This is a genomic window from Aestuariivita sp. (genome assembly GCF_049276915.1).
In the GTDB taxonomy this organism is placed as follows: Bacteria; Pseudomonadota; Alphaproteobacteria; order Rhodobacterales; family Rhodobacteraceae; genus Aestuariivita.
Genome location: NZ_JBASXK010000090.1, coordinates 1 through 48,583, shown reverse-complemented (window position 1 = coordinate 48,583; position 48,583 = coordinate 1). Strand labels below are relative to the sequence as shown.

General features: G+C 59.8%; 50 protein-coding genes. 14 read left to right on the top strand and 36 right to left on the bottom strand.

Annotated elements, in window-relative coordinates:
• Positions 1-111: 111 nt before the first annotated feature.
• Positions 112-657, bottom strand: coding sequence for a hypothetical protein (locus WAO69_RS09820; protein WP_422178521.1), 546 nt, complete (start codon positions 655-657; stop codon positions 112-114).
• Positions 658-855: 198 nt separating this feature from the next.
• Here WAO69_RS09820 and WAO69_RS09815 point away from each other — a divergent pair, with 198 nt between their 5' ends.
• A complete protein-coding gene (locus tag WAO69_RS09815; protein ID WP_422178527.1) occupies positions 856-1,215 on the top strand; it encodes a PaaI family thioesterase in 360 nt (119 codons plus the stop codon).
• A gap of 9 nt (positions 1,216-1,224) precedes the next feature.
• Here the strand turns inward: WAO69_RS09815 and folD are convergent, their stop codons facing one another.
• The 17 genes from folD to ruvC form a co-directional block, all read right to left on the bottom strand.
• Complete coding sequence (gene folD, locus WAO69_RS09810) at positions 1,225-2,118, bottom strand: bifunctional methylenetetrahydrofolate dehydrogenase/methenyltetrahydrofolate cyclohydrolase FolD (RefSeq protein ID WP_422178519.1); 894 nt, start codon at positions 2,116-2,118, stop codon at positions 1,225-1,227.
• Between the two features lie 76 nt (positions 2,119-2,194).
• Positions 2,195-3,871 (bottom strand): formate--tetrahydrofolate ligase, encoded by a 1,677-nt coding sequence (locus WAO69_RS09805; RefSeq protein ID WP_422178517.1) that lies wholly within the window; start codon positions 3,869-3,871, stop codon positions 2,195-2,197.
• Positions 3,872-4,034: 163 nt separating this feature from the next.
• Positions 4,035-4,751, bottom strand: coding sequence for a Crp/Fnr family transcriptional regulator (locus WAO69_RS09800; protein WP_422178515.1), 717 nt, complete (start codon positions 4,749-4,751; stop codon positions 4,035-4,037).
• A gap of 83 nt (positions 4,752-4,834) precedes the next feature.
• Positions 4,835-5,410, bottom strand: a complete 576-nt coding sequence (locus WAO69_RS09795) for an MOSC domain-containing protein (protein WP_422178513.1) — start codon at positions 5,408-5,410, stop codon at positions 4,835-4,837.
• 126 nt (positions 5,411-5,536) lie between these two features.
• Complete coding sequence (gene ftsH / locus WAO69_RS09790) at positions 5,537-7,456, bottom strand: ATP-dependent zinc metalloprotease FtsH (protein WP_422178511.1); 1,920 nt, start codon at positions 7,454-7,456, stop codon at positions 5,537-5,539.
• A gap of 77 nt (positions 7,457-7,533) precedes the next feature.
• A complete protein-coding gene (gene tilS, locus WAO69_RS09785) occupies positions 7,534-8,712 on the bottom strand; it encodes a tRNA lysidine(34) synthetase TilS (RefSeq protein WP_422178509.1) in 1,179 nt (392 codons plus the stop codon).
• 77 nt (positions 8,713-8,789) lie between these two features.
• Positions 8,790-9,620: a tol-pal system protein YbgF gene (gene ybgF / locus WAO69_RS09780; protein WP_422178507.1), complete on the bottom strand. Its 831-nt coding sequence runs from the start codon at positions 9,618-9,620 to the stop codon at positions 8,790-8,792.
• Positions 9,621-9,624: 4 nt separating this feature from the next.
• Positions 9,625-10,134, bottom strand: a complete 510-nt coding sequence (pal, locus tag WAO69_RS09775; RefSeq protein ID WP_422178505.1) for a peptidoglycan-associated lipoprotein Pal — start codon at positions 10,132-10,134, stop codon at positions 9,625-9,627.
• An 85-nt stretch (positions 10,135-10,219) separates the two neighbouring features.
• On the bottom strand, positions 10,220-11,536 hold the full coding sequence (gene tolB / locus WAO69_RS09770) for a Tol-Pal system beta propeller repeat protein TolB (RefSeq protein ID WP_422178525.1): 1,317 nt from the start codon (positions 11,534-11,536) through the stop codon (positions 10,220-10,222).
• Between the two features lie 11 nt (positions 11,537-11,547).
• A complete protein-coding gene (locus WAO69_RS09765) occupies positions 11,548-12,636 on the bottom strand; it encodes an energy transducer TonB (protein ID WP_422178503.1) in 1,089 nt (362 codons plus the stop codon).
• Between the two features lie 7 nt (positions 12,637-12,643).
• Positions 12,644-13,117 carry a protein TolR gene (gene tolR, locus WAO69_RS09760; RefSeq protein ID WP_422178501.1) on the bottom strand — a complete coding sequence of 158 codons (474 nt, stop codon included), beginning with the start codon at positions 13,115-13,117 and terminating at the stop codon, positions 12,644-12,646.
• Positions 13,118-13,120: 3 nt separating this feature from the next.
• Positions 13,121-13,816 (bottom strand): protein TolQ, encoded by a 696-nt coding sequence (gene tolQ, locus WAO69_RS09755; protein ID WP_422178499.1) that lies wholly within the window; start codon positions 13,814-13,816, stop codon positions 13,121-13,123.
• A gap of 87 nt (positions 13,817-13,903) precedes the next feature.
• The gene (locus WAO69_RS09750; RefSeq protein ID WP_422178497.1) at positions 13,904-14,311 is read right to left on the bottom strand and encodes a YbgC/FadM family acyl-CoA thioesterase; all 408 of its coding nucleotides are present in this window, start codon (positions 14,309-14,311) and stop codon (positions 13,904-13,906) included.
• An 87-nt stretch (positions 14,312-14,398) separates the two neighbouring features.
• A complete protein-coding gene (locus WAO69_RS09745; protein WP_422178495.1) occupies positions 14,399-15,028 on the bottom strand; it encodes a hypothetical protein in 630 nt (209 codons plus the stop codon).
• Positions 15,029-15,063: 35 nt separating this feature from the next.
• A complete protein-coding gene (gene ruvB, locus WAO69_RS09740; protein WP_422178493.1) occupies positions 15,064-16,083 on the bottom strand; it encodes a Holliday junction branch migration DNA helicase RuvB in 1,020 nt (339 codons plus the stop codon).
• 4 nt (positions 16,084-16,087) lie between these two features.
• A complete protein-coding gene (gene ruvA / locus WAO69_RS09735; protein WP_422178491.1) occupies positions 16,088-16,759 on the bottom strand; it encodes a Holliday junction branch migration protein RuvA in 672 nt (223 codons plus the stop codon).
• Positions 16,756-17,259, bottom strand: a complete 504-nt coding sequence (gene ruvC / locus WAO69_RS09730) for a crossover junction endodeoxyribonuclease RuvC (RefSeq protein WP_422178489.1) — start codon at positions 17,257-17,259, stop codon at positions 16,756-16,758. The genes ruvA and ruvC overlap by 4 nt, the downstream gene beginning before the upstream one ends.
• A 326-nt stretch (positions 17,260-17,585) precedes the next feature.
• On the opposite strand from ruvC, the gene WAO69_RS09725 reads away from it, so the two are divergent.
• Positions 17,586-17,804 (top strand): DUF1127 domain-containing protein, encoded by a 219-nt coding sequence (locus WAO69_RS09725; protein ID WP_422178487.1) that lies wholly within the window; start codon positions 17,586-17,588, stop codon positions 17,802-17,804.
• Positions 17,805-17,928: 124 nt separating this feature from the next.
• Here WAO69_RS09725 and WAO69_RS09720 read toward each other — a convergent pair whose 3' ends face one another.
• The 5 genes from WAO69_RS09720 to WAO69_RS09700 all read right to left on the bottom strand — a co-directional run bounded on the left by WAO69_RS09720 (position 17,929) and on the right by WAO69_RS09700 (position 24,197).
• Positions 17,929-18,279: a hypothetical protein gene (locus tag WAO69_RS09720; RefSeq protein ID WP_422178485.1), complete on the bottom strand. Its 351-nt coding sequence runs from the start codon at positions 18,277-18,279 to the stop codon at positions 17,929-17,931.
• Positions 18,280-18,384: 105 nt separating this feature from the next.
• Positions 18,385-19,260: a 50S ribosomal protein L11 methyltransferase gene (locus WAO69_RS09715; protein ID WP_422178483.1), complete on the bottom strand. Its 876-nt coding sequence runs from the start codon at positions 19,258-19,260 to the stop codon at positions 18,385-18,387.
• Positions 19,260-20,651, bottom strand: a complete 1,392-nt coding sequence (locus tag WAO69_RS09710; protein ID WP_422178481.1) for an MATE family efflux transporter — start codon at positions 20,649-20,651, stop codon at positions 19,260-19,262. The genes WAO69_RS09715 and WAO69_RS09710 overlap by 1 nt, the downstream gene beginning before the upstream one ends.
• A 4-nt stretch (positions 20,652-20,655) precedes the next feature.
• Positions 20,656-21,888: an MFS transporter gene (locus WAO69_RS09705; RefSeq protein ID WP_422178479.1), complete on the bottom strand. Its 1,233-nt coding sequence runs from the start codon at positions 21,886-21,888 to the stop codon at positions 20,656-20,658.
• Between the two features lie 113 nt (positions 21,889-22,001).
• Positions 22,002-24,197, bottom strand: coding sequence for a primosomal protein N' (locus WAO69_RS09700; RefSeq protein ID WP_422178523.1), 2,196 nt, complete (start codon positions 24,195-24,197; stop codon positions 22,002-22,004).
• A 97-nt stretch (positions 24,198-24,294) separates the two neighbouring features.
• Here WAO69_RS09700 and fsa point away from each other — a divergent pair, with 97 nt between their 5' ends.
• The gene (gene fsa, locus WAO69_RS09695; RefSeq protein WP_422178477.1) at positions 24,295-24,948 is read left to right on the top strand and encodes a fructose-6-phosphate aldolase; all 654 of its coding nucleotides are present in this window, start codon (positions 24,295-24,297) and stop codon (positions 24,946-24,948) included.
• Between the two features lie 49 nt (positions 24,949-24,997).
• On the opposite strand, the gene WAO69_RS09690 is transcribed toward fsa, so the two are convergent.
• Positions 24,998-25,510 carry an aggregation factor core gene (locus tag WAO69_RS09690; protein ID WP_422178475.1) on the bottom strand — a complete coding sequence of 171 codons (513 nt, stop codon included), beginning with the start codon at positions 25,508-25,510 and terminating at the stop codon, positions 24,998-25,000.
• A 185-nt stretch (positions 25,511-25,695) separates the two neighbouring features.
• Between WAO69_RS09690 and WAO69_RS09685 the strand changes: the two genes are divergently transcribed.
• The 8 genes from WAO69_RS09685 to WAO69_RS09650 all read left to right on the top strand — a co-directional run bounded on the left by WAO69_RS09685 (position 25,696) and on the right by WAO69_RS09650 (position 32,537).
• Positions 25,696-26,403: a DUF484 family protein gene (locus WAO69_RS09685; protein WP_422178473.1), complete on the top strand. Its 708-nt coding sequence runs from the start codon at positions 25,696-25,698 to the stop codon at positions 26,401-26,403.
• Positions 26,400-27,320 carry a tyrosine recombinase XerC gene (locus WAO69_RS09680; RefSeq protein ID WP_422178471.1) on the top strand — a complete coding sequence of 307 codons (921 nt, stop codon included), beginning with the start codon at positions 26,400-26,402 and terminating at the stop codon, positions 27,318-27,320. The genes WAO69_RS09685 and WAO69_RS09680 overlap by 4 nt, the downstream gene beginning before the upstream one ends.
• A 40-nt stretch (positions 27,321-27,360) precedes the next feature.
• The gene (locus WAO69_RS09675) at positions 27,361-28,053 is read left to right on the top strand and encodes a CDP-alcohol phosphatidyltransferase family protein (protein ID WP_422178469.1); all 693 of its coding nucleotides are present in this window, start codon (positions 27,361-27,363) and stop codon (positions 28,051-28,053) included.
• Between the two features lie 18 nt (positions 28,054-28,071).
• Positions 28,072-28,203: a hypothetical protein gene (locus tag WAO69_RS09670; RefSeq protein WP_422178467.1), complete on the top strand. Its 132-nt coding sequence runs from the start codon at positions 28,072-28,074 to the stop codon at positions 28,201-28,203.
• Between the two features lie 56 nt (positions 28,204-28,259).
• Positions 28,260-31,190 carry an isoleucine--tRNA ligase gene (gene ileS, locus WAO69_RS09665; protein ID WP_422178465.1) on the top strand — a complete coding sequence of 977 codons (2,931 nt, stop codon included), beginning with the start codon at positions 28,260-28,262 and terminating at the stop codon, positions 31,188-31,190.
• 139 nt (positions 31,191-31,329) lie between these two features.
• Complete coding sequence (locus WAO69_RS09660) at positions 31,330-31,506, top strand: hypothetical protein (RefSeq protein WP_422178463.1); 177 nt, start codon at positions 31,330-31,332, stop codon at positions 31,504-31,506.
• 50 nt (positions 31,507-31,556) lie between these two features.
• Positions 31,557-32,015, top strand: a complete 459-nt coding sequence (locus WAO69_RS09655) for a methylated-DNA--[protein]-cysteine S-methyltransferase (RefSeq protein ID WP_422178461.1) — start codon at positions 31,557-31,559, stop codon at positions 32,013-32,015.
• Positions 32,016-32,075: 60 nt separating this feature from the next.
• Positions 32,076-32,537 carry a hypothetical protein gene (locus WAO69_RS09650; protein ID WP_422178459.1) on the top strand — a complete coding sequence of 154 codons (462 nt, stop codon included), beginning with the start codon at positions 32,076-32,078 and terminating at the stop codon, positions 32,535-32,537.
• A gap of 142 nt (positions 32,538-32,679) precedes the next feature.
• Here WAO69_RS09650 and WAO69_RS09645 read toward each other — a convergent pair whose 3' ends face one another.
• The 4 genes from WAO69_RS09645 to WAO69_RS09630 all read right to left on the bottom strand — a co-directional run bounded on the left by WAO69_RS09645 (position 32,680) and on the right by WAO69_RS09630 (position 36,411).
• Positions 32,680-33,393, bottom strand: a complete 714-nt coding sequence (locus tag WAO69_RS09645; protein WP_422178457.1) for a VIT1/CCC1 transporter family protein — start codon at positions 33,391-33,393, stop codon at positions 32,680-32,682.
• A gap of 149 nt (positions 33,394-33,542) precedes the next feature.
• Positions 33,543-34,556 carry a YcjF family protein gene (locus tag WAO69_RS09640; protein ID WP_422178455.1) on the bottom strand — a complete coding sequence of 338 codons (1,014 nt, stop codon included), beginning with the start codon at positions 34,554-34,556 and terminating at the stop codon, positions 33,543-33,545.
• Positions 34,553-35,002, bottom strand: coding sequence for a GNAT family N-acetyltransferase (locus WAO69_RS09635; RefSeq protein ID WP_422178453.1), 450 nt, complete (start codon positions 35,000-35,002; stop codon positions 34,553-34,555). Before WAO69_RS09635 ends, WAO69_RS09640 begins: the two co-directional genes overlap by 4 nt.
• A complete protein-coding gene (locus WAO69_RS09630) occupies positions 34,999-36,411 on the bottom strand; it encodes a YcjX family protein (protein ID WP_422178451.1) in 1,413 nt (470 codons plus the stop codon). Before WAO69_RS09630 ends, WAO69_RS09635 begins: the two co-directional genes overlap by 4 nt.
• 155 nt (positions 36,412-36,566) lie before the next feature.
• Between WAO69_RS09630 and truA the strand changes: the two genes are divergently transcribed.
• The gene (gene truA, locus WAO69_RS09625; protein WP_422178449.1) at positions 36,567-37,340 is read left to right on the top strand and encodes a tRNA pseudouridine(38-40) synthase TruA; all 774 of its coding nucleotides are present in this window, start codon (positions 36,567-36,569) and stop codon (positions 37,338-37,340) included.
• A 76-nt stretch (positions 37,341-37,416) separates the two neighbouring features.
• Here truA and WAO69_RS09620 read toward each other — a convergent pair whose 3' ends face one another.
• The 6 genes from WAO69_RS09620 to efp all read right to left on the bottom strand — a co-directional run bounded on the left by WAO69_RS09620 (position 37,417) and on the right by efp (position 43,692).
• Positions 37,417-37,857, bottom strand: coding sequence for a hypothetical protein (locus tag WAO69_RS09620; RefSeq protein ID WP_422178447.1), 441 nt, complete (start codon positions 37,855-37,857; stop codon positions 37,417-37,419).
• Positions 37,854-39,506, bottom strand: coding sequence for a hypothetical protein (locus tag WAO69_RS09615; protein ID WP_422178445.1), 1,653 nt, complete (start codon positions 39,504-39,506; stop codon positions 37,854-37,856). Before WAO69_RS09615 ends, WAO69_RS09620 begins: the two co-directional genes overlap by 4 nt.
• Positions 39,503-40,486 (bottom strand): membrane dipeptidase, encoded by a 984-nt coding sequence (locus tag WAO69_RS09610; RefSeq protein WP_422178443.1) that lies wholly within the window; start codon positions 40,484-40,486, stop codon positions 39,503-39,505. Before WAO69_RS09610 ends, WAO69_RS09615 begins: the two co-directional genes overlap by 4 nt.
• Positions 40,487-40,664: 178 nt before the next feature.
• The gene (argF, locus tag WAO69_RS09605; RefSeq protein ID WP_422178441.1) at positions 40,665-41,591 is read right to left on the bottom strand and encodes an ornithine carbamoyltransferase; all 927 of its coding nucleotides are present in this window, start codon (positions 41,589-41,591) and stop codon (positions 40,665-40,667) included.
• A gap of 78 nt (positions 41,592-41,669) precedes the next feature.
• A complete protein-coding gene (locus WAO69_RS09600) occupies positions 41,670-42,845 on the bottom strand; it encodes an aspartate aminotransferase family protein (protein WP_422178439.1) in 1,176 nt (391 codons plus the stop codon).
• Positions 42,846-43,128: 283 nt separating this feature from the next.
• Complete coding sequence (gene efp, locus WAO69_RS09595) at positions 43,129-43,692, bottom strand: elongation factor P (RefSeq protein WP_422178437.1); 564 nt, start codon at positions 43,690-43,692, stop codon at positions 43,129-43,131.
• A gap of 217 nt (positions 43,693-43,909) precedes the next feature.
• On the opposite strand from efp, the gene WAO69_RS09590 reads away from it, so the two are divergent.
• Both WAO69_RS09590 and WAO69_RS09585 read left to right on the top strand, forming a co-directional pair.
• The gene (locus tag WAO69_RS09590) at positions 43,910-44,230 is read left to right on the top strand and encodes a DUF6280 family protein (protein WP_422178435.1); all 321 of its coding nucleotides are present in this window, start codon (positions 43,910-43,912) and stop codon (positions 44,228-44,230) included.
• A 201-nt stretch (positions 44,231-44,431) separates the two neighbouring features.
• Positions 44,432-45,895, top strand: a complete 1,464-nt coding sequence (locus WAO69_RS09585) for a cobyric acid synthase (RefSeq protein ID WP_422178433.1) — start codon at positions 44,432-44,434, stop codon at positions 45,893-45,895.
• Here WAO69_RS09585 and WAO69_RS09580 read toward each other — a convergent pair whose 3' ends face one another.
• Together WAO69_RS09580 and WAO69_RS09575 are read right to left on the bottom strand one after the other, a co-directional pair.
• Entirely contained in the window at positions 45,896-46,927 is a 1,032-nt protein-coding gene (locus WAO69_RS09580) for a hypothetical protein (protein WP_422178431.1), read from the bottom strand.
• A gap of 77 nt (positions 46,928-47,004) precedes the next feature.
• The gene (locus tag WAO69_RS09575) at positions 47,005-48,426 is read right to left on the bottom strand and encodes a TolC family outer membrane protein (RefSeq protein WP_422178429.1); all 1,422 of its coding nucleotides are present in this window, start codon (positions 48,424-48,426) and stop codon (positions 47,005-47,007) included.
• Between the last annotated feature and the right edge of the window lie 157 nt (positions 48,427-48,583).

Below are 48,583 nucleotides of genomic sequence, written 5' to 3'. Positions count from 1 at the left end.
GTGGCGGAAGATCTCCGGGCCAAACCGTCTGCCCGAGGTCATTCAGGGGGTTGAGTTCAAGGACGGGATCAAGCAACTTCAAAACGCCGCCTGATGAAGGCCGTCACCAACTTATGGGCATATCTCTACAAAATGACCCTCGGATGAAATGCGCAGAATTTGCGTCTGCACTCTATCCGGCAAACGTCGCATCAACCGGGGGATGGTATCATCTTGAGTGTCCGGCAGATAATTCTGCTCTTCCAGACCGGGGATAAGGCGCCGGGATGTCATCAGCGCAAAGGAGACGGCGCTGACGTATATCGCCATATCGACAAATCTGGGGCCTTCATCAGGGAGGTCAGGGACAACAAGCCAATGCGTGATCCAAAGGTTTACGGGCGTCAGGAAGAGTGCAAGTAGTAGGGTCGTTAACAGATCCGTGAGTATCGGGTGTTTCCCAGTAGTCAGAGTTTCCGAGAAAAATGACGCCTGATACCCCATCAGCGCAGATATCACGACGATCAGCCCCCAATAGCGCAACCGCTCGTCAAAGGGAATCAGTTCGAATGTTCCAAACGGCCCCGCCACGCCCAGAACGACAATAAGCAACGCCCACAAAGCGAAGTTGAACGGTTTAAGCGCCGCTATAAAGGCGACTTTCATACAGTCGATCATGTCTAATTCAGTGAGCCAACAAAAAACAATGTCTCAGATTCACGTATAGAGAAGAGTAGTACAATCAACAATCACTCTGTCCTCAAAAAAAGAAAATTTTACCAAGATTTGAACAACTTGCCCGTAACAGGAGATTGACTTTTGATAGATACAACAATTCACGCAAAGGTACATGACAGCTTTGCGCGACAAAATCTGATGCGGACATTCGGCGCTGAACTTTTGCAGGTTGATGCGGGACATGTTTCCATCAGTGCCCCAATCCTCGATGGATCACAGCAGCAACATGGTTTTGCCCATGCCGGGCTTACATTTGCCTTGGGCGACAGCGCGGCAGGTTATGCCGCTCTCAGCATGATGCCGGTCGATGCCGAAGTTCTGACGGCCGAAATCAAGATCAACCTGCTGGCACCTGGCCAGGGTGACAGGCTGATTGCGCGCGGACGGGTCATCAAACCCGGTCGACGGCTGTTTGTTGTCGCAGCCGATGTCTATGCCATCAAAGAGGGTCAGGAAACCATGATCGCCACGCTGATGGGCACCATGGTTCCCATCTGATAAAAGCTGTTACGCGGTCAGTCCCTGAGGTTCCTCCAGACCATTGGCGCGACAACAGGCGGTAACCGTATTGGCCAATAGACAGGCAATTGTCATCGGCCCAACACCTCCTGGAACCGGAGTAATGGCCCCTGCGACCGCGGCGCAGCTTTCAAAATCAACATCTCCCACCAGACGGGTGCCGCCTTCCGGTTTATCGATCCGGTTGATACCCACATCAATGACCGTAGCACCCGGCTTGATCCAATCCCCGGGCACCATCTGAGGGCGGCCTACTGCGGCCACGACAATATCAGCGCGGCGCACCACATCGGCAAGATCCCTGGTGCGCGAATGCGCAATCGTCACAGTGCAGCTGTCGTTCAACAATAGCTGCGCCATGGGTTTGCCCACGATATTTGAACGCCCGATCACCACCGCGTCCATGCCCGACAAGCTCCCATGATAGTCGCGCAGCATCATCAGACAGCCCAAAGGCGTGCACGGGACCATGGATTTCTGTCCGGTTCCCAGCAGGCCGACATTCGAAATATGGAAACCGTCGACATCCTTGGAGGGATGGATCGCGTTTATCACCAGATCTTCGTTCAGATGCTTTGGCAGAGGCAATTGCACCAGAATACCGTGAATGCTGTCATCGTTGTTCAACTGGTCAATCAACCGCAGAAGATCGGCTTCTGATGTCTCCGCGTCCAACTTGTGCTCGACAGATTTCATACCAACCTCAAGGGTCTGCTTGCCCTTGGAGCGAACATAGACCTGGCTGGCGGGATCCTCACCAACCAGCACCACGGCAAGGCCCGGTGTGATCCCATGGTCGGATTTCAGTCGCGCAACGTGCTCTGCCACGCTTGCGCGGACAGTGGCCGCAAAGGCTTTTCCATCAATCAGCTGTGCTGTCATTGTCGGTCCTTTTGTTGCCGGGCTGGCAGATCTGCGCGGCTGCGAAACCTGCCAGACCAAGCGGTCTCCTGATGGCTTAGAACAGGCCTTCGATTTCACCATCCGCATTCAGATGGATGATTTCGGCAGCCGGCACGCGGGGCAGACCCGGCATGGTCATGATCTCACCGCAAACAACAACCACGAAGCCTGCGCCAGCGCTCAGGCGAACTTCACGCACGGGCACCGAATGCCCCGTAGGCGCGCCACGAAGGTTCGGATCGGTCGAGAAGGAGTACTGAGTCTTGGCCATGCAGACCGGAAGGTGCCCATAGCCCTGCTCTTCCCAGAGCTTTAGCTGATCGCGGATCTTCTGGTCCATCAGCGCCTCGTCGGCGCGATAGATGCGCTTGGCGATGGTCTGGATCTTCTCGGCCAGAGGCATGTCGTCGGGATAGATCGGTGAGAAATTCGCCACATCGGCATCCGCCAGTTCGGCAACCTTGGTCGCCAGTTCCGCAGATCCTTCGGACCCCAGTTCCCAGTGACGGCTCACCACGGCTTGGGCACTATGTTCGGCCACATAGTCCTTGATCGCCTGCACTTCGGCATCCGTATCGGTGACAAAATGGTTGATGGCGACAACAACGGGGACGCCGAATGACTTGAGGTTTTCAATGTGACGACCCAGGTTCGGACAGCCCTTCTTGACCGCCTCGACGTTCTCGGCACCAAGGTCGGCCTTGGCCACCCCGCCATTCATCTTCATTGCGCGCACAGTCGCCACGCAGACAACAACAGACGGTGCGAGCCCAGCCTTGCGACACTTGATGTTCATGAATTTCTCAGCGCCAAGGTCGGCTCCAAAGCCGGCTTCGGTCACAACATAGTCGGCCAGTTTCAAAGCCGTATTCGTTGCAATGACCGAATTGCAGCCATGGGCGATGTTGGCGAAGGGACCGCCGTGCACAAAGGCAGGGTTGTTTTCCAGCGTTTGCACCAGATTGGGTTGCATCGCGTCTTTCAGCAGAACCGTCATCGCCCCATCTGCCTTGATGTCACGCGCAAAGACCGGCGAGCGGTCACGGCGATAGGCCACGATCATGTCACCCAGTCGGGTTTGCAGATCGGCAAGGTCCTTTGCCAGACACAAGATCGCCATGACTTCGGAAGCGACTGTAATGTCAAACCCCGTCTCACGCGGGAAGCCGTTGGACACGCCACCAAGGCTGGACGTTATCTGACGCAGCGCGCGGTCATTCATGTCGACAACACGGCGCCACACCACACGGCGCGTATCAATATCAAGCTCATTGCCCCAATAGATATGGTTGTCGATCATGGCCGACAGCAGCGAATGCGCCGAGGTGATAGCATGAAAGTCACCGGTGAAATGAAGGTTCATGTCTTCCATCGGAACGATCTGTGCATAGCCACCACCAGCGGCACCGCCCTTCATTCCAAAGTTGGGACCCAGCGATGCTTCGCGGATACAGATCATGGCCTTTTTGCCGATACGGTTCAGGCCATCGCCCAGACCCACCGTGGTGGTCGTCTTGCCTTCGCCTGCGGGCGTCGGGTTGATTGCCGTGACAAGGATCAGCTTGCCAGTCGGGCGATCCTGCACAGAATTGATAAAGCTTTGCGACACCTTGGCCTTGTCATGGCCATAGGGCAGCAGGTCAGTCACGGGAATGCCCAGCGTCTCGCCGATCTCCTGAATTGGCTTCTTTTGTGCTTCGCGTGCGATTTCGATGTCGGATTTATACGCCATTTGCCCGGTCCTGACTGATCTGTCCCTGTGGAAGACGCGAATACGCCTCCCTTGATAGACTACGGCATACCGTTTGGTGCGGGGGCTGATGGGAGTGTTTCCGACATAATCGCGACGTGAAACGGCGCAGGCCACTTACCTCGTGTCGGATCGGAAACAGCCGCTACTCACCCGGGGCCGCCGCGCCTCTGACACGCAAGGCTTCGGAATAGGCGCGATTGGTCTCGATCAGCTTGGCTTGGGTATTGCCGAAAAACGCATAATGCACATGCTGCGTGATATCGGGCCAGCACCGGATCACCTTCTCCAACGCATCCGACGTGATCGTGAAATACCGGCTCCGCTCTGCCACGCGCACGGTCGCCGATGCCGGCCCTTTTTGCAGGCACGCCATCTCGCCAATGAAATGATCGGCACCCACGCGCGCAATCTCCTGATCGTCCACCTCAACGCGCGCCGAGCCAGACGCGATGAAATAAAGATTCCTCACCGGCTGTCCCTGCAAGGTCATGTAGTCACCGGGCTGCCCGTCACACCACTTGCCCGCGTTCAGAAACCGCCGCGCATCTACCCGGTCAATCGCGGGAAACTTGCTGGAGACAAACAGGTCTTCTTCCGCATTGAAGCGCAAGGCGCGTTTCAGGATCCATAGCCGCGTCAAGCCGACGATGGAAATCACGATCCAGCTGATCTGAATGATCGCCGACCACAGGTTCCAATCTGCCATAAGCGACAGCAGCACGAAACTCGCCGCAAGGAAATTCATCACCGCGTAGGTGTAACTGCCGCCCCGAAGAAACCCGGCCTGCAATGCCGCGTAGGAACCAAGATACAACGCGACCCCGACAAAACCGGCCGCTTCAAAGACAACAGGAGGCAACAATTCTCACCAGGCAAAAAGATCATACTGCGCCACATCAAGCACGAGGCTTCGCTGATAAGCAATGACTCGTTGTGCCGGTGTCACGGCTCCCAGCCGCGTTGGGACGGTACGAACAGGATCATCTGCTCTCCCACTGCTAACGCACCGGGCCGCTCGACCCAGGCCGTGACACCGCGCCGGTGCTTTGCAGCCGTCTTGAAGGGCTTGCCATGACCGGGTGCGTTTTCTTCGATTTCCCGACCGGGAAAGACACAAGGCAGGTTTTCCATATCTATGGTCAGCGTAAGTCCAGACGGTGCCACCAGCCGAGACGAGGGCGGCACATGGGTGAAATCGGGAATACCCGACAGCACAATGGACGCCCCCAGCAAGCCCGGGTCCAGCTTGTCCAGCTGGATGTCACGTGCGATCCCGTCCAGCTCTTCCTGACTGAGAATGGTCAGCTGTCGCACATTGCGCACTTTCGTCCCTTTTGGATAAAGCATCGTCATGCGCGAGCAGGACGGGCGTGTCTCGCCTGAGTGCTTTTCGCCTGTGACGCCGTGAAACCCCATGTCGACGCGATCCAAGGCAGTCGATTGCAAGCCGGCGTCTTCGGGCACATAGCCCAGCCAAACGACCTGTCCCCGGTATCCGCCCTCAATCATCGTCGGCATTGCGCCCTCCATTCTCTGACCCCGTCAAAGCGCCCGAGCCGCGCGAAATTGTCAACGGGGCAACTGCGCAAAGAAAAACCGGGCACCCGCAAAGGTGCCCGGTTCTGATGTTGCAAAGCTTTGCTATCAGATCGACGGTTCCGGCTCCATCCCACCATCCGGCGGGGTTTTCTTGGCCTTCTTCGTCTTGGGAATAGCCGTCACGCTGGGCGCGCTGCCTTCGTCCGAGCCAGGCGCATCATCATCGCTTGCATGGGGCGGGTCGCCCCGGATCACCCGCTTGATTTCTTCGCCCGTGAGCGTCTCATACTCCAGCAGTCCCTGTGCCAGACGTTCCCATTCATCATGGCGTTCGATCAGGATGGCCTTTGCGCGCTCATAGGCGTCCTGAATAAAGGTCCTGACTTCGTCCTCGATCAACTCCTTCGTATGAGCCGAGACCGAAAAGCCCGCTGTGTTCCCCTGATACCCTTCATGCGCTTCGGCATAGTCGATGTTGCCGACTTTGTCCGACATCCCCCAGCGCAGCACCATGGCGCGCGCCAGAGCCGAGGCTTGTTGAATATCACCAGCCGGCCCGTTCGAGACATTGTCCTCGCCGTATTTGAGGATCTCAGCAGCCTTGCCGGCCATGGTCATGGCCAGCTTTTGCTGACACTCCTGCTTTTGCCAGTTCAACCGGTCGATTTCGGGCAAGGACACAACCATACCCAACGCACCACCGCGCGGGATGATCGTTGCCTTGTAGACCGGATCACACTCCGGCAGGGCAAGGCCCACAACCGCATGGCCTGCTTCATGATAGGCCGTCTTTTCCTTTTGATCCGCCGTCAGAACCATCGAGCGCCGTTCGGCCCCCATCATGACCTTGTCCTTGGCGTTCTCGAAATCTTCCATCGTCACAAAACGACGACCCACGCGCGCAGCCATCAGCGCTGCCTCGTTCACAAGGTTCGCCAGATCGGCACCAGAAAAGCCGGGCGTTCCGCGCGCAATGATGCGCAAATCCACATCGGGACCCAGAGGCGTCTTGCGTGCGTGCACACCAAGGATCTTTTCGCGACCCTTGATATCGGGATTGCCCACCGTCACCTGGCGGTCAAAGCGGCCCGGACGCAGCAAGGCCGGGTCCAGAACATCTTTACGGTTGGTTGCCGCGATGATGATCACACCTTCATTCGCTTCGAACCCGTCCATTTCGACCAGCAACTGGTTGAGCGTTTGTTCGCGTTCGTCGTTACCGCCGCCATAACCGGCACCGCGATGGCGACCGACCGCGTCGATCTCGTCGATGAACACGATACAGGGCGCGTTCTTCTTGGCCTGTTCGAACATGTCGCGCACCCGGGATGCACCCACACCAACGAACATCTCGACAAAATCGGAACCCGAGATTGTGAAGAACGGCACACCCGCTTCACCGGCAATGGCGCGCGCAAGCAGGGTCTTACCTGTACCCGGAGGGCCAACAAGAAGCGCACCTTTGGGGATCTTGCCGCCAAGACGCGAGAATTTCTGCGGATTGCGCAGGAATTCCACGATCTCTTCCAGCTCTTCCTTGGCTTCATCAATGCCCGCCACATCGTCAAATGTCACGCGACCATGCTTTTCGGTCAGCATCTTGGCCTTGGACTTGCCAAATCCCATCGCGCCACCGCCGCCACGTCCTTGCATGCGGTTCATGAAATAGACCCACACGCCAATCAGCAGCAGGAACGGCAACAAAGAAATCAGGAAAGACTGAAAACCGGATTGTTGCTGTTGTTCCGCGCGAACGGGAACATTGTTGTTGATCAGAAGGGTCGTGATTTCAGCGTCTTCCGGCTTGATCGTGACATAGTCCTGACCATCCGAGCCACGGAAGCGAACCTGCTCACCATCCAATGTCACTTGCCCGACATTGCCGGCCTCAACCGAGGACACAAATTCAGAATAGCTGATTTCGCGGCTTTGCATCGTGGTGTTCGGGCCGCTGAACAGGTTGAAAAGCGCCAGGATCAACAGAAACAGGACGACCCAGAAGGCTATATTGCGTGCATTTCCCAAGGAAATCTCTCCTAAGAATTCGGGCAGGACTGATCTCTGGCCCGTTCAGGTATAAGATAGAGAGGATGTGGCGAGGTTCAATGCGATAAAATGCATGCAAAGAACTCTTCTGCGCCAGCGATCAATTCGATGCGCACAGAACTGTCCAATCCAGCCTGTGGCGCGGCCACAACCTGATCGCCACGCCAGACCGACGGAGAGCACATGAGCGCGGCGTAAGGTCTGCCGGTTTGCTTCCAGTCGCCACATTGAACAATACCTGCGCGGCCCAGCGCCCGAAGTCGCAGATCGGTCTGAGAGGCGTCGTGATCGGCGATGCGCCAACGCCTGTCCCAGATGTTATCCGCGTCGGCTTCAAGCCTGCGCACCGCGTTGAACTCACGACAGATCCAGATCAGACCGGAATGAGACAGAACGATGCAGCCATGTAACGTGGTGGTCTTGCAGGCCCGGATCGAGGCCAGCGCCTCCATGACCGCCTCTCGGCGCGGTTGATAAGGGCCGCCGCCGATCCATGACAGGGCCTGCACCAGAAGCCTGCGGGCAATCTCTTCGGGCAAGGTGCGAAAACGGCGCAGATCAATCAGGACGTCCCCGAAATCCAACTGAACCGCTTCACGGGCAGCGACAAAGGTATACCAATCAAGCGCTTCGCGGCTGCGGGCCATGTTGCGCGCAACTTCCGCCAATGCGTCGACCGTCAGTCCCAGTTCGGCCAGCATCCCCGAGGCCGCGCGCATCCTGACGCGCTCAAAGCGAGGATCATCATTGCTTGGATCCTCGATCCAGCCTTGGCCATGCTTGCTCAGGTAGGCGCGCAGATCCGCCCGCGAAACATCCAGCAGAGGCCGCACCAGAGTGATGCCCTGAACCATGCGGCGACGCGGGATGCCCGCCAGCCCGTCAACACCCGAGGCGCGCGCAAGGCGCATCAATACCGTCTCGGCCTGATCATCGGCAGTGTGTCCAAGAGCAAGAACCGCGATCTCATTCTCTTTGGCCCAACGCGTCATCAGGTCATACCGGGCCTGACGGGCGTGGGCTTGCAGATTACCCTGCCGGTCCCACCCCTCCCATGACAAAATGGTATGCGGGATGTTCAATTCCTGCGCCATCTGCGCCACCTGACGCGCCTCGGCCAGAGAACCGTCGCGCAGACCGTGATCGACAGTCACCGCATGCAGCATGTTGCGCTGAGCAGAGAACACTTGTGAAAGCGCGTGTAAAAGAGCGACCGAATCGCTGCCTCCCGACACCGCGACGCCAAGCCTGGCGGGCGGGTTCGCGCGAAATTCCTTTCGAATTACTTCAAGGATATTGTCATCTACGGGTCTCAACTACACCCCAGAGCCACCATTTCGTCCTGAGCCTTGCCGACAGCGCCAGACGTTGGATAGCGCGCTGCGACCTCGCCAAGGGTAACACAGGCTTCGCGGATCTTGCCAAGGTTTCTCAAAGCGGTGCCCAATTCAAGCACGGCATCGGGCGCAACCGGGCCGTCAGGTGACGCGGTATAGCTTTCAAGGAACGCGCGGGCCGCTTCGCGGGTATCCCCCAAAGCCTTGAGCGACTGCCCCCGCCGCAACGAGGCTTCGGCGGCAAGCGGACTGCCCGGATAGGCCTGATTGAAGCCTTCAAGCAAAACCACAGCCTCGTCAAAGTTGCCCGCCTCCATTGCCGCTTGGGCCGCCCTGAAATCGGCCTCTTCGCCTACGGCGAGTTCCGTCGGTGCAGTCACGACAGACGTCTGTGACGAAGAGGTCTGAGATGAAGACACACCCGTATCGCCGCCAAGGGTCGTCGTCTCGCCCAAGGCGCTGACGTCACCGCCTTCAAGCTCGACAAGACGAAACTCGAGATCTCCGATCCGATTGGTTCCATCCTGAACCACACGGTCCACCCGGAAACTCAGTTCTTCTGTCCGCGCGGTCAGTCTCTGAAGTTCCGCCTCGATCGAGTTCATGCGATCAAGAACAGTGCCCCCGGTAACCGCCACGTCAGGTCCGCCTGTGGTCGAGAGTTCGCGCTTGAGGCGCTGAATCTCGACAAACAGCACGTTGAGTTCCTGGCGGATATCGGCAAGCGTCTGCTGATCCTGCGCTGCTGCGCGGATCGGCGAAAGCGCGACCAAGGCGCAAATCGCAACAACGGCCCAGGTTTTCATCGCCCTACCCCGTGAGTCCGCTGGTCAGAACCGTTACGCTCCGACGGTTCTTGGAATAACAGGCTTCATCCGAGCAAATCTCGACCGGGCGTTCCTTGCCATAGCTCACGGTGCTCAGCCTCGACCCGGGAATGCCCCGCTGTACCAGATACTCGCGAACGGCCGTTGCGCGACGCGCGCCCAGTGCGATGTTGTACTCCCGTGTGCCCTGCTCATCGGCATGACCCTCGATCGTGGCGGAGTAATCGGTGTTGGCCAGCAACCAGTTTGCCTGAGCTTGCAGGATCAATTGTGCCTCAGAACTCAGCGTGGACTGATCCACTGCGAAAAAGATCCGGTCGCCGACAACCTGCTGGAAATGCGCCGGAGATGTAGGATCTTGGGGCGAACCGGCAACTGCGGAACCGGCTCCGTTCAGATCCACGGCATTTGTGTCATTCCAGTCGGTTGCATTGCTGCAAGCCCCCAGCACCAGAACGGCGCTGATCATTGCTGCTTTGGTAAGGTTTATCATACCCTTTGCCTCTTTACTTTGGGCTTTATCGCCCTGTTTTTAGCATGATTGCCATAATTTGTGAACGTTCCCCTCGCCAATGCGCTTAATTCTGCAAAGGCGACCAGGCAGGATCCGAAGCGCCCTCTGGCGTCCGTACCGGCCTCAGATTGCGTCCGGTAATATCCACCGAATAAAGTGAAACTGATCCCTGTTCGCCCCGAGTTTCACGCGCGAACATGATGACCCGGCCATTCGGGGCCCATGTCGGGCCTTCGTCCAGGAATGACGCGGTCAACAAACGCTCTTCGCTGCCATCGACACGCATCACGCCGATGTGGAACCGGCCCTTGTTTTGCTTGGTAAAGGCGATGAGATCTCCGCGCGGAGACCAGACCGGCGTGCCATATCGGCCCTGCCCAAAGCTGATGCGCTGCGCCTCGCCACCATTTGCCGGCATGACATAAAGCTGCTGGGTACCGGACCTGTCGCTTTCAAACACGATCCTGTTGCCATCGGGTGAAAAGCTGGGGGCCGTTTCGATCGACGGCGCGCTGGTGAGGCGCTGAGATTGACCACTGCGCAGATCCAGCTTGAAAATATCCGAGTTACCGCCCTGGGTCAGTGAATACACAACCGTGTTTCCATCCGGCGCAAAGCGCGGGGCGAAACTCATGGTGCCCTCCTGCTGTTCCAGCACGCGGCGCTGCACCGAGCCGACATCCAGCACATAGATGCGCGGGGCACCGGTTTCATAAGACGTGTAAAGCACACGGTCGCCAGTGGGTGAAAAGCGAGGAGCAAGCACGATGGAGCTCGCATCGGTCAGATACTGCACATTGGCACCGTCGTAATCCATGATTGCCAGACGCTTGCGCCGGTCATTTTTCGGCCCGCTTTCCGAAACGAACACCACGCGGCTGTCAAAGTAACCACCTTCGCCCGTGATCCGGCTATAGACGGCATCCGCCACCTTATGCGCCATGCGCCGCCACCCTTCGGGCGGGCCGGCAAATTGCAACCCGCTGCCAAGCTCGGCGTTGGAAAAGACGTCATAAACCCGAAAGCGCACAACCAGTTGCCCACCTTGCAATGACACGCCACCGGTGATCAGTGCCTGCGCGTTGATCGCCTTCCAGTCTGCGTATTGCACTGGCGCGCTGAAATCGCTGATCTGGCTGATGAAGGCATTTGACGAAATCTCGCGGAACAGCCCCGTTCCCGTCAGATCGGCAGCGATCACGCGCGCGATGTCACGTCCGTATTGCGCCGCTTGCGCATTGTCGGCAACAAAATCGGGAGCCGCAAAAGGCAATGGCTCGATCACACCTTCGGTGATCTCGATCCGAAGGGGTCCTGTTTGCGCTTGCGCGCTCACCACAGAGATGAGCGGCAAGATCAGCAAAACCAGAAGAATGCGCATGATTTGAGCCATTATCTGATCCTCATGTTTTCGGGATTGAATGTCATCTCAATTTCCCGCCATTGATCGTATTTTTCGGCTGGCAGTTGAAAACCGCGCGCGCCGCAACGAATGATTGCACGCCGCGCAGCCTCAAAGGCTTGCCGGGCGGCAGCTTCAGTCCCGCCCGAAAAGGACAGCATGTCGATGGACCCCGAAACGGGACGCCCGTCTTCCTCGACGGCAACGCGGACAACGACGGTGGTCTGCAATGCGGCCGTCGAGAGCGAGCCGACGTTCCAGCAGCTTGACACAGCCACCCGCAAGGAATCCTTTTCGCCCGCCGAAAGCGGCGGACCGCTGGGCGCGCGCTGCACCTGCGATTGCGCGGCATCCGCAAGCGCCGCCGCAACAGCATCATCAACCGCATCAGCCGTCGCCTGAGGCGCAGGGGGCGGCACCTCTGCCGCAACGCGGGTCGGACGTGTTGCCGGGCGGATCGAGCGCGTCGGCGCGCCGGCCGGCACTTCGGCCTCCGTGACGATTTCGGTCGCTGCCTCTTCTGGCGCTGTCGCTTCCTGAGGCTCTTGCGGAGACTCTGTCTCGCCCTCCTCCGGTGTCACCGCCTCGCGCTCGATCTCATCGGGGGCCGCTTCAGGATCGGGTGCCGCGACGGCTTCGGGTGCCACACGCTCGACCGGGCGGGGTTGTGGCCTCTCATCAATCGGCACGGCAACCGCCACATCTGAACCCGGTGGTGTCAATTCAGGACTTGTATCCGTCACCTCGGCGGGCGGAACAACCACGGGGGCCTCGACCGGCGTTTCGTCAGGCGGAGTTGCTTCTGCGGCTTCGGGCGGAGTACGCTCGGTTTCCGGATCCGGCGTGGGCACGAGTTCCGGCTCCTGAACAGGTGTATCAGGCGGCGTGATCGCGGCAGGTTCGCCACCAACACCGGGTGGTTGTTGCGCCGCCAGGATCGCGTCAAACTCGGCCGAGGAGATCACAGCCACTTCCTGCACCTCAAAGGGCAAGGGTTCCGGATTGAATACGCCACCAAAAAAAGCCCATCCAATCAGAGCCAGATGGCCTGCGCCCGAGATATAGGTGCCGGTCTGCACGCTGGCATCACCCGTCTGTCTCGGTCAGCGTCGGACCGCCAACATCTGTCACAAGGCTGATGCTGGCAAAACCACCGGCATTCAGCGCACCCATGATCTGCATCACGGTTTCATAACTCACCGCTCCGTCGGCCCGCAGGAACACGCGATCGGACTCGCGTTCAGCCGCAATCGCACGCAGCCGCGACACAAGCTGTTCGCGCGCAACATCCGTCGTTTGTATCTGAACGTCGCCTGACGCGGTGATCGTGATTGTGAGAGGTTCTTCCTGATCTGCGCTCAACGCCGTGGCCGCGGTCTTGGGAAGTTCAACCGGCACGCCCACGGTCAGCAAGGGCGCGGCGACCATGAAAATGATCAAAAGCACCATCATCACGTCCACAAAGGGCGTGACGTTGATTTCAGCCATTGGCCTGGCCCGTGAGCGGCGTCTTCGCCGGCCACCTCCGCCACTGTCACGTTGTGCTACTCCGGCACCCATCGCTCAGGAATCCAACTGGCGCGAGAGGATGGTTGCGAATTCATCCGCGAATGCCTCATAGCCAGCGACGATGCCGTCACTGTCCGAAGACAACTTGTTGTAAAATATCACAGCCGGGATCGCCGCCAGAAGGCCCAGACCCGTTGCCAGCAACGCCTCGGCAATACCGGGGGCGACAACGGCAAGGCTGGTGTTTTGCTGTTCGGCAATCTCGATAAAGGCATTCATGATGCCCCAGACGGTGCCGAACAAACCGATGAACGGTGTCGTCGAGCCCACGGTCGCCAAGACCGTCAGCCCCTTTTGCAACTCTTCGGTCTCTTTGGCGATCGCAACATCCATGCTGCGGTCAATGCGCGCCTGCGCACCGGCAATCAGCCCACCGTCATCCCGGTGAGAGCGCCGCCATTCCGTCATGCCTGCGGCGAAAATCCGTTCCGCGCGTCCATCCGGCTGCGGGCCTATTTGCTCATACAGCGCATCAAGCGGTTCGCCCGACCAGAACTGGCGATCGAACACGCCTGCTTCACTGCGCGCAGCCCGATACAGAATGAGCTTTTGAATAATGATGGCCCAGGCCCAGAACGAGGCCAGGATCAGAACCAACATCGTGAGTTTAACTGTTAGTGTGGCGCGTGCAAAAAGGCCCCACATAGAGAAATCAATCTCCTGCGCCTGCGCCAGAATCTCTGCTTCCATCTACCTGCTCATTTATAACGGCCATTCTTGGGGCCTTATTTGATCACACCTTAGCCGAGATTTAAGGGGAAAGCCAAGAAATCCGGATCATTCACCAGGCTTTGATCGCATCAATGCGCGAATCTCTGCCGGCAGGCGTGTCGGACGGCCCTCGGTCGTCATGCAAACCGCTGTTACAAGGGCGCGAAAGATCACCTCTTCGCCCCGTTTGACCGTCTGATCGAACATCCAGCGTACGGGACTTTGAGCATAATGTTGGGTGAGGATGGTCAGCCGGTCTCCCAGACGGGCCGATCCGATGTAATCGGCCTCGACCCGCGTTACGGCAAAGACGATCCCGTCCGCACGCATGGCGTTCTGGTCAACTCCCATCTCTTCGACGATTTCCGAGCGCGCGCGTTCGATGAACCGCAGATAATTCGCGTAATACACAATCGCGGCCATGTCGGTGTCTTCGTAATAGACGGTCACGGGAAAGATGTGCGTCTGGCTCATGAGATGATCCTTGGTTGAAGCCGGACCATATGGGCGGGACCCGGCCAGATCAAGGCGATGCACCCCAGCTCAAAGGCAGGCTCGCTCCTACTGGCGCGGGGCCGCCGCGATCCGCGCCGCCAGTCTCAGGGCGTAAGACGCATCCCGCGCCGCATGCGGAAGCACCGGATCATATGCCGCGCGGATCAGGTCGGCGATTTCGGGGCGCAGTACGGTTGTGTCACCGGCAACCGCCAGCGGAGAATGCGACCGGAACGCCATGTCCGACCACAGCAACATGGTTTGCACCACTTGCGACAATGCCAGAGTTTCGGCCGGAACCGCCTCGAGATGCCTGTCCATGCGCAAAAACACGAAAGCCGCCTTGATCGCGCCGGTCTCGTCAAAGCGAAACACCCGATACTGATTTGCGTCCGCCTGCTCGAGGCGCGCAACCAAGGGTTCAAGATCAGGGACAAGCCGGTCGAGGTTGGGAACCTGGGGCAGTTCGGACCACTCGCGGAAAAAGAACATCATGAAGTTCGCGCCCAGTTCCGGATCCGTCTCGGCCATGTGGTGACCAGACAGAACACACAAGGCCTCAAGCGCGCCTTTCACAACCTCAAGGGTCTGCTCTTGGACACCGAAGATCACAGGTGCAATCGGTCTGCCCCAGCGCGCGAACAGAAACTGCCCGTCGTCGCGCGTGAAAAGCTTTTCTATCTCGTCAACCTGCATCGTCTTGTCTTTACAGCTCGTTTCCGTTGCAACGCCTAGCCGAACAGGTCGTTCTGCCCTTTGGGCGCGGGCAGCCCCAGATGATCCCACGCCTTTTGCGCCAGCATCCGGCCACGCGGTGTCCTTTGGATCAGACCCTGTTGCAACAAATATGGCTCGATGACCTCTTCCACGGCGTCGCGCGCTTCGCTGAGAGCCGCTGACAGGGTTTCAACACCAACAGGTCCACCCGCATAGTTTTCCGCCACCAGACGCAAGTACCGCCGATCCGCACTATCGAGGCCCAAATGATCCACACCAAGCCGGGTCAGCGCACGATCTGCAAGCGCCTGCGAAATCGTCCCGTCGCCTTCGACCACCGCGAAATCCACAACCCGGCGCAACAACCGTCCGGCGATCCGGGGAGTGCCCCGCGCGCGTCGGGCAATCTCAAGCGCACCGGCATCATCGGCAGGCGCGCCAAGTTTGCGCGCGTTGCGCGTCACGATTTCGTGCAGCTCATCAATCTCGTAAAACTGCAATCGCACAGGGATGCCGAACCGGTCGCGCAAAGGCGTGGTCAAAAGCCCCATCCTTGTGGTCGCTCCAACCAGAGTGAACGGCTGAAGCTCGATGCGCACTGTCCGTGCCGCCGGGCCTTCGCCGATCACCAGATCGAGCTCAAAGTCTTCCAGTGCAGGATAAAGCACCTCTTCGACGGCAGGATTGAGCCGATGAATCTCGTCAATGAAAAGCACATCATGCGCTTCGAGGTTGGTCAGAATTGCCGCCAGATCGCCCGCCTTCGCCAGAACGGGGCCTGATGTCATGCGAAAATTGACGCCCAGTTCGCGCGCCATGATCTGTGCAAGTGTCGTTTTCCCAAGGCCGGGCGGGCCGTGAAACAGGGTGTGATCCATCGCCTCGCCACGCTGACGGGCGGATTGGATGAAGACACGCAGATTGGCACGCGCCTCGGCCTGACCAATGAAGTCGCCCAGCATCTGAGGGCGCAAGGCGCGATCATTGTCTTCCGGCAACGGCTCGGGGCGCAGTGTGGGATCAGCCTCTGTCATCCCGCTACGCTTTCGGTGCCAGCAGCTTAAGCGCGGCACGGATTAGCACAGGCGCATCAGCTTCGGGGTTCGCTCCGCCCGCTTCGGCCACGGCCGAAGCTGCTTCGGATGGACCATAGCCCAGGTTGGACAGCGCAGACAGCGCATCGGCCTGCGCCGCCGCGAGCCCCGGAACTGGTGCCGAGCGGTGTGGGGCGGGGTTTGCTTCACTGGGCTCCAAGACATCATCCAGTCCGCCCGATGATTGTGCGATCGTGGCACCCATGGCCATCACGGACGGCGCTTTGTCCTTGAGGTCCAACACCACGCGCTGTGCGATCTTTGGTCCGATGCCCTTGGCCGCGCGCACCGCATTCCAGTCACCCAAAGCAATCGCGCGCCCGATGCCATCTGGCCCCAAAGCGCCCAGAATTGCCAGAGAGGCCTTTGCACCTACACCCTGCACACTGACCAGCAACCGGTGCCATTCCTTTTCCATCAGGCTTGGAAATCCGAAAAGCTGCATCAGATCTTCGCGCACGACCATGTCGATATACAGCGACACCGCTTCGCCCGGTCCGGGAAGGCCCGCCATGGTCCGCTCCGAAACATAGACGATATAGCCTACGCCGCGCACGTCGATCAGCACGTGGTCCGTGGTGCGGTACTCCAACCGTCCTGTGAGCCGGCCAATCATGTTCCCACCCCGACGGCCCGCGTCATCGCCTGCGCGCTTTGCAAATGGAACGCGTGGCAAATGGCAATAGCCAGCGCATCGGCCGCGTCCGGAGTTTCAGGATTACAGCCCGGCAATTGCATCCGCACCATGTGATCGACCTGCACCTTGTCGGCATGGCCCACGCCAACGACGGTTTTCTTGATCTTGTTGGGCGCATATTCACCGACAGTCAGACCGAATTGTGCCGGCACCAACATCGCAATACCCCGCGCCTGCCCCAGCTTGAGGGTTCCCGCCCCGTCCTTGTTCACAAAGGTCTGTTCGACCGCGACGGCCTCGGGCTTATGCGTGGTCAGAACCTCGGTCAACTGCTGATGGAGAGCCAGCAATCGCGAGGCCAGATCCCCCGGAACCGTGCGGCACACGCCGTTGGCGACATGGCTCAAACGCGATCCGCGCGATTCGATGATGCCCCATCCCAAGTTCCTGAGGCCGGGATCAATTCCCAAGACGCGCATGTTCGACCCTGCTCAGCCTGATTGTTGCTTTTTTACGCCAGTAGCACGAAACGCGAACACCTGCAAAGGCATTCAAAAACAAAAGACAAAACCGACACCTGACGTTCATGGCGCGACCAAAGGCTCAAATTCGACCTCCGCAACGTCGGAAACGACATATCCTGATCCGAATTCTTGGTTAAATTACATTAACTTATGCCGGAAATGAGCCATGCAGAAAACGCATGACGCACATGCATTTTTCGCGGCTTGCCGCCCTGAAATTTGGCCCCTATCTGCCGTTGATCGAAACGCGAGATAGCAACGCTAAACTAAGGAGACTGGAAATGGCTGCTTTCGACACAACCCGTACCACCTATGGCGCGCCCGGCCTGTTTGGTCGCATCGGCGGTGCTGTGAACTCACTCATCGCCACCGTCGTGGCATGGAACGACGCACGCGCGACACGCAATGCGCTCTCCAAACTGTCGGACCGTGAACTGGAAGACATCGGCTTGGTCCGTGGCGACATCGACGGCGTCGCTGTGACATCCACACTGCGCTAAGCGAACTGCACAATGGACGCTGAAAAAAACTGCGCCGCGCGACCTTGAGGTCAGCGCGGCGCATTACTCTTTACCAATGTTTTACGTTCTCAAAAACTCTTAAAATACAGATCGTCTTGCAATATTACTGCAAAACGGTCCTCAAATGCTGTGCAACAAACTGAGACGCAGGATCGGCCTGCATCACGAAAGCACCCGCCTGTTCGACAATTGTGCCTCGCGATAACTCGGCGATACGATCGTCATAGGTGACCTGCCCCACCTGAGCCAGGGCAAGCCCCTTGAATGCGATAAACGCGCAAGCAAACAACAAAATGGATTTGCCTGACAGCAAAAAACTGCGCCGCTTGGGTTTTACGATCAGCAGACCATCGGAGCGCAAATGGGTCGTAAACCCGCGCTCCATTGCCCGATTCTTGCGTTCCAAAACACGCAAACGCTTTTTGAATTGGTTTTTCTCGTCACCCAATCCCATGACGGATACTCCATACTGGCCCCCACCAGCGGATGTGAATTTGATAAGTCTGAAATGTGGCAAAATCTGGGCAACTGCCCCATTTTCCCTAAAACAAAGGCTCAATTAGGCCTTGTTTTGAAGGATTAGCGTCGTCCAATCGACAATACTATCGTTTGATACAAGGCTGTATCCGTTGGCTTGATAAACCTCGATCACCTGATCGGCCTGTTCGTTCAGAATCCCCGAAAGAATCACGAATCCTTCATGCGAATTGTGGCGCGCAAGGTCCGGAGAGAGGGCGACAAGAGGACCTTTCAGGATATTTGCGAAAATCAGATCGTAGGGCGCATGCGTTTGCAATTCGGGATGATCAAAGCCCGCTGCCTCTATGCACAGCACGCGGCCTTCCATCCCGTTGGAGCGCAGGTTTGCCTCGGCCACATCGACTGCAACCGGGTCAATGTCGCTTGCCAGGACCTTGGCGTCCCCCCAAACGCGTGCCGCCGCCATGGCCAGCACAGCGGTGCCACAGCCGATATCGGCCACCGTCCAGGCCTTGAACCCCTCGCTCATCAGACGGTCCAACGCACGCAGACAACCCAAGGTCGTTCCGTGATGCCCGGTGCCAAATGCCATGGCCGCCTCTATCAAGAGCGGCACGCTATCCCCGGGCACCTTGTCCGCATCGTGACTGCCATAGACAAAGAAGCGCCCGGCCCGCACAGGTGACAGTTCACGCCTGACATGGGCGACCCAATCGGTCTCGGGGAGTTCAGAGACGACAAAGGGTTGCGCCCCGAACGCCGCGGCCAGAACAGCCAGAGCGGTCTCATCCGGCGCGTGGGTGAAGTAACCGCCAACCTCCCAAAGGCCGGACCCGTCCTCCATCTCGAAGACGCCAATCCCAGTCGGTTCCGGAACCATACGCTCAAGCGCTTCACCCAGTGCTTCGCCCTGTTTCTTGCCTGCTAACGTCGTCAGTGCGGTAAATGTTGGCATCAGCGCCTCCGGTGTGTGTTGATATCGCGCCAGCCCCGGCGCGTCTTGAGATCGACCTGAACCGGCACATCACCGATATGGCGCACGAAGTGCCAGCCCCAGAGGGCCGAGACAAGACCAATCGCCACCCCCAGAACCGCCTGTGCATAGATCACTCCGACGGCCCCCGCGATCCCGGCCAGCCAGACGGCTACGGGCCAGGTCAACAATCCATCGCGGATCCAGGTCAGCAGTGTCGCCCGTGTCGGCCGCCCCAGCGCATTGAAGGCCGCGTTCGAGACAAAGTAGGCTCCAGTAAACAGGAATGCCCCGGCCCCGATATGGGTGAAGGCATGCAGAACGTCCTTCCCGCCCTGCGTGAGGCCGAAAGCCTCTCCCACCGCATCCCCAAAGATCACCAGAAGCCCCCAGACAACCAGCGTGTAGCCGATGCAAAAGATCATGGCATCGCGATAGGTGCTGACCAGCCGTTCATGTTTGCCGGCCCCATAGTTCTGCCCAAAGATCCCGCCTATGGCCCCGGACAGAGAAAAAATCCCGCCAAAAGCCACTACCGTCAAACGGCTGACAACCGCCCATCCTGCCACCGCGTCATCGCCAAACTGCGCCAGCACGGTCGTCAGAACGTAATTGCCGAACGGCGTGGCCATTTGCGTCAGGATCGCCGGAAACGCCACGGCCATGAAGGGGCCCAGAAAGAACACTGTGCGCGTCCAGGTGGGCCGGGCGACCAGATCATGCACCCGGGTCGCAAAGTAAAGCGCCATGCCCATCAGAATGAGCCGCGAGATGTTCAACCCGATGGCAGCTCCATCCAGACCCAGCGCAAGATAGTAGATCAGGAAAGGATCCATAAAGAGCGAGACGGTGCCCGAGGTCAGCGTGACATACATGGCACGTTTCCCGTCGCCATCTGCGCGAATAGCCCCGCTACCGACCATACCGATGACCATCAACACCAGCGAGGGAAGCGTAAACAGCAGATAGCGTGCCGACAGCTCGAGCGTTTCATCACGCGCGCCTGCAAACTCAAGAATGTCATAGCGGAACGTGATCACGATCACGGCCATGAGCGACTGGATCACACAGGCAATGGCCATCGCACTGCCTGCGATCTCACGTGCCTCTTCACGTCGGCCCGCGCCAATGGCGCGCGACACCAGAACCGTGGCCGCGATCATCAGCCCGATGCCGGACGAGACGGAAAAGAACTGGATCGCAAAGGCAAAACCGATGGCCGCAACCATGCGGGCATCCCCCAGCAGGGCCACCCAAAACAGGTTCATCGCATCCACGAGAAAGACAAAGGTGATGCCGGCCGCCCCGGTCATCGTCATGCGCACGACATGACCCATGGTCGAGCCTGTCACGAACCGGCCCTCGACGCTCAAAGGTTTACTCCGCCGGTGCGGGGGCGAACCGCTTGAAGATGGTTTCGTTTCCGGGTTCGGGGTGGCGCGGTATCATCAGCGCCAGCAGAAGCGACAGCATCGCCAACATCGCCGCCAGCCAGAATACGCCAGTCGGCGACACAAGCCAGAGATAGCCAAGACCAGCGGGCAGGAACACCGCCGCGATGTGGTTGATCGTAAAGGCGACAGCAGCCGTCGGAGCAATATCTGCCGGATCGGCGATCTTCTGGAAATAGGTCTTGAGCGCCAATGCCAGTGCGAAAAACAGATTGTCGATCAGATACAGCGCCGAGGCAATCATCACGCCCCAGCCAAAGTAATAAAGTCCACCATAAGCCAGAAACACCAGTGTCAGGCCGACATACTCAAAGGCAAGCGCACGGCGTTCGCCAAAGATGTACACGGCTTTGCCGATGAGCGGCCCGAACAGAATGTTTGCCACCAGCGTGATCATGTAAAGCGCGGCGATCTCATGAACGGCAAACCCGAATTTTTCGACCATCATGAAGCCGGCAAAAACCACGAAGATCTGGCGGCGCGCACCCGACATGAACTGCAGCGCATAATACAGCCAATAGCGCCGGCGCAGGATCATCTTCTTGACTTGCGGATGAGGGGCCTCGAATTGCGGATAGGCGAAAAGCGCGATCAGAGCGATCACCGCTGTGATCCCGCCTGAAATCATGTAGACGATGTTGTATGTGAGGTTCAAAGGCTCCCAAAGCAACACAATCACACCATAAGCAGCCAAGGTGGTCCCCGAACCGGCCGCCAGAAGCCAGCCAAGCGTTTGCGGGGCGCGTTCCTTGTCCAACCATTGCAGTTGCAGCGATTGATTGACCGTCTCGTAATAGTGAAAGCCGATAGAACTGAGCATGGTGATCGTCAGGATACCGGCCATATACGGAAACCACGCGGTGATCGCCGTCGCCACACCCAGAAGGATCAGCGACACCATCGCCAAAACCTGCTCACGCACGAAAATGATGATCGCGATGACGCCGACGGCAAGAAAACCGGGTATTTCACGCACCGTATGCAGCCAGCCGATATCGCTCCCGTCAAATCCGGCGACCTCAATGACAAAATTGTTCAGAAGGGCCGACCAGGTCGCAAAGGCGATCGGCATCGCCGCTGCCATGAGAAACAGCAGCGTGAGAGGTCTGCGCCAAAACGGAAGAGACTGCGCCTGGGCAATGGGAAGCGGGCTGAACATGCTTATCCAATACGCCTCTGCCCAGCGCGTGGCGAGAGAAAATTAACCTGTGCATGACTGTTCCGCAGAGGGGACCAGCAAAAGACCGGGCCTGAGCCGGAAGCGTCCAAATGTCAGTAGAAACTTTGCGGGTCGATATCCACGCTCAGCCGCAGGTCGCCCTTGAGACGAAACGGCGCGATCCAGCGCGCGATGGCGTCTTGCAGCGGGGCTCCTTTTGGAGCCTTCACCAGCAACCTGACCCGATGGCGTCCGCGAATGCGCGCAATCGGAGCCGGTGCCGGCCCGAAAACCTGTGCTCCGATCTGACGCAAGGCACCATCGGCGCGCGCCAATGCATTGCCCAGATCGAAAACCGCGCCCACATCGCTGCCTGACAGGATGATGCCGGCCATCCGCCCGTAGGGGGGCACACCCGCAGCCTGCCGCTCGCCAGCCTCGGCACGCCAGAACGCCTCTTCATCCCCACCCAGAATCGCACGGATGACCGGATGTTCCGGCTGATAGGTCTGCAACAGGGCCTCTCCTGGTTTCTCGGCCCGCCCGGCCCGGCCTGCCACCTGTCGCATCAACTGAAAGGTGCGTTCAGCCGCACGCAGGTCGGATCCCTGCAAACCCAGATCCGCGTCAATCACGCCAACAAGCGTCAACAGCGGAAAGTTATGTCCCTTGGCCACAAGCTGCGTGCCAATGATGATATCAGCGGCACCGGCAGCGATGCCTTCGATCTCGGCCTTCAAAGCGCGCGCGCTGCCGAACATATCCGAACTCAAGGTTGCGACCCGCGCATCGGGAAACAGCGCCACGGCCTCTTCCGTCAATCGCTCGACTCCGGGGCCGACCGGGGCGAGCCTGTCTTCGGCACCGCAAGACGGGCATGTCGTCGGAACCGGGATCGTCTCACCGCATTGATGGCACATCAGCCTCTTGAGGAAACGGTGTTCAACCATGCGCGCATCGCAGGCGTCACAGCCCATCTGATGCCCGCAGGCCCGACACAGGGTGACAGGGGCATAACCGCGCCGATTGATGAACAGCAATGCCTGCTCGCCCCGTTCAAGCCGCGCTTGGACAGCACTGCGCAAGGCCGGAGATATCCAATGGCCGCTGTCGAGCTTTTGGGCACGCATATCGATCGCGCGCATCTCGGGCAGGACCGCCTCGCCAAACCGCGCTGTCAGGTCCAGCTTGTCGTATTTGCCCGCTTGCGCATTGGCCCAGCTTTCCAGACTGGGCGTCGCACTTGCCAGAACAACCCGCGCCCCACCAAGCGCGGCACGCAGCACCGCCATGTCACGCGCATTATAGAGAACACCGTCTTCCTGCTTGTAAGAGGTATCGTGTTCTTCATCGACGATGATCAGTCCAAGGTTCTGGAACGGCAAAAACAAGGATGAGCGCGCACCGACCACCAGCTGCGCCTCTCCCTGACCGACCATGCGCCAGATACGGCGACGTTCGGTCATTGTCGCGCCCGAATGCCATTCCGCGGGCCGCGCGCCGAACCGCTCCTGAACCCTCGACAGAAACTCGGCAGTCAGCGCGATTTCGGGCAGCAAGACAAGCGCCTGTCGCCCCATGCGCAATGTTTCGGCCACAGCCTCAAGATACACCTCGGTCTTGCCAGACCCCGTCACCCCCTTCAGCAAAGTCGTGCCATAGGTTCCGCTGCGCAGCCCGTTTCGAAGCACCCTGGCCGCCTCGGCCTGATCTTGGGTCAAATCCTTGCTCGGGCGGTCTGGATCCAAACGCGGGAACGGCACGTCGCGTGGGCTGTCTTCTTCGCGCACTGCGCCAAGTTTTACCAAGCCCTTCACGACCGATGAGGTAACCCCCGCCATCTCGGCCACTTCCCCCAGCGTAAAGGCCAGCCCGCCATAGTCGCGCAATGTCTCAAGCACGCGGGTGCGCGCTTCCGTCATCCGATCCGGGGCGCGGTCCCCCAACCGATAGATCTTGCGCATGGAGGGCGGATCGCCCAGACCGGGTGCCCGTGTGGCCAGCCGCAGCATGGCGGGCATCGGGGTCAGTGTGTATTCCGCGGCACGCTCGAGAAATGCACGCAGTTCAGAGCGCATCGGCGCTGCGTCCAATACGCGAATGATGGCGCGAATCTTGGAACGATCATAGTCGCCCTGCCCTGCCCCCCAGACCACGCCCAAGACCTTGCGCGGACCAAGAGGCACTTCGACAAAAGCCCCCAGATGGCAGCCTCCTTCGGGCGCGCGGTAATCGAGAGGGCGACCCAGCGGTTGGGTTGTCAGAACCCCGACCAGCTGCCCTTCGTCGAAAAACGCCTCGCCTTGCACCTGAGCACCCCGTTGACCAATCCGGGGCTTTCCGCCCCTGCCTTCATGGGGTAAAGCCAAGCCAACAGAAGGCCAACCCATCAAAGGAGCCGCACAGATGAAATTCTTCGTAGACACCGCTGAAATCGACGCAATCGCAGAACTGAACGATCTGGGCATGGTCGATGGTGTGACCACCAACCCCTCGCTGATCCTGAAATCAGGTCGTGACATTCTGGAAGTCACCAAAGAGATCTGTGACCTTGTAGACGGTCCAGTGAGCGCCGAAGTGGTGGCAACCGAGGCCGACGCCATGATCGCCGAGGGCCGCAAGCTGGCCGATATCGCACCCAACATCGCCGTGAAGCTGCCGCTGACCTGGGATGGGCTGAAAGCTTGCAAGGTGCTGACGGGCGAAGGCAAGATGGTCAATGTCACCCTGTGCTTTTCAGCCAATCAGGCGCTGATCGCGGCCAAGGCCGGTGCCACGTTCATCTCGCCCTTTATCGGGCGGTTGGACGACATCAATATCGACGGCATGGACCTGATCGCCGATATTCGCACGGTGTATGACAATTACGGGTTCCAGACGCAGATCCTTGCCGCGTCGATCCGCTCGGTGAACCACGTTCTTGAAAGTGCGCGGATTGGCGCTGATGTCATGACCGCACCGCCCGAGGTGATCAAGAAACTTGCCAGCCATCCGCTGACCGACAAGGGCCTCGAGCAATTCCTGAGTGACTGGGCAAAGACCGGACAGAAAATTCTCTGATACCTGCTCTCGATCTCAGCGACATGCGGACATCCGGTTCGCGCTCTCTTCAGCTTGTGCAATTCTGCAGCGCAACCGCTGCCTGCGCCGAGCCGTCGAACTTCGCCTCAAGCGTGCCGGCGGCTCTGCTGATGCGAATCGTGGCTCCGGCGATCTCGCTGTCTGACACCCTGCTTTGACCATTGCTGCTGGCCGCAAGCGTATCATCCACGTCAATCGTGAAAGCCACGGCACCCAGCCCCGGCAAATCGCTCAAGGACAGGACAAGCTCGACCTGTCCGTCCGAAACAGCGCTGAAACCTGCAACCTGCTCGCCACCTTCAACCAGCTCGAAAGGCTGAAAGACCTGAACACCGCCGCCTTGTGCGGTGGTATCAAAGATCAACCCGGCGGCTGACCCGCTCAGATCGATCGTTACATCAATCGGCCCGGTGTCGCATTGCGACAGGTTCATGATGCGAAAACGATCCTTGGGAGCGCCTTCAAGGAACTGCACCGAGACATCCGCAGCAGCGGCACTGGCGGACAAGAGACCAAAGATCAGTGCCGGGATGCGAAACATACCAAGTCCTTTCGAGATGATGCTGATAGCTAGTGCGATCAGCCCCTGTCTCAACCCGACCTTCGGGTCCAAGCGCGGCGTAAACTGGCAAAATTCAGCCGAAAATTGCTGCCAAAGCGATGCTTTTTGGGGGCGCATTTCCCAAAACTCATGTTATAACGCGCTGCAAGAGACAAGAGGCACAAATGAGCAGCAGCCCGAAACTGGACGAGATGCTTCGAGAAGCAATTATCTCGAAGCCCGATGCCATTCTGGATGATCAGGACGTGATGCACGCCCTGATAGCAGCCAATGAAAAATCGATGGGCGGCAATATCGTCGATCTGCGCGGCATCGCGATGGAACGGCTTGAATCCCGTCTGGACCGTCTTGAAGACACGCATCGCAGCGTGATTGCAGCGGCCTACGAGAATCTTGCAGGGACCAATCAGGTCCATCGCGCGGTCCTGCGCATGCTGGACCCACTGGATTTCGAAGTATTCCTGCGTGATCTCGGCGGGCCGGTCGCAGAGATCCTGCGCGTGGATTCCATCGTACTCGTGCTTGAGACCGCGCAACCCGATGAAGAGGCGCTGATACAGCGGTTGGGCGATGTGTTGCGCGTGACCAAGGCGGGCTTTGTCGACGATTACCTCACTCATGGGCGCGGCGGACAGGTGCGGCAGGTCACTCTGCGGCAGGTTCAGGCCGCTCAATCCACGGTCTATGGCAAGTCTGCCGACTGGATTCGCTCCGAGGCCTGCCTCAAGCTGGATTTTGGCAAGGGCCGCCTGCCCGGGCTTCTTGTCATGGGTGCCGAAGATCCGCATCAGTTCTCGCCCCAGCAGGGTACTGATCTTATGTCCTTCTTTGCCGGCGTTTTTGAACGATCCATGCGCCGCTGGCTGTCTTGAGCCTGATCTCACCGGCCGCCCGCGACGCGCTTGAACACTGGCTCAGCGCGCAAAAGGGGCTGAGTGGGGCTTCGGACAACACGATCACCGCATATCAAGGCGATCTGGCAGAATTCCTCGCGTTCATGACCCTGCACAAGGGCGCGCCCTCCGGTCTCAAGGCGCTTGAGCGGATCACGGTCGGTGACATGCGCGCATGGATGGCTCAAGCCCGCCACACCGGGGTCGGGGCCCGCTCGCTTGCGCGCAAACTCTCGGCAGTCAAAAGCTTCTACCGCTGGCTTGCCGAACGCGAAGGCTTCGAGGCCACGGCGGTCCTGTCGACACGCTCGCCCAAGTTCCAGAAGAAACTGCCCAGACCATTGGCCGAAGATGCCGCCAGCGCGATGATAGACACCGTGGCGCTTCAGTCGGAAAAGCCATGGGTGGCGGCACGGGATGTGGCTGTTCTGACCCTTCTCTATGGCTGCGGCCTGAGGATTTCAGAAGCCCTTGGCCTGAAGGGCCGCGACGTTCCCCTGCCGGATGTCCTGCGCATAATCGGCAAGGGCGGCAAGGAACGCCTGGTGCCGGTTCTGCAAGCCGCCCGAGATGCGGTGGATGACTACCTGCACGCCTGCCCATACCCGGTGGAACCCGACGCGCCGCTGTTTCGCGCGGTGCGCGGTGGCGCTCTTGCCCCAAGGCCGATCCAGAAAGTGATGGAGAAAACGCGCATGCAACTTGGTCTTCCCTCATCCGCAACACCCCACGCCATGCGCCACAGCTTTGCCACTCACCTGCTCAGCGCGGGCGGTGATCTGCGCGCCATTCAGGAACTGCTGGGTCACGCATCCCTGTCGACAACACAGGCCTATACGGCGGTTGACACGGCGCGCCTGATGGAGGTGTATGACCGCACCCATCCAAAGGCCTAAGCGGTTTGCACCTTCCCCCTTTTTCCGGCATGACGCGGCCATGACACCTCGTACCAAAGCCTTAGCCGTGCATTTGCTGACAGCCACTGGGGCAGTCTTTGCCATGCTGGCGATGCTTGCAGCCATCGATGCCAAATGGGACCTGATGTTCCTGTGGCTCGTTGTTGCATTCTTTGTGGATGGCATCGACGGCCCCCTGGCGCGCAAATACCACGTTAAGCACAACGCGCCCGAGTTCGACGGCGTGCTTCTGGATCTGATCATCGACTATCTGACCTATGTGTTCATCCCCGCCTTTGCCCTGTTCAAGTCGGGGTTGATGGATGGCTGGTCAGGTTGGGTGATGATCATCGTGATCACCTTTGCCAGTTCCCTCTATTTCGCCGATACCCGCATGAAAACGAAGGATAACTCCTTCTCGGGCTTTCCTGGGTGCTGGAACATGGTGGTACTGGTGCTCTTCGCGCTCGAGCCGGATTGGTGGATTTGCCTTGCTTTGGTCTTCGTGCTTTCAGTGGCGATGTTCGTACCGCTCAAGTTCATCCACCCGGTGCGCACCGAACGCTGGCGCATGGTCAGCCTTCCCATGGCTCTGGCCTGGACCGGGTTTGCCGGATGGGCGGCCTGGGTCGATTTTCACCCCGAAAGCTGGGGACATTGGGGGCTGGTCGTTACCAGCGTCTATCTGCTTGTCGCAGGTGTTGCCCAGCAGCTTTTGCCCCAGCGCACCTAAAGCCATGCAGGTGGGAACATGGCTCCCGTGCCTCTTGCCCCTGACACACCCCGCGCCTATAACCCGGCTTATGAACGGCAACTGCGCGATCATTATTCGAATTATATCCCCGGCGCTCTGACCCATGAGACGCCGGGCCAAGGTGTTTGAGTACTCGCACCGCCCCCCAGTTTTTCCCTGACAAGACCATCCGAAGGACGCCAGCCATGTGCGCCGCGACACCTGACTACAAAGACACGCTGAACCTCCCTGAAACCGATTTCCCCATGCGCGCGGGCCTGCCCAAACGCGAGCCGGAATGGCTCGAACGCTGGGCGCGCATCGGTGTCTATGACCGCCTGCGCGAGAAAGAGGGCCGCACGCCTTTTACACTCCATGACGGCCCGCCCTATGCCAACGGGCATCTGCATATCGGCCATGCCCTGAACAAGACGATCAAGGACATGATCGTGCGCAGCCATCAAATGATGGGCCATGACAGCCGCTATATCCCCGGCTGGGATTGCCACGGCCTGCCCATCGAATGGAAGATCGAGGAAGAATACCGCAAGAAGGGCAAGAACAAGGACGAGGTGCCGATCAACGATTTCCGCGCCGAGTGTCGGAAGTTCGCCGAAGGCTGGGTGGATATCCAGCGCGAGGAATTCAAACGGATCGGCATCACCGGCAACTGGGACAATCCCTATCTGACGATGGATTTTCACGCCGAACGTGTCATCGCCGAGGAATTCATGAAGTTCCTGATGAACGGCACGCTCTATCAGGGGTCCAAGCCGGTGATGTGGAGCCCTGTGGAAGAGACCGCTCTGGCCGAGGCCGAAGTGGAATATCACGACAAGGAAAGCTTTACGATCTGGGTGAAGTTCAAGGTCGTGGATCCCAGCGCAGGTGCCGGATCAGCGCCTCAGGAGCGGGATCTTTTGGGCGCTCAGGTGGTGATCTGGACCACGACACCCTGGACCATGCCCTCGAACAAGGCTGTCGTTTACGGCAAAGACATCGCCTATGGCCTCTATGAGGTCACCGATGCGCCAGAAGAATGCTGGGCCGCCCCGGGTGAGCGCTTCCTTCTGGCCGACAAACTGGCCGGCGACGTATTCACCCGTGCCCGGCTTGTGGATGGCATGTATAAACGTGTGCGCGATGTGAGCGCGGATGAACTGGCGGGCCTGTCCCTCACCCACCCCCTTGCCGGGCAGGAGGGATCGAACGGCGAGTGGGACGATCTGCGCGATTTCCGCGCCGCCGATTTCGTCACCGACGAGGAAGGCACAGGGTTCGTGCATTGCGCGCCCTCGCACGGGATGGAGGAATTCGAGCTCTATCGCGATCTCGGGATGCTGGAGCAGGTCATCACCTACAACGTCAATCCTGATGGCCGCTTCCGCGATGATCTGCCGTTTTTCGGCGGTGCCGCGATCCTCAAGCCCAACGGCAAGGAGGGCAACGCCAACACGGCCGTCATCAACAAGCTGGCCGAGGTCGGCGGGTTGCTTGCGCGCGGCAAGATCAAGCACTCCTATCCCCATTCCTGGCGCTCCAAAGCACCGGTGATCTATCGCAACACGCCGCAATGGTTCGCGGCCATCGACAAGCCCGTGGGCGACGGGCAGGACCAGCATGGCACAACCATCCGCCAACGCGCCCTGACCGAGATCGACAACGTCAACTGGACGCCCAAATCCGGACGCAACCGCCTCTATGCGATGATCGAGCAGCGGCCCGACTGGGTTTTGTCCCGCCAACGGGCCTGGGGCGTGCCTCTCACATGTTTCACCAGGAAGGGTGCCTTGCCCAGCGATCCGGATTTCCTGCTGCGTAACCCGCAGGTCAACCGCCGCATCACATCTGTTTTCGAAGCCGAAGGTGCAGACGCCTGGTATGAAGAAGGTGCGAAAGAGCGCTTCCTTGAAGGCATCGTGAACCCCGATGAGTATGATCAGGTGATGGACATTCTGGATGTGTGGTTCGATTCCGGTTCGACCCATGCCTTCACCCTGCGTGACCGCGAAGACGGCACCGAAGACGGCATTGCGGATGTCTATATGGAAGGCACCGACCAGCACCGGGGCTGGTTCCACTCGTCCTTGCTGCAGTCGGTGGGCACCACCGGCCACGCGCCGTATCGCAACGTGGTCACCCATGGCTTCACGCTGGATGAAAAGGGCATGAAGATGTCCAAATCTCTGGGCAACATCATCGCCCCGCAAGAGATCATCAACCAGTACGGGGCCGACATCCTGCGCCTCTGGGTGGCGCAAACGGATTACACCGCTGACCAGCGCATCGGCCCGGAAATCCTCAAGGGCGTCTCGGATAGCTATCGCCGCCTGCGCAACACCATGCGCTTCATGCTGGGCTCACTGGCCGATTTCTCGGAATCCGACCGGGTCGCGCCGGCCGACATGCCTGCATTGGAGCGCTGGGTGTTGCACCGCATGGCCGAACTGGATGAGACCGTGCGCAACGGATATTCGAAATTCGACTTCCAGGGCGTTTTCCAGGCGGTGTTCAACTTCGCCACGCTGGATCTGTCGGCTTTCTACTTCGACATCCGCAAGGACGCGCTTTACTGCGACGGTGACACGGCCCGACGCCGCGCCGCGCGCACGGTGCTTGATCTGTTGCATCACCGTCTGACCACCTGGCTGGCACCGGTTCTGGTCTTTACCATGGAAGAGGTCTGGCTTTCCCGCTTTCCGGGCGATGACAGTTCGGTTCACCTTCAGGACATCCCGCAAACGCCGGATGACTGGCGCAATGATACGCTGGCCGCTGACGTCGCGGCTGTGCGCCGTGTGCGCCGTGTGGTGACCGCAGGGCTCGAGCTTCAGCGACAGGAAAAGGTGATCGGCTCGTCTCTGGAAGCCTCTCCGGTTGTTCATGTCGAAGACAGCGCAGTGCGTGAGATCCTCAAGACGATCAACATCGACGATCTGTGCATCACCTCCGGCCTTGTGATCAGCAAGGACCCACCCCCTTCCGAAGCCTTCCGCATTCCCGAAATCGACGGTGTTGCGATGGTGTTCGAAAAGGCCGAGGGTGAGAAATGCCTGCGCTGCTGGAAAATCCTGCCAGACGTGGGCACTCATGCGCATGAAGGCGTGTGCGGCCGCTGCAACGAGGCGCTTGGCTGATCTGGAAATCACGCAAAAACGCTGGCATGTGCTGTTCCGGTTCAGGTAAAGTCAGAACCGGAACAATATATGATGTGGCTTGGCCCCACCGGACCGGCTGACGGCGGGCCGGATTGCTCTCATCAAGGAGTTGGACAGCATGACGTTCTCAAGATGTGCCACCGCTATATTGCTTTTCAGCCTGCTGGCCGCCTGCGATGTACCTCCGCCGGACCCCGGCACAGTCGCCGCCGCGCAGCAGCGTCAACCGCTTTACGCCGACACCACGGCCGAGCGCCGCAAACTCTATCGCGGCTCGCGCGCCGGGGCGCGTTGATCCGCAAGAAACGGATTGCGCAGATCAGCTGACGCATACATCGTGCCGCCATGCCCATGATCTGCGTAGAAACAAGGTTTGGCCGTATCGGCATTCAAGAAACCGACGATGCCATCACGGCTGTTGTCTGGGACGGCATTGACGAGGGGCGGCCAACACCGCTCCTGAGGGAGGCCGCCAGACAGCTTGCCCAATACGACGCAGGCGCGCGCGCCGGTTTCGAACTGCCGTTCGAGATCGCAGGCAGCGCGTTTCAGAAGGCCGTGTGCGCGGAAATCTGCGATATCCCCTTTGGTGACACCCGGACCTATGGTCAGATCGCCCAAGCGCTTGGTCAATCCGCCCAAGCTGTCGGCTCGGCCTGCGGGGCCAACCCGATCCCCATTCTCATCCCCTGTCACCGCGTCATGGGTGCCAATGGCAAACTCACCGGCTTTTCCGGCAAGGGCGGGGTCGAGACCAAGGTCGCCCTTCTGCGCCATGAAGGTGCCGCATCGCTTCTGATCTAGATCAACGCCACGCGCCGCCCTTGCGTAGACAGTGATCCTGTATCCAAGCGGAGAACCCACATGGCCAAAGACCCAAAGGCTTTCAAGACTGCCTTGCACCAGAAGATGATGTCACTGGAAGCAACAGAACTGAAAGCCGCAAAAGAGCATTATGACCGTCTTGTCGCAGACTCCCACGTCAGCGGGCGCGAACAGTTTGACAATTCCGACATCGCCGAGGCGCGCGAGAATGCCGATCTGGCGGCGGCCTTTGATCACCCGGTCAAGGATCACCACGCCAAGATCGATGTGCTGGAACATATGGATTTCGCGGTGACCGATACCGTACAGCCCGGCGCGGTCGTGAGTTTTGGGGGACGGCGCGTTGTCGTTTCTGTGGCAACCGCGCAGTTTGAATTGGATGGGGTCACCTATATGGGCATCTCGCAGCAAAGCCCGATCTACAAGGCAATGAGCGGGCTGAGCGCCGGTGACAGCTTTACGTTCAACGGTCGTCAAATCCACATCGACGAGGTTCTTTAGGGCAGTTGCCCGCTTCGGCTGATTTCGAGCCTGAGACTGCCGTGCAAGGTGCGGCAGCCGTGCGCGTGGTCCTTGGGCAGGACGTGAATGCGGTCCCTTGGGCTCAACGACTTGCCCAACCTGCTGGCCCCAGACGGCAGGGCTAGGGGTGAAACAGGGTGCCAACCCCATAGGCCAGTGCCGCAGCCACCCCTCCGATCGCCAGCGTCTCAAGACCGGAACGCCACCAGGGTGCCAGTGACCAGATGCTTTTGGCGGTACCGATCCCGAAGAAAACGGCCAATGTCATGCCGGCAGACCATGCAAAGGCCTGTGTACCCACCGCGAAAATGAAGGGCAGCAACGGGATCATGCCGGCCAGCATGAATGCGCCAAAGGTTGCGAAGGCTGCGCGGAGTGGATGCGGGTCCTGCCCGCTCAGCCCGTACTCGCCTTCCAGCATCAAATCGATCCAGGTTTCACGCCGGGCGGTGATTGCATCAGTCGCATCTTCCAACACCTGACCCTCCAGCCCCTTGATGCGCAGGATTTCCCGCACCTCGTTTCGCTCGCCCTCAGGATAGCGCTCGATATGGCGCTCCTCGATGCGCCGGATGCGGACGATGTTGTCCCGTTCGGCCTTTGTCCCCGAGTAATTCCCGGCAGCCATGGAAAATCCATCCGCCAGAACATTGGCCAACCCCAATGCGATGATGATCACGGGAGACAAGCCAGCCCCGGCAACACCAGCGACGATGGCAAAAGTCGTCACCGATCCGTCAATTCCGCCATAGATCATGTCTCGCAGCAAACCTCGCCCCGGCGGGTTGGCAATGCGGGCGCGAATATCATCAGGGGCGTGACTGTGATCGGACATGGCGACTGCTCGCGGTTCAGGGTTTCGCCCAGCCTAGGGCGACCGTTGCAGACAAGCCTTGCGCTATATCAACTGGAATGGTCGCCCAAACACCGCGCCGTCAGACGGACTGACCCTTTGAGGCACCGGGTCGCTCAACCAGCCTTTGGTCAGGGGTTTTCCTGATTTCTCTTGCTTGCGATCAGGCCGCTCAGCGCATTCTTGACGATACCGCGAACCGACGGGCGACGGCGCGCCGCAAAAGGCAGCGGACGGCATACTTCCATCGCCGCAACGCCCACGCGCGCGGTCAAGGCACCATTGACCAGCCCTTCGCCAAACCGGCGCGAGAGTTTTCCAAGGATGGATCCCCCCAGGATCGGTTCCAGCATGTCATCGCCCACCGCCACGGCCCCCGTGGCAACCAGATGCGTGAGAACAGCCCGCGTCAGGCGCCATGATCCCAATACGCCCGAGCGTCCTCCATAAACCTCGGCAACCCGGCGGATCATGCGCAGATTGGCCGCCAGCGCTGCCACCACATCGGCCATGGCCAAAGGCACAAGTGCGGTGACCGTTGCCACCTGGCGGGCCGCCGCCTCGACCTCGCGTTGCGCCATTTGATCAAGGGGGGCAAGCACCTCTGCTTCGGCCAGATCCAGAAGTGCGCTTGCGTCAAAAACATCCTTCTGCGCCTCGCCGAACTTCTCCCGGCCCCAGCGGGTTTCTTCGCGCCCCGAATACAGGCGCAACAATCGCGCGCCGACCCGCCGCGCCGCTTCGAGGTCTTCGCCCGCCAAAGCCGCATCGGCGCTGCGCTGCAGATCATCCATCCGTGCCAAACGCCCAAAGGCCGCCAACTCGCGGATCGTGATGATCAGCAAAACACCGACAAAAGCCCCGATCAACCCGGTCACGGCCCAGCCCAGAATCGGCGAACGCGCAAGAAGCCCGGTCACGAAATCCCAGGCCGAGATGGAAATGACCATGCCCAGCAACGACAACAGCAATCCCCAGAACCACTTGGCCAGACGGGATGGTTTGCGCGCAGCCAGACGTGCGGCCATTTGCATCGCGTCGCCTTGTGGCGGCATATGGTCGTCAGGCACAGAAGGTGCCTCGGTCACGCTGGGCAGCGGGCTTTCCTCAAGATCGATCAGGACCGGGCCTTTGGGTTGGTTCATGCCATTCCCCTTTTCCATTCCAGCCGCATATCCGGCAAACCTTCGTCATTTCCGGCACCGTCCGTGCGTTCCAGCTCGACAAATCCGTGGCGCAGATAGAACGCCTGCGCCCGGATATTGGCCTGAAACGTCCACAGAACCAGATTGTCCGTCGCAGACATCATCTGTCCGAGCAAAACCGATCCACAGCCCGCCCCGCGCCGATCACTTGAAACATAAAGCGCATGCACGACCTCCATATCGCGTGCGCTGAAGCCGACGACCTCCCCCTCGAGTTCGGCAACGGTGACCCACCCACGGTCGATCAGGTCGGCTGCAAAGCCAAGATCCTGAGCGCGCGAATGAACGCGCGGCATCCACTCAGTGTCATCTATGAAACCCGACAGGATCGTACCGGTGCGACCCGCATCGGTCGAGCGTGCAGAGCGCAGATGAAACCGGCTCACAACCTGTCTCCGATCAGGAACTGCATCGCCCGATCAAGCCGGATATGAGGCGGCCCATACCCCGGTTTCAGCGACAGCCGAGCAGGCGCGAACCGCATGGCCTCGAAATCCACCTCAAGCCACTGTCTGGCCCCCTCCTTTGCCGGGCGCAGCAACTGGCCGGGATCTTCGGGCAGTTCACCGGGATACAAGGCGGCCTGCTTGCCGCTCTCCAGCAAGGTGCCGCGCACCATGTTCAGATCCGCACCCTCATGCTGGCGCGTTTCTTCTGTCGTGGCGCGACTGGCAGCGATCGCCATGGCCGAGGTCTGAGCACCGGCAAAGCCCGCCCGATCCCGCGCCTCGCGGGTCAGCGCCTCGATGATCGCGGTCAGGCGGCCATGTTGGGTGTGGTGGATGTGATCGGCCTTGGTGGCGGCAAACAATATCCGCTCGACCCGTTTGCCCCGCAGCAACTGGCTGAGAAACGCGTTTCGACCGGGGCGGAAAGCGCCCAGAATATCCGCCATCGCGCGACGCATATCCTCGACCGCCTCAGGCCCCTTGTGGATCGCACCCAGCGCATCCACCAGCACGATCTGCCGGTCGAACCGCGCAAAATGCTCGCGAAAGAAGGGTTTGACCACCTGGGATTTATACGCCTCATAGCGCCGCTCGAACTCACGCCAAAGCGACCCGCGCGGCCCCCTTGGACCGGCCAAAGGCGCAAATGTAATCGCCGGAGAGCCCGCCAGATCACCCGGCAACAGGAACCGTCCCGGCGTGCAATCATAAAACCCCGCGTCCCGCGCCGCTTCAAGATAGCTGGTAAAGGACGCCGCAAGCCGCTTGGCGGGCACCTCGTCATGCCGCGCGCTGGTATCGGCCTCGCCCAGAGCGGCGCGATAGGCGGCTGCCTCCTCGCGGCTCTCGATGCGTTCCAGTACCTCTTGTGACCAGGTCTCAAAGCTCTTGTCCAACAAGGCCAGATCCAGCAGCCATTCTCCGGGATAGTCCACGATATCCAGATGAAGCGTGCGCGGACCCTGCAAGCCGGCAAGTAACCCCGCAGGTTTGACCCTGAGAGAAAGACGCAGCTCTGAAATGGCGCGTGTGCTGTCAGGCCAGTGCGGTTCGGGTCCGCTCAGCGCCGACAGATGCGTCTCATAGTCAAAGCGCGGCACGGTATCATCAGGTTGCGGTTGCAGGAACGCCGCCGCGATCCGCCCTTCAGGGACAGCGACAAGCCCGTTCATCCGCCCCCTGTCCAGCAGATTGGCGACCAGGGACGTAATGAATACAGTCTTGCCGGACCGCGCTAGTCCGGTGACCCCAATGCGGATGACCGGCTCGAAAAAAAGACTTGAGATCCGGTCGCCCGCCTCTTCGACGCCCCGGACCAGCGTGTCGGCGAGTGTGGAAATGACCAAATCGAATTCCTGTCTTTGCTTCATGCCCAAGATAGGCACGCCACGATTGAGATGCCAGTGGGAAGGCAGCGCGGGCTTTCCCACTTGAACGCCGACCCGGTTCGCCCGTTCAAGAGGCTTGCCCAAAGCCCGGTGTCGGTTTACCTGCCCATCCCATGCCCCGTTATGCACTCAAAATCGAATATCACGGCGCGCCGTTCGTCGGCTGGCAACGCCAGACCGATCACCCTTCCGTGCAAGGCGCAATCGAGGCGGCATTGGCCAAACTGCAGCCCGGCACCCACAAGATCTCGGCAGCCGGGCGCACCGACGCCGGCGTGCACGCTTTGGCACAGGTGGCGCATTGCGACATGCGCCGGGAGTGGACTCCGTTCCGTCTGTCCGAGGCGCTGAATTTCCACCTCAAACCCGAACCCGTGGCCATCATCGGTTGTGCCAGGGTTGCAGATGACTGGCACGCGCGGTTTTCAGCGACCGAGCGGCGCTATCTGTTTCGCATTCTGCAACGCCGCCCCCCTGCCACGCTATGCGCGGGCCTGGTCTGGCAGGTCCCGCAACCTCTGGATATCGCGGCCATGCAGGAAGGTGCGAACAAACTTCTGGGCCATCACGATTTCACCACGTTCCGCAGCACGATCTGTCAGGCCAAAAGCCCGATGAAGACCGTCGATGCGCTTGAGATCAGGGAAGTCCATGAAGTCTGGGGGCGCGAAATCCACGTGCATGTGCGCGCACGATCTTTCCTGCATAATCAGGTGCGCAGCTTTGTCGGAAGCCTCGAGCGTGTTGGGGCCGGCTCATGGTCACCCGACGATATCCGACATGCGCTGGAGGCACGGGACCGTGCGGCCTGTGGCCCCGTGAGCCCTCCTTATGGTCTCTATCTGGCCGGCGTTGGATATCCAGAAGACCCTTTCGCGCAAGAGTGAGCAGAGAAAGATCGGCGCGCGATAGAGGATCTGCGCGGTTCACCCGGCAGACTCAAATCGCATAAGGGCCAAAACGTCAGTCGTTGTCTATGGCACCGGCACCTGCACCTGCACCGCGAGATCGTGATTCTTCACTTTCAGGCACATAGGTGCGGGCAGCAAAATGATCGAGCTGCTCCCAGACGCCATCGGAGATTTCAAGAGGACCGCCTGGTCGCTCGGGAACGTCGCGAATCTTGCGCCCATCCTGCAACCGCCAGCCGCGCGCAGCGGCCAAAGCTGTTGCAAGAGAGGAACTGAGCGGGACGGGACGGCCACATTCCACTTCATCCAAGGCAATCATCAACGCCCCAAGCTCGGGTCCGCCCTGCCCCATATCAAGCGCGATACGCGCCACATCGGCCGCCGACAGGTAGAATGCAGCGGAATAGAGATCCTCACAGACAGCCAGCGGCAGATCCGCCCCGCGGGCGGCTTTCATCAGATGCGCGGCCAGTTCTGCGCGCGATCGTTTCATGGCTCTGCAAAAGCGGGAAGCCACCAATCGGGGGCCCGATCCAACTCATCCGACAAAGGGGCACCCTGCGCCAGAGTGATCCGGGTCCAGCGGTCGGATTTGGGATCAAACTTGGCCGCGCCAAAGAACGCAAGCTTGCATCTCAGCATGTCGATCGGGCGACAGGATCTGTCGATCAGGTTGTCTCGGATCTCGGCGTAAGGATGGCTCATCACCGTCTGAACACGCCGCACGGCTGCGCGATGTTCGGGGCTGGTACGCAAAAAGGACATCAGATCGCCCTTATGGGCCTCAAGCGCATGGGCCATGGCCTGAACCTGGCGCGCGACATCCAACGGCGTTTCGCGATCCGCCCCCGGCTCCTCGTGGCGCATCCCAAGACGCGGTTCAAGTTTGGCCTCGGATACATACCAGAACTGCGCATCCGCCTCCGGATGCCCGAAATCCAACGACAAGGCCCAACCCCAATCTCGCAGAAGCGCCGCCTGCAGCTCGGCCACCGGCATTGCCGGATCAATCCGGGGCGAAAACGGAGTCGCCATGCAGTCGGTCAGACCGTCGACAATGGCTCCGAACGGTTCAATCAGGAAAGCCGCTGCAAGTTCCTGCAAAGCCACAGAACCACCCTGTGCCGCCTCCCACAGCACGTTCACCGGCTCGGGTCCATGCAGTGTCACATCATCAAGGTGGCGCATGAATGCGCTCCAGTCACGCCGCAGCGTTGTGATCTCATCCTGGGCATCCGGGTCGAGTATCTGCCATTCGCCCAGATGGCGCGCGACGCGCAAGGACAGCGCGCGCAGTCGATCCGCCTGAACCTGCGTGATCTCGGGCAAGGCACGCACCCGCGCCAGTGCGGTCTCGCGGACCTGCATCCATGCATCCAGCAACACAGGATGGCTGACCAGAAAAGGAGCCATCCCCAAACCCGTTGCGTTCCCTATGCCCAGATGCCGCTTGAAATGACGATCCAGCGGCGCACCACCCAGATGTTCCGCCAGATCATGCGTAAACCCCCGGATCAGCCAGACCGTCAGCATTTCGGCCATGAATGGCCCGCCAAGCCCGGGGCGTTGCGCAATCCGGTCGCGATCCGCAATGCCGAACTTGCCGTTGCCATAAACCGCAGTCGTGCGCATCAGATAGCCGGTCTCGCGGATGCGCTCTGCGTCGGGCTGGCGTCCCGCGCGCAGCGCCTCGACCACATGATCGAACAGGCGCACCGATTTGTTGGCCCGGCTCAGCACCAGATCACGCTCACTGAAGCGCGCCGCCTCCTGTCGCGGGGCGGCCTTGCAGATGCGCTCTATCTCATGCGCATCCGGCACACCGTCATAAAGCACATAGGCGCTGTCCCATTCCTCGGCGATCACACGGTCGGTGCGCCGCTCATCCGGGATATGGCTGGAAACCGCGACCAGCGAATAGCTGTGACCACCCAGCTGGACACAATACACCGCATGACCATGGCCCTCGGCGTCGATCTTCCAGACCGGTCGGGTAACCTGTGCGCCCTCGCCGTGCAGAAGTCGCAGCAGAGTCGGCAAAAACGACAACCGTGTGGGAAAGGCAGCACCCATCCGATGCAGGCGCATCACCTGTGCGGGCGGGCGCAGCGGGAACGCCGGTGGCAAGGCAAGATCCTTCATGCCAAAGCTCCAAAATTCTCGTCATAAAAGCGCAGCCAGTTCGCGCCCATCACATCGTCGATCTCGCCATTGTCAAAGCCCGCCGCCGCCAGCCCCGCGCGCAGATTGCCCCAGTCCCGGTTGTCCCTGAACCACTCCGGCATGGCAGGAAACCCCGGTGCCGCAGCGCTGCCTTCGCCATAGTCCATCTGTTTTGACCAGCGCCCGACCCGCATCCATTCCACCACGCTGTCAGGCTGATCCTGGCAGAGATCGGATCCAATCCCCAGATGCGCAACACCATACCGCTCGGCCGCCTCGGCGATCATCGCGCAAAAGCTCTCGAGCGTGCAGGATGTGCCGCCCCGCAAATGATGGGGATAGAGCGAAAATCCCAGCATGCCGCCACGCAGTGTCAGCGACTTGAGGACTTCGTCGGATTTGTTGCGCAACGCAGGATGCCACCAGTGAGGATTGGCATGGGTAATGGCAATCGGGCGGGCCGAGGCGTCGATCGCCTCGAGCGTGGAGCGATCCGCGGAATGGGACATGTCGATCACCATCCCGACGCGGTTCATCTCGGCCACCGCCTGTTTGCCGAACCGCGTCAGGCCGGGATCCTCGGCCTCATAGCAGCCCGTCGCCAGCAGGGACTGGTTGTTATAGCTCAGCTGCATGAAGCGGATACCCAGCTGATGGCAGATCTCGATCAAGCCGATATCGTCTTCAATCGGGCTGGGGTTCTGAAACCCGAAGAAAACCGCCGTGCGACGACTGGCCTGTGCACGGCGCACATCCTCTGCGGTGCTGCCTTTGAAGATCAGATCGGGATGGGTTTCAAACCATCGGTTCCAACGTTCAAGGTTCGCCACCATCTCACGAAAGCTTTCATGATAGGCGATGGTGACATGCACCGCGTCCACGCCTCCGGCGCGCAACTGGGCAAAGATTTCAGGAGAGAAATTGCAATACTGCAGATTGTCGATCAGAGGCGCTGTCATCGCCTGACATTGGCGCTGCAATTCGAATTCAGCAACCCGTTTTTACGACCCGGCCGCAGTGTCGCAGCCGACCCCCCCCACCCGGAGCCGGATAGTTCAGCAAGGATTGCAAAAGGCAACCGTTGGACGTGAGCCGAATGGCGCGTCCACGCAACCCCGAGGTTCCGCGCCGTCGGCCTCAGACCCCAAGGCACCAGCGCATGATCGCCTTTTGCGCATGCAACCGGTTTTCCGCCTCGTCAAAGATGACCGATTGCGGGCCATCCATCACCGCCGAGGTCACCTCTTCCTCGCGATGGGCCGGCAGGCAATGCATGAAAAGCGCATCGGGCCTGGCATGGCGCATCAGCTCTTCGTTGACCTGGTAGGGCCGCAGCATGTTGTGACGCCGTTCGCGGGAAGACTGGCTGTCATGCATCGAAACCCAGGTATCCGCAACAACCAGATCGGCGCCTGCGACCGCTTTGAAGGCATCGCGCTCCACGTTGATCGTGCTGCCCTTATTGCGCGCAAACCCGATGAATTCCTCTTCGGGGTCCAGTTGGGATGGGCCCGCGAAGGTCAGATCGAAACCGAACTGCCCGGCCGCATGAAGGAAAGACGCGCAGACATTGTTCCCGTCTCCGGCCCAAACCACCTTCTTGCCAGCAATGGGCCCGCGATGCTCCTCATAGGTCATCACATCCGCCATGATCTGGCAGGGATGGGTGCGATCGGTCAAACCGTTGATGACAGGGACATCCGCGTACTCCGCCATCTCGGTCAGCACGGTTTCATCGAAGGTGCGGATCATGATCATGTCGACATAGCGGCTGAGAACCCGAGCGGTATCCGCTATGGTTTCGCCATGGCCCAGCTGCATATCGCTGCCCGACAGCACCATGGTCTGCCCGCCCATCTGACGCACGCCCACATCAAAGGACACCCGCGTGCGCGTCGAGGGTTTTTCGAAGATCAGCGCCACCATGTGATTGGCCAGCGGCTGTTCATCATCCGGCGCGCCCTTGGGGCGGCCAAGACGGGCGGTTTTCATCGCCCCGGCCTGATCAATGATCCGGCGCAGATCGCCGGCGTCGGTTTTATGGATATCAAGGAAATGGCTCATGTCAGTATCACTTTTGTCTGTTCCGGGGCGCGGCGGCCAGCCTTCCGGGCCACCGGGACTATCTGCAAACCCAAGGGTTCAGGCGGTTTCAAGAGACGTAGCCGCACGATCCAGCCGGACGATCGCCTCGTCAATCTCAGCATCGGAAATCGTCAGCGGAGGCAGGATTCGGATCACGTTATCGGCTGCAGGCACGGTGATGACCTCCTTGGCATAACCTGCCGTGACCACATCTCCATTCGGCACCACGCATTTGATGCCCAACATCAGACCTGAACCCCGCACCGAATGAAACACATCCGGATGCGCAGCCACCAGCCCCTCCAGTTTCTGCCGAAACAGACCAGCCTTGCGATTCACGTCCGCCAGAAAGGCCGGATCGGCGACGATATCCATCACCTTGCCCCCCACGGCGCATCCCAGCGGGTTGCCGCCATAGGTTGACCCATGCGTACCTGCGGTCATGCCGGACGCGGCCTTTTCCGTCGCCAGCACCGCGCCCAGAGGAAACCCGCCGCCGATCCCCTTTGCGACCATCATGATGTCGGGCTCGATGCCGGCCCATTCATGGGCAAAAAGACGCCCGGTGCGCCCAACCCCACATTGCACCTCATCCAGGATCAGCAGGATGCCCTTTTCATCGCACAGATCGCGTAGCCCCTTCAGGCACTGATCCGGCATCGGAATGATGCCCCCCTCGCCTTGCACGGGCTCGACCAATATGGCGGCCGTCCTGTCGGTGATGGCAGGCGCAATCGCGTCATGATCCCCCCAGGTCAGATGCACAAAGCCCGGCAGCAAGGGCCCAAAGCCCTTGGTCATTTTCTCCGAGCCTGCAGCGGCAATACCAGCGGACGAGCGGCCATGAAACGCGCCCGAGAACGTGATGATTTCAACGCGCTCGGGCTGGCCGGCCTCATGAAAATGCTTGCGCGCCATCTTCACCGCCAGTTCACAAGCCTCGGTGCCGGAGTTGGTGAAGAAAACGGTATCGGCAAAGCTGTGCTCGACCAGCTTGTCCGCCAACGCCTTCTGCTGCGGGATCTCGTAAAGGTTGGACGTATGCCAAAGCGTCTGGGCCTGCGTGGTCAGTGCGTCGACAAGAGCCGGATGCGCATGACCCAGCGCGTTCACGGCAATCCCGGCCCCCAGATCCAGAAAACGTCGCCCGTCTGCCTCGATCAGCCAGCTGCCTTCGCCTTTGACAAAGCTCAGGGGTGCACGGGAATAGGTGGGCAGAACGGACGCAATCATCGCATCTTCCTTTGCAAAATGATAAGCCTTGTGAGTGCCTCAACACGCAGGGCCGGTCAACGATTTCAGTGGATGGGGCGCGCGATACTTGTGCGCAACAGATCATGGACAGACGTCAGACGGACAAACGTCGGCGTCGCTCGGGGCGGGTATGTGTCGCTTTGATCATGCTGCAGCTTGTATCAACACCCCTCAAAAAGAAAAGCAGAAATCGCCAAAAGGCAACTTCTGCTTCTTTCTGGTCAAAAATACCCGGCGCGGCACCTGCCACAGCGCGCAGGTCTCAGGCGCGTTCGGAATACTCCATGGTTTCCGTGTTCACGATGATCGCTTCATCCTGCCCGACGAAAGGAGGCACCATGACCTTGACGCCATTGTCCAACAGGGCCGGTTTGAACGAGTTCGCTGCCGTCTGGCCTTTGACCACCGGTTCCGTCTCGACGATCTTGCACACCACTTTCTGCGGCAATGTCGCGTTCAGCGCTTCGCTTTCATGAAATTCGACGACAATTGTCATCCCGTCCTGAAGGAAAGGACGACGATCCCCAAGAAGCTCGGCCGGCAGTTCGATCTGCTCATAGGTTTCGGCATCCATGAAGATCAGCATGCCATCGCTCTCATAGAGAAACTGCTGGTCTTTCTGTTCCAGACGCACGCGTTCGACCTTGTCGGCGCTGCGGAACCGCTCGTTCAGTTTGGACCCATTGCGCAGGTTGCGCATTTCGACCTGGGCGAACGCTCCGCCCTTGCCGGGTTTGACATGATCGACCTTCACCGCCGCCCAGAGGCCGCCGTTGTGCTCCAGCACGTTTCCGGGGCGGATTTCGTTTCCGTTAATCTTTGGCATTGGATAAGCCCGTTTCAAAGGTTGATGAAATCTTGCGGGCTCCTATATCTGGGCATGTAGCGGCTGTCCAGACAACCATATCTCGTGCTGCACCTGCACAAAGGCATTCCGAGAATGCATAGCAGCCATGCAATAGAAGGGTGGCCGAATCGGTTTCGATCAGTCATAAGAAGCTCCACGCCGAAAACACAAGAGCAAGAAAAACAAGGGAAACGAAATGAAAGATTTCGTTGACGGCACTGCCTTTAACAACGAACAAGGCAATCGTGCTCGGAAACTTTTTGCGGCTGTCGTACTCGCCGCACTCGACGATGCAATCGCCGATGACAAGAAATACGGAAACGGCCCCGAGCAGATCGCCCGGTGGGCGCGCTCACGCGATGGGCGCGAGGTTCTGACATGCGCCGGCATCGACCCGAACGAACGGGTTGTCGACGGGCTCATGGACTTTGTGGCCAAGGGTGTACGTACATCTGTTGCCCTCTCTCGCGAAGAGAGCGAACGGCGCAACGCCGCTCAACAGGCCGAAGCGGCCTGATATCAGACGGCTTTTATGAAACCGGGCGCGCCTGACAAGGGCGCGCCCGTTTTCGTTGGACCTCACTCTGGACGGCAGCAATCGAGGCAGGCATCGGAGTCAGGGAGTCCTGTGTTGCCCAAGGCTGACACGGGCCTCTTGATGTCTTGGCCTTCCCCGGTTTGACCTGATACGGATCTGGTCGAACAGCGGAGGACAGCCGTGACACGGGCCATCATGATTCAAGGCACCGGCAGCAATGTGGGCAAGTCGCTGCTGGTGGCTGGGCTTGCACGCGCATTCACGCGACGTGGCCTCTCGGTGGCTCCGTTCAAACCGCAAAACATGTCCAATAATGCGGCGGTGACCTCTGACGGGGGTGAGATCGGGCGCGCCCAGGCGCTTCAGGCCCGCGCGGCCGGGCGCGCGCCACACACGGACATGAACCCGGTTCTGCTCAAACCCGAAAGCGAGACAGGCGCGCAACTGATCGTTCAAGGCCACCGGATCGGGACCCAAGAGGCCCGCGCGTTCCGGGCTGACAAGCCCTCGCTGATGTCCAAGGTTCTGGAAAGCTTTCATCGGCTGGCCGCCAGCGCCGACCTTGTCGTGATCGAGGGCGCGGGCAGCCCGGCCGAGACCAATCTGCGCGCAGGTGACATTGCGAACATGGGCTTTGCAGTGACCGCCGATGTACCGGTCATTCTGGTCGGCGACATTGATCGCGGAGGTGTCATCGCGCAGATCGTCGGCACACATGCAGTTCTCGGGGCGGTTGACCTCGGGCAAATTGCCGGCTTTGCCGTCAACCGGTTTCGGGGCGATGTTTCGCTCTTTGACGACGGGTTGAAGGATATCGAGCGGCGCACGGGATGGCCCTCGCTTGGAGTTGTGCCCTGGTTTCAAGAGGCCTGGAGATTGCCGGCCGAAGATGTTCTGGACATCGCCTCGCGCAACGGCGGAGCCTTCAAGGTTGTTGTTCCCAAACTTGCCCGGATCGCGAATTTCGACGACCTCGATCCTCTGGCCAGCGAACCGGACGTGACCGTTGAAATCATTGAACCCGGGCGCCCGCTGCCCGGTGATGCCTCACTGGTTCTTCTGCCGGGCAGCAAATCGACCATAACCGATCTGGCATTCCTGCGCGCCCAGGGCTGGGATATCGACATCGCCGCTCATCTGCGGCGCGGCGGCCTGCTCATCGGATTGTGCGGCGGCTTCCAGATGCTGGGGCGCAGGATCCACGATCCCGACGGGCTGGAAGGCGATGCAACCAGCGTCAAGGGGCTGGGCTATCTGGACGTGCAAACCGTGCTCACGCCGCGCAAGGAACTGGCCAACCGCCGGGCAATCTGCCCGTCAAACGGCGCAGAGATCAGCGGATACGAGATTCACATTGGGCGCACAGAGGGCCCGGATATGGCGCGACACTGGTTCGAGGTGGACGGCAAGCCCGAAGGCGCGCTTTCAAACAACGGGCAGGTACGCGGCTCCTATCTGCATGGGATGTTTTCCAGCGACCCGTTTCGTGCCGCCCTGCTGGCCGAATTCGGACGATCAAGCAGCATCAGCTATGATCACCTGATCGACAAGACACTCGATGATCTGGCCGATCACCTTGAACGGCATATGAACCTGGATCTGCTGCTCACACTGACAAAACCCGTCAAACAGCCGGGCAGCTGATCATTCCAGCTCTTGCACCGCCAATGCGCGTTGGATTTCACGTCGCACCAGCTTGCGAACATTTCTGGTGATGCGCTCACCCAGAACGCCTTGCAGCTCTTCCCGCACGATATCTGCAACCAACTGGCGCAGGGCGGTTTCGTCCAGCATCGCCTCTTCGCGCTCAGACATATCGTCAACTTCCGGATCGGCAGCCGCAGCGTCATCGATCACCGGAGGTACGACAAAGGCAGGCTGCTCCGCCATCTCGGCCTCGTCAATCGAGCTGTCTTCCCATTCCAGGGTCTCGACTTCGGTGCCGGCATAGTCGTCGGACCCCGCATCATCCGGTTCCCACTGATCGTCGGTACGTGCAATCACCTCTTCCAGAGCGGCGATCTTTTCGCCCAGCGGACGAATATCTTGTACCACGCCAGAGGACGCACCGGCCTCCTCTGCAAGACCAGCAGCCCCATAAAGCGTCGCCTCCGGATCCGCCCAGGGGACATCTTCCACGGTGCCGGTGACCTCGTCGGTCTGGCTTTGCTCGGGCGTGTGATCTTCCACGGCATTGAGCGCCGTATGCTCCTCATCGAGGTTCTGCGCATCACCCGGATGATCCATCTCTTCCGAGGCATGATCATGCTGTTCCGAGGCGTTTGCCCACTCTGGCTCTGCTTGGGCTTCATCATCGGAAGACTGCTGTGAGCCCGCCTCAGAATACCCTGCGTCCCATGCCTCATCCAAGGCGGCATCGGCAATGTCCTGATCTTCGCCGGACAGGTGATGATCAGCGTCATGATGCCGTTCGTCGCTGTGTTCAGGCTCTGCTCTGGCCTCGACATCATCCGCTTCCAGAACAAGAGGTTCGGGCGTGTCTTGGGCCGGCTCGGGCTCAGCCACACGCAGCGCTGCCGTCAGAACAAGCCGCTCTGGCGGTTTGATGTCGTCATCGACCGGACGGGGAGTCGGCATGCGCTGGTCTTCTGAAACCAGGCGCCTGATCGACGACAGCACGTCCTCGATCTGGATATTCTTGATGGGTTCAGACATCTTTTGCGCCTACCACTCTTTCCTCAGGTCAAACTGTAGCCGGAAGAGAGGATTCTCACAACCTGTACCGAAAATTGTTATTGTTTACCGAGTGACTTGAGGACACGGTCCAGCTGCTGACCCTGCTGACTGAGATATGCAGGGGCGTTCTTCACCTGATTATAATATGCGGCGGGGTCATAGACTTGAACCGCCAGGTTCAGGTTCTGCGCCGTCAACGCGCCCTGCGCGGCCAGGATCTGATACGCCGCGATCTGCAATTCGGTCTGCGCGGCAATCCGGCGCGCCCGTGCGTCCAGAAGCTCCTGTTCGGCGTCCAGCACATCCAATGTGGTCCGCGCACCCAGGGTGGCCTCTTCGCGCACGCCGTCAAAGGCAACCTGAGCCGCACGGATCCGCTCATCAGTCGCCACAAGCGTGGCCTGCGCAACCCGCAACCGCACCAGCCCGGTGGCAACCCCCTGGGCGACCACATCACGTGCCGACAACAGCGACGCGCGTGAGGCGTCCCGCTGGGCCATGGCCCGTCGGATACCGGCGGCAAGCGCTCCCCCCTGATAGATGCGCTGATTGTAGTTCAACCCGATCGAGGAAGAATCCGAATTCGAAATGTCATTACGCGACTCGGTGATGCTGAGACTGCCGGTCACGCTCACAGTCGGGCCAAGACCCGCCTCTTGGGCCATGACCGTCAGTTCGGATGCAGCAACCTGGTGCTGGGCCTGAATGACATCGGGGTGATTGCGCACGGCAATCGCCTTGCCGGCATCAATATTGGCGGGCAAAGCAGGCAAGCCGGGCGGAGGGGACAAGTTCCCGGGCAACCTGCCGACAACGGTCAGGTATTCCTGTTGGGCATTGACCTGATCGCCCTGAGCAACCGCAAGATTGCTGCGCGCTTCGGCCAGGCGGGATTCAGCAAGCGCCACGTCGGTTCGCGTCACTTCGCCGACATCAAACCGATCCTGCGCGGCGCGCAATTCCTGACTTAGAACCCGCACGTTGTTCTGGCCCAGGTCGACGAATTCATTGGCGCGCAACACGTTCATGTAAGCAGCAACACCGCGCAGCAAAACCTGTTGTTCGATCGACAACAGAGCCGCGCGGGTGGCCAGCACCAGCTCCTTGGCCGCCTGGGTATTCAGATTCGAGCGCCCATTGTCCCAAATCAGCATAGAGGCCGACAAGGACATCGTGCTTGCCGTCACCTGACGATCGGTTGCCGGAATGCCCCGGATTTCCGTTTCGTTCAGAGAGCGTGAGATGTTGGTGACGAAATCCAGCACCGGACGCAGCGCCGCCATTGAAATCGCCACATCTTCATCGGCAGCGCGCAACAGGGCCCGGTTCTGTTCAAGTAGATTGGACGTGTTATAGGCTCCGACCAGCGCATCCGCGAGATTTTCAGCCCACGCAACAACTGGCGCGCCAACACTGAGTGCGGCAGCAAGAATCAAGGCTTTGGCAGGAGACCTTGGGATCCGATGGCAGTTGTTCATCTGTCTTTCCTTGTTCGCCCGCGTTTTCCACCGACATTCCCCAAGTGGCATGCTGGCTGACGTGAAAATCGCCTGAATCCGACCGCCGGACAAGCGTTTTTCGCCCTGCGCGGCAGCTGTGGTCGCACAGGCTGCTGAAACAGCGCGGATCAGGCCG

Coding starts and splice junctions, on each gene's coding strand:
- WAO69_RS09820 (WP_422178521.1), bottom strand. CDS start 657: ATGATCGACTGTATGAAAGTCGCCTTTATAGCGGCGCTTAAACCGTTC.
- WAO69_RS09815 (WP_422178527.1), top strand. CDS start 856: ATGCGGACATTCGGCGCTGAACTTTTGCAGGTTGATGCGGGACATGTT.
- folD (WP_422178519.1), bottom strand. CDS start 2,118: ATGACAGCACAGCTGATTGATGGAAAAGCCTTTGCGGCCACTGTCCGC.
- WAO69_RS09805 (WP_422178517.1), bottom strand. CDS start 3,871: ATGGCGTATAAATCCGACATCGAAATCGCACGCGAAGCACAAAAGAAG.
- WAO69_RS09795 (WP_422178513.1), bottom strand. CDS start 5,410: ATGCCGACGATGATTGAGGGCGGATACCGGGGACAGGTCGTTTGGCTG.
- ybgF (WP_422178507.1), bottom strand. CDS start 9,620: ATGAAAACCTGGGCCGTTGTTGCGATTTGCGCCTTGGTCGCGCTTTCG.
- pal (WP_422178505.1), bottom strand. CDS start 10,134: ATGATAAACCTTACCAAAGCAGCAATGATCAGCGCCGTTCTGGTGCTG.
- tolB (WP_422178525.1), bottom strand. CDS start 11,536: ATGCGCATTCTTCTGGTTTTGCTGATCTTGCCGCTCATCTCTGTGGTG.
- tolR (WP_422178501.1), bottom strand. CDS start 13,117: ATGGGTGCCGGAGTAGCACAACGTGACAGTGGCGGAGGTGGCCGGCGA.
- tolQ (WP_422178499.1), bottom strand. CDS start 13,816: ATGGAAGCAGAGATTCTGGCGCAGGCGCAGGAGATTGATTTCTCTATG.
- WAO69_RS09750 (WP_422178497.1), bottom strand. CDS start 14,311: ATGAGCCAGACGCACATCTTTCCCGTGACCGTCTATTACGAAGACACC.
- WAO69_RS09745 (WP_422178495.1), bottom strand. CDS start 15,028: ATGCAGGTTGACGAGATAGAAAAGCTTTTCACGCGCGACGACGGGCAG.
- ruvB (WP_422178493.1), bottom strand. CDS start 16,083: ATGACAGAGGCTGATCCCACACTGCGCCCCGAGCCGTTGCCGGAAGAC.
- ruvA (WP_422178491.1), bottom strand. CDS start 16,759: ATGATTGGCCGGCTCACAGGACGGTTGGAGTACCGCACCACGGACCAC.
- ruvC (WP_422178489.1), bottom strand. CDS start 17,259: ATGCGCGTCTTGGGAATTGATCCCGGCCTCAGGAACTTGGGATGGGGC.
- WAO69_RS09725 (WP_422178487.1), top strand. CDS start 17,586: ATGGCTGCTTTCGACACAACCCGTACCACCTATGGCGCGCCCGGCCTG.
- WAO69_RS09720 (WP_422178485.1), bottom strand. CDS start 18,279: ATGGGATTGGGTGACGAGAAAAACCAATTCAAAAAGCGTTTGCGTGTT.
- WAO69_RS09715 (WP_422178483.1), bottom strand. CDS start 19,260: ATGCCAACATTTACCGCACTGACGACGTTAGCAGGCAAGAAACAGGGC.
- WAO69_RS09705 (WP_422178479.1), bottom strand. CDS start 21,888: ATGTTCAGCCCGCTTCCCATTGCCCAGGCGCAGTCTCTTCCGTTTTGG.
- fsa (WP_422178477.1), top strand. CDS start 24,295: ATGAAATTCTTCGTAGACACCGCTGAAATCGACGCAATCGCAGAACTG.
- WAO69_RS09690 (WP_422178475.1), bottom strand. CDS start 25,510: ATGTTTCGCATCCCGGCACTGATCTTTGGTCTCTTGTCCGCCAGTGCC.
- WAO69_RS09685 (WP_422178473.1), top strand. CDS start 25,696: ATGAGCAGCAGCCCGAAACTGGACGAGATGCTTCGAGAAGCAATTATC.
- WAO69_RS09675 (WP_422178469.1), top strand. CDS start 27,361: ATGACACCTCGTACCAAAGCCTTAGCCGTGCATTTGCTGACAGCCACT.
- WAO69_RS09670 (WP_422178467.1), top strand. CDS start 28,072: ATGGCTCCCGTGCCTCTTGCCCCTGACACACCCCGCGCCTATAACCCG.
- ileS (WP_422178465.1), top strand. CDS start 28,260: ATGTGCGCCGCGACACCTGACTACAAAGACACGCTGAACCTCCCTGAA.
- WAO69_RS09660 (WP_422178463.1), top strand. CDS start 31,330: ATGACGTTCTCAAGATGTGCCACCGCTATATTGCTTTTCAGCCTGCTG.
- WAO69_RS09655 (WP_422178461.1), top strand. CDS start 31,557: ATGCCCATGATCTGCGTAGAAACAAGGTTTGGCCGTATCGGCATTCAA.
- WAO69_RS09650 (WP_422178459.1), top strand. CDS start 32,076: ATGGCCAAAGACCCAAAGGCTTTCAAGACTGCCTTGCACCAGAAGATG.
- WAO69_RS09645 (WP_422178457.1), bottom strand. CDS start 33,393: ATGTCCGATCACAGTCACGCCCCTGATGATATTCGCGCCCGCATTGCC.
- WAO69_RS09640 (WP_422178455.1), bottom strand. CDS start 34,556: ATGAACCAACCCAAAGGCCCGGTCCTGATCGATCTTGAGGAAAGCCCG.
- truA (WP_422178449.1), top strand. CDS start 36,567: ATGCCCCGTTATGCACTCAAAATCGAATATCACGGCGCGCCGTTCGTC.
- WAO69_RS09620 (WP_422178447.1), bottom strand. CDS start 37,857: ATGAAACGATCGCGCGCAGAACTGGCCGCGCATCTGATGAAAGCCGCC.
- WAO69_RS09615 (WP_422178445.1), bottom strand. CDS start 39,506: ATGAAGGATCTTGCCTTGCCACCGGCGTTCCCGCTGCGCCCGCCCGCA.
- WAO69_RS09610 (WP_422178443.1), bottom strand. CDS start 40,486: ATGACAGCGCCTCTGATCGACAATCTGCAGTATTGCAATTTCTCTCCT.
- argF (WP_422178441.1), bottom strand. CDS start 41,591: ATGAGCCATTTCCTTGATATCCATAAAACCGACGCCGGCGATCTGCGC.
- WAO69_RS09600 (WP_422178439.1), bottom strand. CDS start 42,845: ATGATTGCGTCCGTTCTGCCCACCTATTCCCGTGCACCCCTGAGCTTT.
- efp (WP_422178437.1), bottom strand. CDS start 43,692: ATGCCAAAGATTAACGGAAACGAAATCCGCCCCGGAAACGTGCTGGAG.
- WAO69_RS09590 (WP_422178435.1), top strand. CDS start 43,910: ATGAAAGATTTCGTTGACGGCACTGCCTTTAACAACGAACAAGGCAAT.
- WAO69_RS09580 (WP_422178431.1), bottom strand. CDS start 46,927: ATGTCTGAACCCATCAAGAATATCCAGATCGAGGACGTGCTGTCGTCG.
- WAO69_RS09575 (WP_422178429.1), bottom strand. CDS start 48,426: ATGAACAACTGCCATCGGATCCCAAGGTCTCCTGCCAAAGCCTTGATT.